General features: G+C 55.7%; 58 protein-coding genes and 4 tRNA genes (1 of these 62 running past the window's edge). 28 read left to right on the plus strand and 34 right to left on the minus strand.

What is annotated here, in order from left to right; translation table 11 throughout:
• From tuf to FIV46_RS14040, 3 genes are all read right to left on the minus strand, one after another.
• Positions 1-1190, minus strand: a 1190-nt coding sequence (gene tuf, locus FIV46_RS14030) for an elongation factor Tu (RefSeq protein WP_139937772.1), incomplete at its 3' end; no start/stop codon positions are given.
• 141 nt (positions 1191-1331) lie between these two features.
• Positions 1332-1405 (minus strand) — tRNA-Gly (locus FIV46_RS14035).
• A gap of 42 nt (positions 1406-1447) precedes the next feature.
• Positions 1448-1532: transfer RNA gene (locus tag FIV46_RS14040), tRNA-Tyr, on the minus strand.
• A 196-nt stretch (positions 1533-1728) separates the two neighbouring features.
• On the opposite strand from FIV46_RS14040, the gene rlmB reads away from it, so the two are divergent.
• Positions 1729-2568, plus strand: coding sequence for a 23S rRNA (guanosine(2251)-2'-O)-methyltransferase RlmB (gene rlmB, locus FIV46_RS14045; RefSeq protein WP_219846135.1), 840 nt, complete (start codon positions 1729-1731; stop codon positions 2566-2568).
• 90 nt (positions 2569-2658) lie between these two features.
• A tRNA-Thr gene (locus tag FIV46_RS14050) sits at positions 2659-2734 on the plus strand.
• 17 nt (positions 2735-2751) lie between these two features.
• On the opposite strand, the gene FIV46_RS14055 is transcribed toward FIV46_RS14050, so the two are convergent.
• On the minus strand, positions 2752-3507 hold the full coding sequence (locus FIV46_RS14055; protein WP_139941564.1) for a hypothetical protein: 756 nt from the start codon (positions 3505-3507) through the stop codon (positions 2752-2754).
• A 372-nt stretch (positions 3508-3879) separates the two neighbouring features.
• On the opposite strand from FIV46_RS14055, the gene FIV46_RS14060 reads away from it, so the two are divergent.
• Positions 3880-4341: a PAS domain-containing protein gene (locus FIV46_RS14060; RefSeq protein ID WP_181163249.1), complete on the plus strand. Its 462-nt coding sequence runs from the start codon at positions 3880-3882 to the stop codon at positions 4339-4341.
• Between the two features lie 24 nt (positions 4342-4365).
• On the opposite strand, the gene FIV46_RS14065 is transcribed toward FIV46_RS14060, so the two are convergent.
• Positions 4366-5679 (minus strand): phospholipase A, encoded by a 1314-nt coding sequence (locus tag FIV46_RS14065; protein WP_139941566.1) that lies wholly within the window; start codon positions 5677-5679, stop codon positions 4366-4368.
• Between the two features lie 120 nt (positions 5680-5799).
• Positions 5800-6204 carry a hypothetical protein gene (locus FIV46_RS14070; RefSeq protein ID WP_139941567.1) on the minus strand — a complete coding sequence of 135 codons (405 nt, stop codon included), beginning with the start codon at positions 6202-6204 and terminating at the stop codon, positions 5800-5802.
• A 194-nt stretch (positions 6205-6398) separates the two neighbouring features.
• Here FIV46_RS14070 and FIV46_RS14075 point away from each other — a divergent pair, with 194 nt between their 5' ends.
• Entirely contained in the window at positions 6399-6725 is a 327-nt protein-coding gene (locus tag FIV46_RS14075; protein WP_139941568.1) for a TraR/DksA family transcriptional regulator, read from the plus strand.
• Positions 6726-6731: 6 nt separating this feature from the next.
• Here the strand turns inward: FIV46_RS14075 and FIV46_RS14080 are convergent, their stop codons facing one another.
• The 4 genes from FIV46_RS14080 to FIV46_RS14095 are packed head-to-tail and all read right to left on the minus strand — an operon-like array spanning position 6732 to position 11706.
• On the minus strand, positions 6732-8858 hold the full coding sequence (locus FIV46_RS14080; protein WP_139941569.1) for a multicopper oxidase domain-containing protein: 2127 nt from the start codon (positions 8856-8858) through the stop codon (positions 6732-6734).
• A gap of 36 nt (positions 8859-8894) precedes the next feature.
• On the minus strand, positions 8895-9251 hold the full coding sequence (locus tag FIV46_RS14085) for a hypothetical protein (RefSeq protein ID WP_139941570.1): 357 nt from the start codon (positions 9249-9251) through the stop codon (positions 8895-8897).
• Positions 9252-9291: 40 nt separating this feature from the next.
• Positions 9292-10020, minus strand: coding sequence for a PepSY domain-containing protein (locus FIV46_RS14090; protein ID WP_139941571.1), 729 nt, complete (start codon positions 10018-10020; stop codon positions 9292-9294).
• A 45-nt stretch (positions 10021-10065) separates the two neighbouring features.
• Complete coding sequence (locus FIV46_RS14095) at positions 10066-11706, minus strand: M28 family metallopeptidase (RefSeq protein ID WP_139941572.1); 1641 nt, start codon at positions 11704-11706, stop codon at positions 10066-10068.
• A 72-nt stretch (positions 11707-11778) separates the two neighbouring features.
• Between FIV46_RS14095 and FIV46_RS14100 the strand changes: the two genes are divergently transcribed.
• Positions 11779-12897 carry an NAD(P)/FAD-dependent oxidoreductase gene (locus FIV46_RS14100; protein WP_219846136.1) on the plus strand — a complete coding sequence of 373 codons (1119 nt, stop codon included), beginning with the start codon at positions 11779-11781 and terminating at the stop codon, positions 12895-12897.
• On the opposite strand, the gene FIV46_RS14105 is transcribed toward FIV46_RS14100, so the two are convergent.
• Positions 12894-13565, minus strand: a complete 672-nt coding sequence (locus FIV46_RS14105) for a GntR family transcriptional regulator (RefSeq protein WP_219846137.1) — start codon at positions 13563-13565, stop codon at positions 12894-12896. The two genes, FIV46_RS14100 and FIV46_RS14105, sit on opposite strands and share 4 nt — an antisense overlap.
• Before the next feature lie 179 nt (positions 13566-13744).
• Between FIV46_RS14105 and FIV46_RS14110 the strand changes: the two genes are divergently transcribed.
• From FIV46_RS14110 to FIV46_RS14135, 6 genes are all read left to right on the plus strand, one after another.
• On the plus strand, positions 13745-14260 hold the full coding sequence (locus tag FIV46_RS14110; protein ID WP_219846138.1) for a PAS domain-containing protein: 516 nt from the start codon (positions 13745-13747) through the stop codon (positions 14258-14260).
• 189 nt (positions 14261-14449) lie between these two features.
• Entirely contained in the window at positions 14450-14932 is a 483-nt protein-coding gene (locus FIV46_RS14115) for a PAS domain-containing protein (protein ID WP_139941575.1), read from the plus strand.
• On the plus strand, positions 14925-15404 hold the full coding sequence (locus tag FIV46_RS14120) for a PAS domain-containing protein (RefSeq protein WP_181163250.1): 480 nt from the start codon (positions 14925-14927) through the stop codon (positions 15402-15404). The genes FIV46_RS14115 and FIV46_RS14120 overlap by 8 nt, the downstream gene beginning before the upstream one ends.
• 149 nt (positions 15405-15553) lie before the next feature.
• Positions 15554-16033: a PAS domain-containing protein gene (locus FIV46_RS14125; protein ID WP_139941577.1), complete on the plus strand. Its 480-nt coding sequence runs from the start codon at positions 15554-15556 to the stop codon at positions 16031-16033.
• Positions 16034-16242: 209 nt separating this feature from the next.
• Positions 16243-16716, plus strand: coding sequence for a PAS domain-containing protein (locus FIV46_RS14130; protein WP_139941578.1), 474 nt, complete (start codon positions 16243-16245; stop codon positions 16714-16716).
• A gap of 134 nt (positions 16717-16850) precedes the next feature.
• Positions 16851-17339, plus strand: a complete 489-nt coding sequence (locus FIV46_RS14135; RefSeq protein WP_139941579.1) for a PAS domain-containing protein — start codon at positions 16851-16853, stop codon at positions 17337-17339.
• Between the two features lie 8 nt (positions 17340-17347).
• On the opposite strand, the gene modC is transcribed toward FIV46_RS14135, so the two are convergent.
• From modC to FIV46_RS14155, 4 genes are all read right to left on the minus strand, one after another.
• Positions 17348-18436 (minus strand): molybdenum ABC transporter ATP-binding protein, encoded by a 1089-nt coding sequence (modC, locus tag FIV46_RS14140; protein ID WP_139941580.1) that lies wholly within the window; start codon positions 18434-18436, stop codon positions 17348-17350.
• Positions 18433-19134, minus strand: a complete 702-nt coding sequence (gene modB / locus FIV46_RS14145) for a molybdate ABC transporter permease subunit (RefSeq protein ID WP_139941581.1) — start codon at positions 19132-19134, stop codon at positions 18433-18435. Before modB ends, modC begins: the two co-directional genes overlap by 4 nt.
• 11 nt (positions 19135-19145) lie before the next feature.
• On the minus strand, positions 19146-19907 hold the full coding sequence (modA, locus tag FIV46_RS14150; protein WP_139941582.1) for a molybdate ABC transporter substrate-binding protein: 762 nt from the start codon (positions 19905-19907) through the stop codon (positions 19146-19148).
• Between the two features lie 196 nt (positions 19908-20103).
• Entirely contained in the window at positions 20104-21507 is a 1404-nt protein-coding gene (locus tag FIV46_RS14155; protein WP_139941583.1) for a cytochrome B6, read from the minus strand.
• Between the two features lie 328 nt (positions 21508-21835).
• Here FIV46_RS14155 and FIV46_RS14160 point away from each other — a divergent pair, with 328 nt between their 5' ends.
• Entirely contained in the window at positions 21836-22285 is a 450-nt protein-coding gene (locus tag FIV46_RS14160) for a MarR family winged helix-turn-helix transcriptional regulator (protein ID WP_139941584.1), read from the plus strand.
• Between the two features lie 44 nt (positions 22286-22329).
• Complete coding sequence (locus tag FIV46_RS14165; RefSeq protein ID WP_139941585.1) at positions 22330-23076, plus strand: siderophore-interacting protein; 747 nt, start codon at positions 22330-22332, stop codon at positions 23074-23076.
• A 55-nt stretch (positions 23077-23131) separates the two neighbouring features.
• Here the strand turns inward: FIV46_RS14165 and katG are convergent, their stop codons facing one another.
• The 3 genes from katG to FIV46_RS14180 all read right to left on the minus strand — a co-directional run bounded on the left by katG (position 23132) and on the right by FIV46_RS14180 (position 26659).
• Positions 23132-25333: a catalase/peroxidase HPI gene (katG, locus tag FIV46_RS14170; RefSeq protein WP_219846188.1), complete on the minus strand. Its 2202-nt coding sequence runs from the start codon at positions 25331-25333 to the stop codon at positions 23132-23134.
• Between the two features lie 360 nt (positions 25334-25693).
• A tRNA-Leu gene (locus tag FIV46_RS14175) sits at positions 25694-25780 on the minus strand.
• Positions 25781-25879: 99 nt separating this feature from the next.
• Positions 25880-26659, minus strand: coding sequence for a competence/damage-inducible protein A (locus tag FIV46_RS14180; RefSeq protein WP_139941587.1), 780 nt, complete (start codon positions 26657-26659; stop codon positions 25880-25882).
• A gap of 59 nt (positions 26660-26718) precedes the next feature.
• On the opposite strand from FIV46_RS14180, the gene sfsA reads away from it, so the two are divergent.
• The 7 genes from sfsA to FIV46_RS14215 all read left to right on the plus strand — a co-directional run bounded on the left by sfsA (position 26719) and on the right by FIV46_RS14215 (position 33485).
• Positions 26719-27426, plus strand: coding sequence for a DNA/RNA nuclease SfsA (gene sfsA / locus FIV46_RS14185; RefSeq protein WP_139941588.1), 708 nt, complete (start codon positions 26719-26721; stop codon positions 27424-27426).
• Positions 27427-27438: 12 nt separating this feature from the next.
• On the plus strand, positions 27439-28260 hold the full coding sequence (map, locus tag FIV46_RS14190; RefSeq protein ID WP_139941589.1) for a type I methionyl aminopeptidase: 822 nt from the start codon (positions 27439-27441) through the stop codon (positions 28258-28260).
• 21 nt (positions 28261-28281) lie between these two features.
• Positions 28282-28968: a RadC family protein gene (radC, locus tag FIV46_RS14195; protein WP_139941590.1), complete on the plus strand. Its 687-nt coding sequence runs from the start codon at positions 28282-28284 to the stop codon at positions 28966-28968.
• 70 nt (positions 28969-29038) lie between these two features.
• On the plus strand, positions 29039-29542 hold the full coding sequence (locus FIV46_RS14200) for a MarR family winged helix-turn-helix transcriptional regulator (RefSeq protein ID WP_139941591.1): 504 nt from the start codon (positions 29039-29041) through the stop codon (positions 29540-29542).
• Positions 29539-30891 (plus strand): S41 family peptidase, encoded by a 1353-nt coding sequence (locus tag FIV46_RS14205; RefSeq protein WP_139941592.1) that lies wholly within the window; start codon positions 29539-29541, stop codon positions 30889-30891. Before FIV46_RS14200 ends, FIV46_RS14205 begins: the two co-directional genes overlap by 4 nt.
• A 79-nt stretch (positions 30892-30970) precedes the next feature.
• Positions 30971-32671 carry an acyl-CoA dehydrogenase family protein gene (locus tag FIV46_RS14210; protein ID WP_139941593.1) on the plus strand — a complete coding sequence of 567 codons (1701 nt, stop codon included), beginning with the start codon at positions 30971-30973 and terminating at the stop codon, positions 32669-32671.
• Positions 32672-32747: 76 nt separating this feature from the next.
• Complete coding sequence (locus tag FIV46_RS14215; protein WP_139941594.1) at positions 32748-33485, plus strand: substrate-binding periplasmic protein; 738 nt, start codon at positions 32748-32750, stop codon at positions 33483-33485.
• A 145-nt stretch (positions 33486-33630) separates the two neighbouring features.
• Here FIV46_RS14215 and FIV46_RS14220 read toward each other — a convergent pair whose 3' ends face one another.
• Complete coding sequence (locus FIV46_RS14220; protein WP_139941595.1) at positions 33631-34431, minus strand: SH3 domain-containing protein; 801 nt, start codon at positions 34429-34431, stop codon at positions 33631-33633.
• 215 nt (positions 34432-34646) lie between these two features.
• On the opposite strand from FIV46_RS14220, the gene purB reads away from it, so the two are divergent.
• On the plus strand, positions 34647-35942 hold the full coding sequence (gene purB / locus FIV46_RS14225; protein ID WP_139941596.1) for an adenylosuccinate lyase: 1296 nt from the start codon (positions 34647-34649) through the stop codon (positions 35940-35942).
• Between the two features lie 3 nt (positions 35943-35945).
• Here purB and FIV46_RS14230 read toward each other — a convergent pair whose 3' ends face one another.
• Both FIV46_RS14230 and FIV46_RS14235 read right to left on the minus strand, forming a co-directional pair.
• A complete protein-coding gene (locus tag FIV46_RS14230) occupies positions 35946-37337 on the minus strand; it encodes a cryptochrome/photolyase family protein (protein ID WP_139941597.1) in 1392 nt (463 codons plus the stop codon).
• Positions 37338-37450: 113 nt separating this feature from the next.
• Positions 37451-37768 (minus strand): DUF1476 domain-containing protein, encoded by a 318-nt coding sequence (locus tag FIV46_RS14235; RefSeq protein WP_139941598.1) that lies wholly within the window; start codon positions 37766-37768, stop codon positions 37451-37453.
• Between the two features lie 211 nt (positions 37769-37979).
• Here FIV46_RS14235 and purC point away from each other — a divergent pair, with 211 nt between their 5' ends.
• From purC to grxD, 7 genes are all read left to right on the plus strand, one after another.
• Positions 37980-38714, plus strand: a complete 735-nt coding sequence (purC, locus tag FIV46_RS14240; RefSeq protein ID WP_139941599.1) for a phosphoribosylaminoimidazolesuccinocarboxamide synthase — start codon at positions 37980-37982, stop codon at positions 38712-38714.
• Between the two features lie 27 nt (positions 38715-38741).
• The gene (purS, locus tag FIV46_RS14245; protein ID WP_139941600.1) at positions 38742-38981 is read left to right on the plus strand and encodes a phosphoribosylformylglycinamidine synthase subunit PurS; all 240 of its coding nucleotides are present in this window, start codon (positions 38742-38744) and stop codon (positions 38979-38981) included.
• 42 nt (positions 38982-39023) lie between these two features.
• Entirely contained in the window at positions 39024-39686 is a 663-nt protein-coding gene (purQ, locus tag FIV46_RS14250; protein ID WP_139941601.1) for a phosphoribosylformylglycinamidine synthase subunit PurQ, read from the plus strand.
• Positions 39687-39708: 22 nt separating this feature from the next.
• Positions 39709-41916: a phosphoribosylformylglycinamidine synthase subunit PurL gene (purL, locus tag FIV46_RS14255; protein WP_139941602.1), complete on the plus strand. Its 2208-nt coding sequence runs from the start codon at positions 39709-39711 to the stop codon at positions 41914-41916.
• A gap of 152 nt (positions 41917-42068) precedes the next feature.
• The gene (locus tag FIV46_RS14260) at positions 42069-43040 is read left to right on the plus strand and encodes a sulfotransferase family protein (protein WP_181163251.1); all 972 of its coding nucleotides are present in this window, start codon (positions 42069-42071) and stop codon (positions 43038-43040) included.
• A 138-nt stretch (positions 43041-43178) separates the two neighbouring features.
• Positions 43179-43409, plus strand: a complete 231-nt coding sequence (locus FIV46_RS14265) for a BolA family protein (protein ID WP_139941604.1) — start codon at positions 43179-43181, stop codon at positions 43407-43409.
• A 28-nt stretch (positions 43410-43437) separates the two neighbouring features.
• On the plus strand, positions 43438-43770 hold the full coding sequence (grxD, locus tag FIV46_RS14270; RefSeq protein WP_139941605.1) for a Grx4 family monothiol glutaredoxin: 333 nt from the start codon (positions 43438-43440) through the stop codon (positions 43768-43770).
• A gap of 48 nt (positions 43771-43818) precedes the next feature.
• On the opposite strand, the gene FIV46_RS14275 is transcribed toward grxD, so the two are convergent.
• The 13 genes from FIV46_RS14275 to FIV46_RS14335 form a co-directional block, all read right to left on the minus strand.
• Positions 43819-45876 (minus strand): ATP-binding protein, encoded by a 2058-nt coding sequence (locus FIV46_RS14275; protein ID WP_219846139.1) that lies wholly within the window; start codon positions 45874-45876, stop codon positions 43819-43821.
• An 89-nt stretch (positions 45877-45965) separates the two neighbouring features.
• Positions 45966-46862, minus strand: coding sequence for a S1 family peptidase (locus FIV46_RS14280; RefSeq protein WP_139941607.1), 897 nt, complete (start codon positions 46860-46862; stop codon positions 45966-45968).
• An 11-nt stretch (positions 46863-46873) separates the two neighbouring features.
• Positions 46874-47287 (minus strand): DUF350 domain-containing protein, encoded by a 414-nt coding sequence (locus tag FIV46_RS14285; protein ID WP_139941608.1) that lies wholly within the window; start codon positions 47285-47287, stop codon positions 46874-46876.
• A 183-nt stretch (positions 47288-47470) separates the two neighbouring features.
• Positions 47471-47725 (minus strand): hypothetical protein, encoded by a 255-nt coding sequence (locus tag FIV46_RS14290; RefSeq protein WP_139941609.1) that lies wholly within the window; start codon positions 47723-47725, stop codon positions 47471-47473.
• Positions 47719-48006, minus strand: a complete 288-nt coding sequence (locus FIV46_RS14295; RefSeq protein ID WP_139941610.1) for a hypothetical protein — start codon at positions 48004-48006, stop codon at positions 47719-47721. The genes FIV46_RS14290 and FIV46_RS14295 overlap by 7 nt, the downstream gene beginning before the upstream one ends.
• Before the next feature lie 18 nt (positions 48007-48024).
• Positions 48025-48255, minus strand: a complete 231-nt coding sequence (locus FIV46_RS14300) for a hypothetical protein (RefSeq protein ID WP_139941611.1) — start codon at positions 48253-48255, stop codon at positions 48025-48027.
• Positions 48256-48356: 101 nt separating this feature from the next.
• Positions 48357-48974 carry a 30S ribosomal protein S4 gene (gene rpsD, locus FIV46_RS14305; RefSeq protein ID WP_139941612.1) on the minus strand — a complete coding sequence of 206 codons (618 nt, stop codon included), beginning with the start codon at positions 48972-48974 and terminating at the stop codon, positions 48357-48359.
• A gap of 170 nt (positions 48975-49144) precedes the next feature.
• Positions 49145-49951, minus strand: coding sequence for an RNA methyltransferase (locus tag FIV46_RS14310; protein WP_139941613.1), 807 nt, complete (start codon positions 49949-49951; stop codon positions 49145-49147).
• Between the two features lie 3 nt (positions 49952-49954).
• The gene (locus tag FIV46_RS14315) at positions 49955-50677 is read right to left on the minus strand and encodes a thioesterase family protein (RefSeq protein ID WP_139941614.1); all 723 of its coding nucleotides are present in this window, start codon (positions 50675-50677) and stop codon (positions 49955-49957) included.
• Between the two features lies 1 nt (position 50678).
• Positions 50679-52010 carry a cysteine--tRNA ligase gene (gene cysS / locus FIV46_RS14320; protein ID WP_139941615.1) on the minus strand — a complete coding sequence of 444 codons (1332 nt, stop codon included), beginning with the start codon at positions 52008-52010 and terminating at the stop codon, positions 50679-50681.
• Positions 52007-53344, minus strand: coding sequence for a glutamate--tRNA ligase (gene gltX / locus FIV46_RS14325; RefSeq protein ID WP_139941616.1), 1338 nt, complete (start codon positions 53342-53344; stop codon positions 52007-52009). Before gltX ends, cysS begins: the two co-directional genes overlap by 4 nt.
• Before the next feature lie 26 nt (positions 53345-53370).
• Positions 53371-55068 (minus strand): NAD+ synthase, encoded by a 1698-nt coding sequence (locus FIV46_RS14330; RefSeq protein WP_139941617.1) that lies wholly within the window; start codon positions 55066-55068, stop codon positions 53371-53373.
• A gap of 20 nt (positions 55069-55088) precedes the next feature.
• A protein-coding gene (locus FIV46_RS14335; protein WP_139941618.1) for a class II 3-deoxy-7-phosphoheptulonate synthase crosses the window boundary here: on the minus strand, positions 55089-55976 show its 3' portion. The gene runs 492 nt beyond the window's last position; the window shows 888 of its 1380 coding nt (coding positions 493-1380); its start codon lies off the right edge, out of view — the gene reads right to left on this strand; its stop codon occupies positions 55089-55091.

Below are 55976 nucleotides of genomic sequence, written 5' to 3' on the forward strand. Positions count from 1 at the left end.
TATTCGATAATTGAGGCTACGACGCCGGCGCCGACGGTACGACCGCCTTCACGGATGGCGAAACGCAGACCTTCGTCCATGGCGATCGGGGCGATCAGCTCGACGTCAACGGTCACGTTGTCGCCCGGCATAACCATCTCGGTGCCTTCCGGAAGATGCACAATACCGGTCACGTCAGTGGTACGGAAGTAGAACTGCGGACGGTAGTTGGTGAAGAACGGGGTATGACGACCGCCCTCTTCCTTGGTCAGGATGTAAGCCTCGGCTTTGAACTTGGTGTGCGGGGTAATGGTTCCCGGCTTGGCCAGAACCTGGCCACGCTCAACCTCTTCACGGCCAACGCCACGCAGCAGCGCACCGATGTTGTCGCCGGCTTCACCGCTATCCAGCAGCTTGCGGAACATTTCAACGCCGGTAACAGTTGTTTTCGTGGTGTCTTTGATGCCCACGATCTCAACTTCCTCGCCCACATTGATGATACCGCGCTCAACACGGCCGGTCACAACAGTACCACGACCGGAAATGGAGAACACGTCCTCGATCGGCATCAGGAACGGCTGGTCCTTCGGACGGTCCGGCTGCGGGATATATTCGTCAACAGCGTCCATCAGTTCCAGGATCTTGTCTTTGCCGATGGCGTCGTCACGACCTTCCAGGGCGGCAAGCGCAGAACCGGCAATGATCGGAATATCGTCACCCGGGAATTCATATTCATTCAGAAGTTCGCGAACTTCCATCTCAACCAGCTCAAGCAGCTCTTCGTCGTCAACCTGGTCAACCTTGTTCAGGAATACAACCAGGGCCGGAACGCCAACCTGACGGGCCAGAAGAATGTGCTCGCGGGTCTGCGGCATCGGGCCGTCAGCAGCGTTCACAACAAGAATCGCGCCGTCCATCTGCGCCGCACCGGTGATCATGTTCTTCACATAGTCAGCATGACCCGGGCAGTCAACGTGAGCATAGTGACGCTTGTCCGTCTCATACTCAACGTGGGCCGTGGAAATCGTAATACCGCGCTCGCGCTCCTCAGGAGCCTTGTCGATGTTCGCAAAATCAACCGCTTTGCCGTGACCGGCATCGGCAAGTACTTTTGTGATCGCCGCAGTCAGTGTGGTCTTACCATGGTCAACGTGACCAATAGTCCCAATATTGCAGTGCGGCTTCGTGCGTTCAAACTTTTCTTTTGACATTTCTAAACCACCTAAAAATCAGCGCCCGGCATCACCCGCAGGAGCTTCTTCCAATTTTAAGCCAGCAAATGGGCGTCGAGCCGCATTCACCCCATTAAACAGACGCATCAACTGATGCCATTTCATTCCGGTATTTTTTTTTGGAGCGGGTGAAGGGAATCGAACCCTCGTAACCAGCTTGGAAGGCTGGGGCTTTACCACTAAGCTACACCCGCCCATACCCAGTCCACGTCCCCCTTGCAACCGGATCGGGGAAATGGTGGAGGGGGCAGGATTCGAACCTGCGTAGGGAAACCCGGCGGATTTACAGTCCGCTGCTTTTGACCGCTCAGCCACCCCTCCAGGAGTGGATTCGACCGCCCCTTGAAGGGCAGTTGTGAAGCCGCAATATGGACATTTCTGGCACGATGTCAACGTTATTTTGAAAGAAATCCCAACTTCTCGTTTTTTTTCGCTCTGCACAAGAAAAACAAGCCCAACCGTCATCCTGCGATCAAACCAGTTGCCCTCGCCTTCTTCCTGCCCTATAGCTTTCCGGATGAGCAAAAAAACAAACCCTCGTAAAAGCCGCCATGGCAGTGCCGGACCCAAATCGCCGCGCCGGATGAAACCGGCTCCCGAGCGGGACAAACAGATACCGGCTGCCGGCGGCGGCCTGTGGCTGTTCGGCCGGCATCCCGTTATGGCAGCGCTGGCGAACCGGGAACGACAGAAGCACCGGCTGCTCGTCTCCCGCAAGAACGCCGATCAATATCGCGAGGAGCTTGCCGAGCTGCTGGATGGCGTACCGTCGCCACACCCCGAACTGGTGGGCGCGGAGGAGTTCGAGAAGCTCCTGCCCGAAGGCAGCCTGCATCAGGGGATCGCCCTCAAATGTTCTCCCCTGCCGGGTCGACATCTGGACGAGGCCTGCGCCATCGTTGAAGAAGCCAAGAACCTCATTCTGGTTCTCGACCAGGTCACTGACCCCCATAATGTGGGCGCCATTATCCGGTCGGCCGCGGCCTTCGGCGCCAAGGCCATTGTTACACCGGACCGCAACGCGCCGCCGGAATCGGGCACCTTGGCCAAGTCCGCCTCCGGATGCCTGGAACTGATCCCCTGGGTGCGGGTCACCAACCTGTCCCGCGCCCTCGACCAGCTGGCGGAGATGGGGTACTGGCGCCTCGGTCTTGACGGCTATGCGGAACAGACCGTGGCCGAAGCTGATTTCGGCAACAATATCGTGCTGGTGCTGGGGGCCGAAGGCAAGGGCCTGAGGAAAGGCACCAGGGACCATTGCGACGCCCTCGTCAAACTGCCGATCAGTGAGCGGGTTGAAAGCCTCAATGTCTCCAACGCCGCCGCCGTGGCGCTCTATGAGTTTTCACGCGACTGAAGCTTTGCCGTTAAAATTCCGGCCGACATGAAAATTTGGCTTGATTTTGAAACAAAGCCGCACTAGGTTGCGCCTACTTTCCGTAAGGAAGCCCCTATAGCTCAGTTGGTAGAGCAACTGATTTGTAATCAGTAGGTCCGCGGTTCGAGTCCGTGTGGGGGCACCACTTTCCGCCTTTCCCCGTCAGTTTCCATGGCGCTCATCCGATGTCCGCCATTGTTTGTATTCACGCACCGAAAAGCTGAACCGGCACCCCAAAGGCGCCCCACCTTCTTTCCGTGGTTCAAGTATAACCTGATGTTGTCTAAAATCGTCCCGGTCCAACACGGTGCGCCGCAAGTTGAAGAGCACTTTCGCTTCCTTTGTTGACAATATGACACCGTCCTCGCCAACCTGTTGCCAACGTCCCTTTTCAGGCGGAAAAGATGGAGGTTCTGACATACTGTCCAGTTGAAACTGTCCGCCGGAGAGCATGTCCAGTATGGCGACCCCTTTGCACTCACGACTGACAAGTTCTGAATCAGAGAGGGATGGCACAAACGGCTCTCTGGATGGGATATCCAGCAGGTTCTGATCTTCATGCGGAACCTGACCTGATTTCGGCAGTATATAAACCCCGACATTTGACTTGGTATAACTGTGATTGCCCCTGGAGGCATATGCCAGATCAAATGTGCCATACCCCTTTCCAAGAAGTATGGCCTGGATTTTTGCAAGTGCCTTCTCACTGCCACCGGAAGGGAAATAGATCAAAGTATTGCGGTAAATGGTTTCAGGATAGTGATTTTGCCTGCGTACTACCGCAAATCCACTGTCTTCGAAACTGCGAACAAGTTCCTTTATTTCCTGTTCATCCAGAAACTGGTCATTCAGGTGTACAACCGTTCGGCTACAGCCTGCAACGACAATGAAAGAAACGGCCAAAGCCAGGCGCCACATGGATTCCCCCTCCCCCTCTTTTTCAATCTGAATATACCCTAAACGGGTCAGCCATTCAAAAGAGATTCGGACTGTCGTTTCAACAACCGATCCTTCCCGATTCCGTCGGCATCGACGAAGTTCATTTATCCCAATGAATGTATTCCGAAAACACACAAACGCTAAGATCTTGATTCTTATCAATATCTTAACAAAATGCGTCGCAGCACTGCAAAATTAACTTTTTGTTAACGATTTGGGCGAACAATTTCACACCTGTTACTATTTGCCGACGGGGTAAGGGCTGTCGGAGAAGTTATTCTTTGTTAATAAGTTAAAAAAAACTTCCGGCATTTGGCGGGAAGACGTTGTACGAGTTTTAAAGGGGAACCAGTGAGTAATTTCATTATTGATTTTACGACTGATGATCTGACCAGCGACTATCAAAATACAATTTTGCAGTATTGGCACGAGATCAGAGGCGACAGGACAATGCCGGCGCGCAAGGATTTTAACCCCCTGCATGTGCCGGATGCGCTGGGCAATCTGATGCTGATCGATGTGAAACATACCCCCCGGGATTACACCATCAGACTCATCGGCACCAATATCACGGAACTGACCGGCAAGGACAATACCGGTCAATCCGCCTCAAGCTTCAGAGATGCCGCCGAGGTCGTTTCCCGATTTGATTGGATCCTCGAAAACAAGCAGCCCTATTTCAGCAAGGATGAGTTTATCTGGTCTTCACGGGACCGCCGAATTTATTCGGCCCTGGTCCTGCCCTTTTCCGAAAATGGCGAGGATGTCTCGATCATCTTTTGCTGCCTGCACATTTACAAAGATAACGACTAGATTTTACAAAGATAACGACTAGATTTATCGAGCTATCCCAATGCCGAACCGCACCCGGGTTTCCTCACGGTTATAGGAAAGCATTTTCTCTCCATACCCGGTGACCAGCTGGGCCTGGAAATACAGGTCCGGATGATTGATAAACAGTTTGTTCAGCGGATAGGTAAAATCAAGGCTTAAGAATCCCCGCCCGGTCTGGAAATTTCCCCTCAGGGCGGCGGCGATCTGGAAATCGTCAAGCTTCCCGAACCTGGCAACAAAATTCGTATGGCCCCTGTAATCGATAATATCGGGATTGTCCGACAGATCCCCTACATAGGTGTGAACTCCGGCTTCCAGCTCCAGGCTGTAACCATTGTCAAACTCAAACGTCACCGCCGGACGCACATAGAGCGTGTTTATGCTGCGGGATTCTTCTCCTCCCCGGCCGTTTGATTCATGCAAAAACCCGAATTGCAGATCCAGCCGGGTATCTTCAGACAGGAATCCGTCGCCTACATCTTCCCAGAGATAGAAAAACTCCGGTTTGAAATTGGTGTCTGCGAACGGTTTCGAGGCTGCTGCCAAATCCCAGAAGTTCAACTGAGTATAGGAAAAATGGAGACCTTCGATCCAGGAGCGGTTGACAGGCGCTTCATTTCGGTCTGCTCCGAACAGCCGGTATTTGAAACTGATCTGAAATTTCGCGTTAAAACTGTCACCGCCGAGCAGAAAATAGGATGGTTCATAGGGGGAGAGATTGTCGAAATAGAGCCCCTTCTCTTCCTGCAGGTCCTCTATATCCTTCGGGCCGAGAACGATATATTCGTCCTCTTTGTCGTCCTGTTCCCGATCGCCCCGGGATTTCCCCTCCGGCTCCTGGTCAGCATCCTCCGCCTTTTGTATTTCCTGCTGTCCTGTTTTTGCGACTCCTACCATAAGGAAGGGGCTGTTGCCGTCGCCTTCTGCCGGAATAATTTTCAACGGCCCGGGCCTGATGTCTGCCGGCAGCAGCAGGAAGTATTCTATTTTTCTGAAACTGCCCGGATCAAGGATCAGGCTGCCGGCCTGTTCCTGGCCGGATAGCTGCAGCTGCCCGACCTGGCTATACAGTCCATATTCGAGGTAGACCTGGATATTTTGTTCGATCCGATGTTCCTGCCTGTCGGCGGAGGAGTTGTTCATCACCAGCAGGGTCAGGGGAATAGCCCGGCCGCCCGTCACCGGATGATCAGGGACAATCAACAGTTTTTCGACCGTCGCACAAGCCGGAGCCGCGCCAAGATACAGGACGCTAAAGCACAGCAGAAACAACTTCCTGCAGCAAAGATTACCGGGCACCATTGACGTTTCCTTCAACCAGAGATCCTTATTTTTGTCACAGGCTATACGTTATTTGTGAAAATTCAAATGATCCGCGCAAAATAAAAAAGCGGCCAGTGGCCGCTATTGGTTTTCGGGTCGCCCGGACATATGGTCCTAGGCGCCTTTCCGCGCTGCCCCAATGCTTGCATATTTACGGGTGAGACGGTCCATCTTCTCGCCCCCGATAACCGTGCGTTCATTTACAATCAGGGTCATAAAAACCTGGTCTTCATCCACATTCAGGCTTTTCACCGCTTTACGGGGAAGGACTATGCCTGTCTCGCGGCAGAACAGCATAAGTGCTGCAGCCAGTTCAGGCATCGGAAATTCGATCTTCACGGGTGGTTCGTTGCTGATTTTCTTGACCATCAGCGTTGCGGAAACAGAGCCGGCATTGTTGACGATTAGGCCTTTGATGTCGCCGAATTCAATCGGTTGCTTCTTCACCAGGGAATATTTCATCAGCGCCCGAATGAGTTCGGACTCTTCAAAAAAGATATGTCTAACTTCCGCTGCCATGACTGAAACCTGCCCAAATACGCATACACTGACCTGATGTTTTTATTATTTTGAAACCGTGAACGGTTACTACTTTATAAGCACAACACAATATTACAACTATATTATTATATAGTTACCAAGCACCTAACAATCCGTTAAGCTTGGCAGATGAGCGGGGATATACAAATATCTCCGGGAACCGGGTGCGAAATATGGATATCGAGATCTACCGACAAAAACTTCTGGAAATGAAAAAAAACCTGGAAGAGCTTCTCGCCATCTCTGAAGACGGCCGGGCGACTGTTGAACTCGACCAAAGCAAAGTGGGGCGCCTGTCGCGGATGAACGCCCTGCAGGCCCAGGCCATGTCAAAGGAAGTTACACGTCGCCGGCTTCAGGAACTGCGCCGGATAGAATCCGCCCTTGCCCGCATGGAAGAGGATGAATTCGGCTTTTGCCTGACCTGTGGTGAGGAAATCGAACAGGAACGACTGGCACTGGATCCCTCAGTAACCCAGTGCCAGAATTGTGCAAGATAGGTCCCGCTAGAATTTCACCAGAAGACCACCGCCGGCACCGAAACGGGACATGTGACCGCCGACCAGTGATATCCGCTTGTTGATTTCATATTCAAGAAGGGTTTCCCACTCGTCATCGGTATCCCAGGACCATTCAAAAGATAATCTGGGTGTAAGCTGTACTTCACTTGCCAACGCGAACCGAACATGCCCCTTTGTATCAACCCGCAGGTCTGCTTCGATCAACAGAGGCAACACATAGCGGGCCCCAATCATGGACACATTTCGCTCGTGCCAGTTCCCGTCTTCCTGTTCACGCTCGAACCAGCCGCCGGCGTAAAGTTTCAAAAACCGGTCAATGGTCCTGCTATAGGCAATTTCGCCTTCATAAGCGCCGTCATAATCCGCCTCGACCATGGCGGACAACATATTGTAACTGTTCCTGGTCCAGACTTTCGCCGTCGCCACATGACTCTGGGCCGACAGGTCGGCAAAGCTGTACCAGTGCCGATCCCCGGAAATTTTCCGCACTGTCTCTTTTGTCAGCCGGCTTGTTTCGGCGTAACTGACGACCCGGGCCATTCCGGCCTTCATGTGGTAGAGATTGTGGCAATGAAAAAACCAGTCCTTTTCCTCATTGGCGTCAAACTCGATAATCACCGTCGCCATCGGCGGAACATTGACGGTATGTTTCAAGGGGCTGCGATCGCCCCTGCCGTTCAGCACCCTGAAAAAATGACCATGCAGATGGATCGGATGATGCATCATGGTTTCGTTTTTGAGGACAAAACGGACCCTTTCCCCCTTGCGGATCAGGATCTGGTCCGCTGCAGACAAGACCTTGTTGTCAAAGGACCAGACATAGTCCTCCATATTTCCCGTCAGCAACAAATTCACTTCGCGCAACGGACCGGCATTCCTGAGGCTGGTATCCTCAAGTCCCTCGAGACGGCTGTAATCGGTCATGTAAGGGACAACAGGTTCAGCCGGCTGGCTCATCATCATTGAGCCGTGCCCCATTTGACTGTGGTCCATCTGGCTATGGTCCATATTCCCATGCCCCATGGCTCCATGGTCCATGCCTTTTTGTTCCATCTGACTGTGGTTCATGGATTCATGTTCCATGCCGCCATGATCGCCGTGAGACATGACATAGGGATCAGGGGCTGGTGCCTCGGGCGCTACCACCTTCTCGCCATGTCCAAGATAAGCAGAAGCATATCCGGTCCCGTCCTCGGAGGTGGCGCGGAATTCATAGGCCCCGTGGTCAGGAATTTCGACAATCATATCCCAGGTTTCCGCAATGGCTGTGCGCAACCGCTTGACCTGGAAGGGTTTGACATCCACCCCGTCGGCAGCGACCACAGTCATCGGGCCACCGGCGAATTCCACATTGAAATAGCTGGATGCCGCCGCGTTGATGACCCTGAGGCGGATCTTTTCACCGGGCATGATGTGATGCTCTGAAACCGGCTTGCCATTGATCAGGAACAGATCATAACCCACATCGGAAATATCCATGGGCCCCATGCGGTTCCAGGAACCGTCGAGGCGGTTTTTCACCGCCTGCCAGCCATGGGCCAGCACCCGGTCCCAGGACTGCACGCTGTCCTTCTTCACGGCATAATAGTCCCCGTCGCGTTTCAGGTTGCGGATCACCTGGTTTGGATTTTCATCGGTCCAGTCGGACAGCACCATCACCAGATCATGATCGACCCGGTATTTTTCCTCTTTCGGGTGGAAAACTATCGGGCCATAGACGCCGCGCTGTTCCTGTAGTCCGGTGTGGGAATGATACCAGTAGGTGCCGCTGTGAATGACAGGATATTCATAGGTAAAACTGCTGTGCGCAGCGATCGGCTGAGTAGTCAGATACGGCACGCCGTCCTGATCGTTGGGCAGCAGAACCCCGTGCCAGTGGATAGAACTTTCCACGTCCATTTTGTTATGGAAGGTGACCCTGAGGGTATCCCCTTCCCGGGCTTCAATGGTTGGCCCGGGAATGCCGCCGCCCACCGTCAGGGCCTGGACCGGCTTACCGGTAAAATTGACAGTCTTCTCTGCAATATCAATAGAATATTCAACGACTTCCGCCTTCGCGGGAAGCCAACTCAACATCGCGCTGGTGAAAATCAGCGCTGAAATATTTTTCATATTTTTGCTCCAGGAATTTGATCTGAATTATTTAGGTCAGATCATCGTCCTGGGAGGCGGAGAATGGAGAGGTGCCAGATATTCCTCCGGAATATTCCCGGCAGGATTAAAGGCCTGGACAACCTTGTGGAAGGCTTCCCTGCCGCCAAAATCAGCAGGCAAGATAACAGCGGAGCAGGACAGCATGGCATCACAGTGACAGGAGACTTTCCCGGCGTGTCCGGCACTGTTGTCCGACATATCTTCGTGACAGGGCATGTCCTGCGACATGCCGGCCGCGTTCACCGCGGCGGCATGTTCGCATGCCCTGGCCGCACTGTGCTCAACCCCGGTTGCCGAAACAGCGACCAGAAGCAGAACAGCCAGAGAGATGACTTGCCGAACTCTTTTCATAAGAAGAAAGGTATACGCTGTTTGCAAAACTTGTCCACGCTTATTTTCCCCGCAGCAACCAGCGGAAGTCACGTTTTCCGAACGCATAGAAAATAAGAATTACACCGCTCAGAACAATAAACAGCCCCACAGACGCGGCACTTACCAGTAGCAGATTATTGATATCAGTGCGTTCTTCATAATCCATAATATGCAACATCCAGAAGAAGTCGTGCCGGCGCCAGATATCTGACCTGACCCGAATGATTTTTGCAGTATCTGGGGAAATATACAGGCTGCTGTTGATGTCGTCATCGAAATCCACTCGCCACAGCGGCAGCCGGACACCGCTGATTTCCCCGACCGGCTCTTCAAGCCAGGAGACAGCGCGCACCTTTCCCTGCCCTGCATATCTCTCCTCAGCAATGTTCAGCGCATCTTGTTTGTCGATTTTACGAAAATCCAGTCCGGTCAGGGCATTAAAAAGGAATATATCCTGTCCCACCCCAACCTGGTAAACCGGGTGTCCCCGATAGAGGAGCAGCGAAAGAGTACTGACGTCCTGCCCCGCGAAATGGGCCAGAATTACCGACGGTGAAACATAGTCCTGCGACGGAGAAAGGGTCTGAGCAGGTTCTTCAGAAACAAGGTGATTGCCGCGAACCTCCCCGATTGGAAACCAGGACATGATGAAACCGCTGAGTGTCCAGAGCAAAAACTGGATCCCGACAATCAGGCCGAGCCATTTGTGGATACGCCTCAGCCAGAAATTATAGTTTATTTTTTTCATCGTGCTTTTCCGGGCCGCTGTCGAGCAACGGCCCGGGCAATTGAATTATTTCATCATGGCATCGCGCATGGCGCGGAATTCGGTCCCTTCCCGCCAGTTGGGGAAAGTTTTTTCGCCGGCAAGCCGGAGACCGATTTCATAGATCAGCGTCAGGTCGGCCACCGCACCGGACATATCCCAGTCCTCGGAATATTCGTCAGACGGCTTGTGATAATTCTTGGCGGTATATTCTTCCGCCTGCTTGAGGAACCATTCCTCGCCATGGGCGATGGAATCCACCCCGCTATCAAGATAAAGGGCCGGCACGCCAACCTTGCCGAGGCTGAAATGATCCGAGCGATAATAATAGCCCCGTTCCGGCGTCGGATCCGGGCGCACAACCCGGCCAACCTTCTCAGCCGCCGCGACAACATAGTCGTCAAGGTCCGAATTGCCATAGCCCACCACAGTCACATCCCGGGTCGGGCCCAGATAGTTCAGCACATCCATATTGATGGCTGCCACCGTCTTGTCGAGTGGCACAAGGGGACGCTGGCCATAATATTGCGAGCCCAGCAGCCCCTGCTCTTCCGCCGTCACCGCCATCAGCATGATCGACCGTTTCGGCTTTACCGCACCATTCTTGTAGGCATGGGCCAGTTCAATCAGTCCCGCTGTGCCGGAAGCATTGTCCAGGGCGCCATTGTAAATCTGGTCGCCTTCCAGACTCTCATCCTTGCCCAGATGATCCCAGTGCGCCATGTGGATGATATATTCGTCAGGCCGCTCGGTGCCCGGCAGAACCGCCACCACATTGTGGGATTTGGAATGGCGGACCTTGTTTTTCATGTCCAGGGACATTTTGGCCTTGAGGGGGACGGGTTTGAACTCCGCCTTTGTTGCCGCTACCTTCTCAGCGGCATAGTCAAGCCCGGCGGCGGCAAAGACCTTTTCTGCCGTTGCCCCCGGGATCCAGCCTTCAATTTTCACCCGGTTCATATTGCCGTCGGCAGTTTCCAGCGAGAACAGCGGGCCGGACCAGCTGCCCTGCACCACTTCCCAGGGATAGGCCGCCGGGGCGGTCTCGTGAATAATGATTGCCGCTTCAGCGCCCTGGCGCGCGGCTTCCTCATACTTGTAGGTCCAGCGCCCGTAATAGGTCATGGCATTGCCGGTAAACAGCTCCGGATCCTGGGTGGCATAGCCCGGGTCATTGACCAGGATGACCACGGTTTTGCCCTTGACATCCAGGCCTTCATAATCGTTCCAGCCATATTCCGGGGCAACAATGCCGTAACCGACAAACACCATGTCGGAATCTTTTACGGAAACTTCGCCAACAACCCGTTTGGTCCAGGCCATATATCCCGGACCATACTCAAGTGTCTGGTCCCCCGCCTCCTGGGAGATGGTCATGACCGCATCGGGAGATGCAGTGATTTCCACCATGTCGAGTTCCTGGAAATAGCTGTCGCCATTGCCGGGCTTCCAGCCTGCTTCCTCAAATTTCTTTTTCAGGAAATTGATGGTTTTCTCTTCTCCGACAGAAGACGGCGCCCGGCCTTCAAATTCGTCAGAGGCCAGTATCTTGATATTTTCCTTGAGGCGGGACGCGTCGATATCGACCACATCCTGTTTCTTGCCGTCCTCGCCGCCGCAGGCGGCCAAAGACAGTGACATTATGATCCCGAACAGATATCTTTTCATTTTATTCTCCATTTTTATCTCAGGGACGCTAACACAGCTGCAGCATTCCTGAAAAGGGCATACAGGTGATAAATGGATATTTTCGAGGTTGATACCGTTGTCATCGGTGCCGGTGTGGTGGGACTTGCCTGTGCCAGGGCGCTGGCCCGCGCCGGACATGAGGTCTATCTGCTGGAGAAGGAAAACACCTTCGGCACCGGCATCAGCTCCCGAAACAGCGAAGTCATTCATGCCGGCCTATACTATCCCCCGGACAGCCTCAAGGCGGAACTATGTGTGCGCGGCAACAGGATGATGCGCCAGTTTTGCGACGACTTTCATGTGGACTACCGCATGCCGGGCAAGCTGGTGGTCGCGACAACGGAAGAGGAAATCGCCAAACTCGAAATCATCAAGGCCAACGCCGAACAGTGCGAGGTTACTGACCTGACAATTTTAAACAGGCAGGAATGCCGTGTGCTCGAACCGGAGCTGGAGGTGTTGGCCGCGCTCCATTCCCCCTCCAGCGGCATCGTCGACAGCCACGGACTGATGCTGGCCCTGCTCGGTGATGCGGAGGCTCATGGCACGGTTGCGGCCTACGGGGCGGAAATGACGGGAATATCCACCGCAGCCGGTGGCGGTTTTATCGTCAGTCGGGACGATCCTTCCGGCGACAGGATTGAAATCCTCTGCCAATACCTGGTCAATGCCGCCGGACTGGGGGCGACCCGGCTAGCCTCAACATTCCGGGAACTCGACCCGCAAACCATCCCGCGCACCTGGTTCGCCAAGGGCAACTATTTTTCCTATGCCGGGAAACTGCCGTTCCGGCATTTGATCTATCCGGTGCCGACAAAAGGCAGCCTCGGCACCCACCTGACCCCGGACCTGGGTGGACAGGGCAAATTCGGCCCCGATATTCAATGGGTTACGGAGGAAAATTACGATGTGGATGAAAGCCGTAAGCCGCTGTTTGTGAACTCAATCCGCAAATACTGGCCGGGCCTGGATGAAAACCGGCTGCAGCCTGCCTACAGCGGCATCCGCCCCAAGGTGGTCGCGCCGGACATCGCCAGCCAGGATTTCATTATCCAGGGTCCACGGGATCACGGCCTCCAGGGCTTTGTCAACCTGATGGGAATTGAATCCCCGGGCCTGACCAGTTCCCTGGCCATTGCCGAAAAAGTTGTGGCAAAGATAGGGGATTAGTCCCCTTTAGTCGCCCCGTCCTGGTTGGCGGAAATAAAGTCGGTAACAATATCTCCGACCGTCAGGATATGCTCGGCCATGAGGCGGGTTGCTTTTTCTACGTCCCGGTCGCGGCAGGCCTGCAGGATGTCGGCATGTTCCTCACGCCCCTTTTCCGCCTGCCCTTCCATGGAAATCTGCAGTCGCTGGTAGCGATCCGTATTGTCATGCAGGGAACGGCAGAGCGCCATGGTGATCGGCGTATTGCCCGGGCTGTACAGTGTCCAGTGGAATTTCCAGTTGAGCTCGGACCAGCTGGCGGTGTTCACACCGGAGTCCACAGCCTTGTCATATACGGCCAGGGCGTCTTCAGCATCCTCGATGTCCTTGTCGGTCATATTGGGAATGGCATGTTCCAGCATATCGCATTCAAGCATGGCGCGGAGACGGAACAATTCACGGACTTCGTCAACGCTCAGAGGTTTTACTACCGCCCCCCGGTGAGGCTGAAATTCGACCAGGCCATCGCCTTCCAGAAGAAACAACGCCTCGCGAACGGGAATACGACTTGTCCCCAGGTCCTTGGCCAGCGCATCCTGACGCAAACGTGTCTCGGCCGGATACTGCCCGGCGATAATCCGTTCCTTCAGGATTTCATAAATATTGTCTACCGCAGTCTTTTTGGACAAGACCCTCTGCCCAGACTTGATGTTCATGCTTCCTCACTCCAACAAATGTGTCAGATTTTATAACCTGTTTTGTTTTCGCTGTAAAATCTAATAGTTGCCAAGAAGATAAACGCATTTTTCTTTTTTAGAGAATAATCTTCAGTGCTTGAGTAATTGTGTTGTACAATGGACTTTGAATGATGTCCGGTCAAAATCGGACTCAGAAGTTTTTTGTGTATCTGCCGCCACCGAAAAATATGTTCAAATCGCCTATAGATAACTCAGATTTAGATCTGGCTCCCCTGAAAGCACTGTTCAACTATTGGCAGAAAATCAGGGGAGAGCGGGATATGCCAGCCAAAGCGGATTTCTCGCCAGCGGCCGTCCCTAAACTTCTTCCCTATATCGCCCTCTTTGAAGTTGAAGAAAATCCCCGACGGTACCGTACTCGACTGGTCGGTTCAAAGATTACTGAGATCTTTGGATTGAACATAACAGGGGCTTATACAGACGAGCGTCCCGAATTCGACGAATTCATGAAACGCCAAAGTTGGCTGGTGGAGAACAAAACACCCTATCTCTACATTGACTCGCTTGAATGGATTAACAAGGAATATCTTCATTACAAGGGCTTGGGCTTGCCTTTCTCCGATGACATGGAAAATGTAAACTTTATCATGTACGGGGTTTTCAACTATTCTCCCGACACCCGTTAAAGAGGCGGGTTTCAGGTTTCTGCGGGATGTTGCCCATCTAAAATCCGTTTGCTGCATGGAAAATCTGCACATACAGAGACAAAATCAATGTATTACTGTCTTCTGATGTTTAATTATTGTATACCTTATACCAGCTAAACTACTTAAAGATAAAAATTAGGGGCCAACATCTCTGGAATACTGCGAGTAATGTTCAAGTCACCTGTAAAACTATCCGATATCGAGCCGGAGCCTCTTCAAAAACTATTCAGCTATTGGCAAAAGATAAGGGCGGACCGCAAAATGCCTGCCAAACAGGATTTTAACCCATCGGATGTGCCATCATTGTTACCCTACATCACCTTGATCGATGTCGAAGAAAATCCGCGTCGCTACCGCACACGGCTGGCCGGCACAGAAAACACCCGGGTTCTCGGTTTCGACCCAACCGGCCGATATTTTGAGGAGACACCTCAACTATCCGGTGCGATCAAAAGGTTTACCTGGCTGGTAGAACATAAGGAACCCTACCTCTACAGGGGTTCGCTCAAATGGTCTGACAAGGACTTCCTGGACTACTATAGTATTGCGCTCCCTTTTTCTGATGACGATAAAAATGTAAACATACTCTTGTTCGGGGTGTATTATCTGTTCATCGAAGAAAGTGAACATGGGATGGAGCATAATGTATAAATCACCGGTTGTTGCTGAAGATATAAAACCGGATCATCTGAAAGAGCTTTTCATATACTGGCAAAAAATCAGGGGCAATAAACCCATGCCGAGCCGTGCAGATTTTCATCCGGAAGAACTTCCGGCGGTCCTGCCACATATTGTCCTCTTCGACGTCAGCGACAAAAAACCCTACCGTTATTTCACCCGCCTGGTGGGCACGGAAACCGTCAGAGCCATGGGGTTTGATTTCACCGGAAAATACCTTGATGAAATCCCCTCACTTTCCGCCGTTCAGGAGAGGTTCGACTGGATTTCTGAAAACGGAACTCCCTATTATTATCAGGGAAAACTGGTGTGGTCGGAAAAATCATATATGGATTATTGCACCCTTGCGCTGCCCTTTTCCAACGATGGTAAAAAGGTGAATATCCTGATGTACGGAACCGATTACTATTTGCCAGACGACCACCCGGAACGATGGTATTCCTGACAGCGCAAATGCACAAACCTGGATAAAAACAACAAGTTGGTAATGTCCTGCACAGAGGAAAACCGAATTCATACAATATTTACTTTAACTTAAATTCTAACCCACTAAAATAATTCAGGGACAAACATACTGCGGAGGCGGGGACTTAAATGTTCAAATCCCCCATTGAACTTTCAGACATTGAACCAAAAGCCCTTCGGGACCTGTTCATATACTGGAACAAAATCAGAGGCGAAAAATCCATGCCGTCAAGAAAGGATTTCCGCCCCAGCGATGTACCGCGCCTTCTGCCCCATATAGTCATGGTGGATGTGGAACAGGACAGTGGTCGTTATCTCACCCGGCTGGTCGGCACAGAGACCGTGAAAGCCATGGGGATCGATCTGACAGGCAGGTATGTCAACGACGTTCCACAAATGTCGGTTGTCCTGGAACGATATCAATGGATCGTAGAGAATAAAACCCCCTATATCTATACCGGACAGCTGGCCTGGTCCGAGAAATCATATCTGGAGTATTTTGCCCTGGGACTGCCGTTATCAGACGATGACAAGAGGGTCGACATCATCATGTGGGGGCTGGTCTATTATTTTCCAAGCGAGCAAAGAACCCGCTTTCCCATAGAATGAGAGCAGAGCTGCCCAAACACTTCTCCTGACACTCAACGAAACTGTTTTTCCAGTTCCGAGGCCATGCAAGAACAACCTGTCGTTTACGGGGCTTACCCCGGCTGATGAAATAGTAACGAAAAAAAATTCTCTCCTTCAGGAAAAGCTGATAAACTCGCAACACTTAAAAACAGAAGAGCGGAAACGGCACCTGCCAACTAGTTGTATAGATGTTCAAGTCACCTGTCACACCAGAAGATATTCCCCCCGAAGAACTGAAGGAACTTTTGCGCCTGTGGCAAAAGATAAAAGGTGAAAAATTCATGCCCACCCGCAAGGATTTTAATCCCGCGGCGGCGACACGCCTTTTGCCACATATCTCGCTGGTAGATGTGGAGAGCAGTCCCCGGCGTTACCGTTTCCGGCTGGTAGGGTCCGCCACCGTAAAAGCCATGGGACGGGATGTCACCGGCAAATATATGGATGAGATTCCGGGCATGGAGAATATGAAGGAACGCTATAACTGGCTGGTGGAAAACATGGTCCCCTATCTTTACAAGGGACAGCTGGTCTGGTCGGAGAAAAACTTTCTCGACTATTTTGCCCTCGGGCTGCCGTTTTCTGAAGATGGTGAAAACGTCAGCCTTATCATGTATGGCATGTATTATCTGTTCCCGGGTGACGAGCGAACCATTATGCCCTGAGGACCGGCGCCCCTCTCCTCCCAAGCAGCAGATACAGATTTCCCCCCACGTCCAGAATGTTATTTTTCCGTTAACCTGTAGCTGCTAGACAGAGATATTTGTAACTGAAAGTATTGTTCACAGGTTAGGTTTTAATGTTCAAACACCCTCTGGAAGCCTCGGATATTCCGCAGGAGGAGCTGAAGGAACTTTTCCTTCACTGGCAAAAAATAAAGGGCGATAAATTGATGCCCGCGCGCAAGGATTTCAATCCTGCCGACGTGCCAACCCTGTTACCCAATATTTTGCTGGCCGATGTTGAACAGGCCCCGCGCAGGTACCGTTTCCGTCTGATCGGCACCGCCGTAACCCGCGCCATGTCCCGTGACTCTACAGGCAAATATCTTGACGAGGTGCCTGGCACAACAGCGATGGAAGAACGATGGAACTGGCTGGTGGAGAACAGGAAACCCTATCTTTATGAGGGCGACCTGGTCTGGTCAGAAAAATCTTTTCTCGGATATTATGCCCTCGGCCTGCCTTTTTCGGAGGATGGCACCAATGTCTCGCTGTTGATGTATGGTCTCTATTACATGATCCCGAGAGACCAGCGGACAATTGCCCCCAAAGACTTGCAAAACTGACAGCGGCTTTACTGAACGACAGCAACCGATTTGATCTGAGCCCAGACCTTCATGCCCGCGGCCAGCCCAAGTTCCGCCACCGAACGGCGAGTCAGGCGCGCCAGCAGGATTGTCTCACCGGCTTTCAGGTAAACCATGGCAAGGGCTTCATCGGGCCTGGTTTCAATTTTATCAATTTCTGCTGGCAGGCGGTTCAGGATACTGCTGTCAGTCTGATTGCCAAGTGCAATACTGACATCCCGCGCCAGCACCCTGAGCCGGACATCTTCTGTACCTTCCCTGTCCTGTACACAGAGTCTGCCGCCGGGAAACGCCACGGTCATCAGTTGCCATTCCGGCTCCCGTTCGACAACAGATCCCTCGATTATCGTGCCGACGTCTTCCCCGGGCTCCCCCGTCAATCCGGACAGGTCCTGCAAAACACTGTGAAAGGAACCTTCGGTCTTTACGCGTCCCTCTTCCAGAACCACCACATGGTTGGCCAGGCGGGTCAGTTCCTGCAGAGAATGAGTTACATAGACTACCGGCAGGCTGAGTTCCTCCCTGAGGTGTTCGAGATAGGGCAGGATCTCCTGTTTACGGCCCTGGTCCAGGGCCGCAAGCGGTTCATCCATCAGCAGCAGGTCGGGCCGGATCAACAGCGCCCGGGCGATGGCCACCCGCTGTTTCTCGCCGCCCGACAGGGCTGCCGGATAACGGTCCATAAAACGGGAAAGCCCGAGCAGTGAAATAACCTTTTCGAACTCGTCCTTTTCTGCCGTTGTCGCCGACCGGCGGAGAGCATAGTTAATATTTCCCCGCGCTGTCAGATGGGGGAAAAGATTGGCTTCCTGGAAAACATAGCCGACTTTCCTTTTATGCACCGGAATGAATATATTCCCGTCCTGCCAGACCCGGTCACTGAGACGCATGACGCCGCCGGGAACCCGTTCCAGTCCCGCCATGCAGCGCAAAAGTGTGGTTTTCCCCGAACCGGATGGGCCAAACAGAACAGAAACCCCCTGACCGGGCAATCTCAGATCAACGTCCAGCTGAAACTCACCCGCCTGCCCGCGGTCAAGCCTGAAGCATGACTGTATCACCGGCGCCATCGTCATTTTCTGCCTCCGAACAGGCGGACAGATGCGGAACGGCCGCGATTAAATCCATAAAGCGCCAGCAGCACCAGGAAGGAAAACAGCACCATGGCCCCGGCCAGCCAGTGTGCATCGGCATACTCCAGCGCTTCCACATAGTCGTAGATCTGTACGGACACCATGCGGGTTTCACCGGGAATATTGCCGCCGATCATCAGCACAATACCAAACTCACCGACCGTATGGGCAAAGCCGAGTACGGCAGCGGTGAGAAAACCCGGCTTGATCAGGGGGACAACAACCGTGAAGAACCGGTCCCAGGGTCCCGCCCCCAGGGTGGCCGCCACCTCCAGCGGTTTGTCCCCCAATGTCTCCATGGAGTTTTGCAGCGGCTGCACCACAAACGGCAGGGAATAGAAGACCGAGGCCACCACCAGCCCCCAGAAGGTAAAGGGCAATAGCCCCAGTCCCAGCGCCTGGGTCAAGGCGCCGAGCGGGCCGTCCGGCCCCATGGCCAGCAGAAGGTAAAAACCAAGCACCGTCGGCGGCAGCACCAGCGGCAGGGCGACAATCGCCGCGACAGGACCTTTCAGCCAGGACCTGGTTCGCGCCAGCCACCAGGCAATGGGCGTACCGATCAACAGCAACAGAAGCGTTACCGTCGTCGCGATCCGAACCGTCAGCCAGATGGCAGCAAGGTCTGCCTCGGCAAATCCCATGCCCGCTCCTCTTAATCGTCCGTCGGCACTCTATAGCCGAAAGAAGTAATTATTCTTCCGGCCTGTTCACTGCGCAGGAAGCTCAAAAGTGCCCCTGCCGCTTCATTTGCCTCGCCGCGCTTAAGCAGCACCGCATCCTGGCGGATCGGTTGATAAAGCTCCGGGGGCACAATCCAGGCTGATCCGGCCTTCACCTTGTTGCCCTGCATGACCTGCGACAGGGCGACAAAACCGATCTCTGCGTTTCCGCTGCCGACGAATTGGAAGGTCTGGGAGATATTTTCCCCCATGACCAGTTTACCTCTGACTATGTCAGTCAATCCGAGCGCGTCAAGTACCTGTGTCGCGGCCACGCCATAGGGGGCCAGTTTCGGATTGGCGATGGCAATCTTGCGGAATGTCCCCCGTTTCAGGATCCCGCCTCCGTTGTCCACGACCTTCGCATCCGACGACCACAGCGCCAGGGCGCCAATGGCGTAGCTGAAGCGGCTCCCGGCCACGGTTAGCCCATCCTTGTCCAGGGCTGCGGGTTTGGCCTGATCGGCGGACAAAAACACCTCGAAGGGCGCCCCGTTCCTGATCTGGGCATAAAATTTTCCGGAGGAGCCAAAGGAAAGTTTGACCCTGTGCCCGGATTGCTTCTCGAAAGCGCCGGCAATTTCTTTCATCGCACCGGTAAAATTGGAGGCGACCGCCACCGTGACTTCGCCCGCATGTGACGACACCCCCAGAAAGGTTGCAAACAAACAGCTCAAAACGGCGATAAACCTCATAAATCCTCCCTCTGCCGACAATAATATCATTATGCTGCGCACCACATAATGATCGTAACTAACCGCAAAGTCATTGTTTTTTTCGTCACGGCAAGCGACAGCAAGGGACAGATATTCGGCAATAACAGGCAAATGCCGGCCCCCACGATAGGAGCCGGCATTTTTACATTCTGACGCATGCTGTCGCTGGACTGACTTAAAGCGCCAACATAAAGGCCACCAGATCGGATTTTTCCTGTTCGGTCAGTTTCGTTTCCAGCACAATGTTGAAGAACTCAACCGTATCGGCAAGGGTCAGCAGACGGCCGTCATGCATATAGGTCGGGGAATCCTTGATGCCACGCAGCGGGAAAGTCTTGATCGGCCCGTCGGCGGACGCCATACGACCGTTTATCATCTGTGGCTTGAAGAAGCGTTCCGTTTTCAGATTATGCATCAGGTTGTCGGTGTAATAAGGCGCCATATGGCATTCAGTACAACGTCCTTTGCCGTTGAACACCGCTTCGCCCCTGAGTTCGGCTTCGGTGGCCTTTTTCGGGTCCAGACGCCCAAATACATCAAGCTTGGGCGCCGGCGGGAAATCGAGCAATTCCTGGAACTCCGCCATGAAGTGAACCTGGCTGCCGCGCTCGAGAGCATTGACGCCTTTCTTGGCGGCAATGACATGGTCGCCGTCAAAATAGGCCGCCCGCTGTTCAAACTCGGTGAAGTCCTCGACCGATTTAAGCGCCCGCTGGGAGCCGAACAGGCGCTGGACATTGACCCCGCGCAACGGCGGCGTATCAAGCCGGTGGCGGAACTCCTGCGGACGGATGTCCCCGACCAGGTGAGTAGCCGCATTGGTATGGCCGTTGGCATGACAGTCAAAGCAGGTCACGCCCCGGCTGGCCAATGCGGTCCGGCGATCTTCAGTCTGGTTGAACTGTTGCTGCGGGAACGGCGTCACCAGCAGCCGCAGGCCTTCGAGCTGCTTCGGATTGAGGATACCGTTGAACAGTTCATAATAGTTCATAATAGTGACCAGCTGCCCCTGGGAAACATCCCCGAGATCCGGGCGGGTTGTCAGGTAAATCGGCGCTGGGAAATCCGGCAGCAAATGGGCCGGCAGGTCATAGTCAAGGTCGAAACGGGTCAGGTCGCGACCTTCCTGTTTCTTGATTTCATCGATGTGTGACTGGGGGAACACCATACCCCCTTCTGGATGGTTCGGGTGCGGCAAAGGCAAAAATCCTTTGGGGAACAAACCCTTATCACGGATTTCCTCCGGTGACATGGCGGCAAGATCTTCCCAGGAATCCACTCCCTTGGGCAGTTTGACGCGAACCCCGCCCTGGACTGCCTTGCCCCCGGACATGGTAACACCCTTGATCGGGCTGTCACTCAGGTCATATCTTTCTTCCAGAAGCTTGTTGTGGCGTTTTTCAATTTTTTTCTTATCGCCTTCCATCCGCTTTTTGGTTTTGGCAAATTCTTCCTTGATGGCGATCGGGGCGTAACTTGTCGCCTGATCCGCCCCGGCAGAAGAAACCAGACCGGTAGCCAAGATAGTAGACGCAGCCAGAACGGCTGTCAGATATTTGCAGGATTTTGGAATTTTCATGATCTGTCTCCTTGCTGATGCGGCATCTCCGAATCAGGACGGAAGGAATCAAGATCACTAACGCGCCTCCCCCCCTCCTCTTCAGGGAATGGTTATGTCTTTGCGATGCATGCGTTTACTTTTACAGGGGAACTACAACACGAAACTAGTTTAGATACTAATTTACTTTGTTTTTATGTTCAACTTTTTTCAGGGATTTTCCGGCCTGTCACCAACTGCTGACAGCCGCCTGCTCTCACCCCAATCGCCTCCACCGACAATATGGTTGACAATATCAATCATATTGTCTACTTAGTTGACAAGTTCAACCAAATGAGTTTGCCTTTCGATGACCAGAGAACAAATCGGCGAATCCCTTCATACCCTGATGCATACCTACCGGCGGGCGATGAGAACGGCGTACCGGCGGCGCCATCTGCCGTTGAGCATTCCCTATATCCGGGCCCTGAAAATGATCAGAAGTATGCCGGACTGCACCGCCCGTGATGTCGGAAAACGGCTTCGGCGGGACAAGGGGCAGATCACCAGAGTGATTAAAGAGCTTCTGGCAGAGAGACTGATCGAAAGACACCCCCACCCCGAAGACAAACGCAGCCAGATTCTGATGCTGACGGACAAAGGCCGTGAAACCCTGACAACCGTCACGGCCGCTGAAAATGAAGCCGCCGCGGATATGGTCCAGGGGCTGACGGCAGGCGAAATAGAGGAGTTCACCAGACTGTCTCAGGTCATGGTCGCAAACCTGGATAAGCAGAAACCAGCAAGAGGAAAAGAATGACAATACCCCAGGGAAAACCAGAAAAACTGTTGAAGGGAAATAACATGCAACGACGTCCCGCCCCCCGCGAGCTTACGGTCATCAACCGGCAGATGATTACCCCCAATATGCTGCGTCTTACACTGGGCGGGGATGGCATGGCATCTTTTCCGGCCGACCAGGCCGGCGGCTATGTCAAGCTGATGCTTCCCCTGCCGGGCAGCGAGCGCCCCGCCGTGCGCACCTATACCATCCGCGCCCAGCGGCAGAGGGAAATTGATATCGACTTTGTCCTTCATGAAGACGGCGGTCCGGCCTCGCGCTGGGCCCTGGACGCCGAGCCCGGCGGCAAGATCATGGTCGGCGGCCCGGGGCCGAAAAAGCCCATTGATCCGACAGCCGGCTGGGTCCTCACCGTCGGCGATATGACCGCCCTGCCCGCCATCAGCGTTAACCTGGCAAGCCTGCCGCCTCATGTGCGCGGCCACGCCGTGCTGGAAATCCTGTCCGCTGACGACAGGCAGGACCTGAAAAAACCTGACGGTGTCGAACTCCATTGGCTCGTCAATCCGCTTCCCGGTCAGAACAGTGAGCTGCTGCTGGACAAGGTCAAAACGCTCGACTGGCCGGAAAAGGCCCCTCATATCTGGACCGCCTGTGAATTCAGCGGTATGAAAGCCCTGCGCAGCTATTATCTTGACGAGTGCAGCCACGACAAAAAATGCCTTTATGTCTCCAGCTACTGGAAACACGGCAGCAGTGAAGACAAACACAAGGTACTCAAACGGGAAGATGCAGAGCGCGTGAAATAGAAAACGAGCGCAGCTGGTGGCTGCGCTCGTCTTGTTTGAAATAGGCTGGACGCGATTACTTCAGGTCAAACCGGTCGGCATTCATCACCTTGTTCCAGGCGCTGATGAAATCTGCGACAAATTTGTCCTCTGCGCCGTCGAAGGCATAAACCTCGGCAATGGCGCGAAGTTCGGAGTTGGAACCGAAGATCAGGTCAACCGGCGTCGCGGTCCATTTTTTCTCGCCTGACTTGCGGTCATAGCCTTCGTAAACCCCTTCGGCATCCGCAGACTTTTTCCACTGGGTGGACATGTCGAGCAGGTTGACAAAGAAGTCATTGTTCAGGGTACCCGGCTTATCGGTGAACACACCGTGTGCAACCTGTCCGGTGTTGGCGTTGAGCGCCCGCAGGCCGCCGACCAGAACCGTCATTTCCGGCACTGTCAGGTCAAGCTGATCCGCCTTTTCCACCAGCATTTCCGCCGGGGAAAAATAAGCGCCGTCGCTGTAATAGTTCCGGAACCCGTCAGCCTTCGGTTCCAGGAAGGCAAAGGATTTCACGTCGGTCTGATCCTGGGAGGCGTCGGTACGGCCCGGCTGGAACGGCACCTTCACATCCTTGAGACCGGCATCCTTGGCAGCCTTTTCGATCGCAGCGTTACCGCCGAGCACAATCAGGTCGGCCAGGGAAACCCTGGTCTTGCTGTTCTTCTTGTTGAAGCCAGCTTTAACCTCTTCCAGTTTGGACAGAACCTTGTCGATTTCGGCCGGGTTATTGACCGCCCAGCTTTTCTGGGGCTCCAGGGCCAGGCGTCCACCGTTGGCGCCACCACGCATGTCAGTGGCGCGGAAGGTTGAAGCGGCTGCCCAGGCAGTGCGCACCAGTTCCGGCACAGTCAGGCCGGTCTCGAGGATTTCGGCCTTCAGCTTCTTCACATCCCGGGAGCTGATCACTTTGTAATCGGCCTTGGGGATCGGATCCTGCCAGATGAAGGTCTCCTCGGGAGCGTCAGCACCCACATAAAGCGCTTTCGGGCCCATGTCGCGGTGCGTCAGTTTGAACCAGGCCTTGGCAAAGGCTTTTTCAAACTCTTCCGGGTTTTCCTGGAAGCGCTTGGCGATCTTGCGGAACTCCGGATCCATTTTCAGGGACAGGTCGGTGGTGAACATCATCGGGGCATGGAATTTGCCGTCGACATGGGCGTCAGGCACCATTTCCCTGGCGGATTCATCGGTCGGGGTCCACTGGGTGGCGCCGGCCGGGCTTTTGGTCATCTTCCATTCAAAGCCGAACAGATTGTCCAGATACATGCTGGTCCACTGGGCCGGGGAAGCTGTCCAGGCGCCTTCCAGGCCGCTGGTGATGGTGTCTTCGGCGTTCCCTTTACCGCATTTGTTTTTCCAGCCAAACCCCTGTTCTTCGATCGGGGCCGCAGCCGGTTCCGCACCGACGCATTCTTCCACTTTGTGGGCGCCGTGGGCTTTACCGAAGGTGTGACCGCCGGCGATCAGGGCAACGATCTCTTCGTCGTTCATCGCCATCCGGCCAAAGGATTCACGGATGTCCGCAGCGGCCGCGATCGGGTCCGGATTGCCGTTCGGGCCTTCCGGGTTCACATAGATCAGGCCCATCTGCACGGCCGCCAGCGGGTTGTCCAGCTTGCCGCCCTTGCCGCGACGGCCATGATCTTTCGCCAGGAACTTCTGTTCCGGGCCCCAATAAACCAGTTCCGGCTCCCAGTCGTCCGCACGGCCACCGGCAAAACCAATGGTTTTGAAGCCCATATTGTCCATGGCCACGGTACCGGCCAGAACCATCAGGTCGCCCCAGGACAGCTGCTTGCCGTATTTCTGTTTCACCGGCCACAGCAGGCGACGCGCCTTGTCGAGGCTGGCATTGTCGGGCCAGCTGTTGAGCGGATCAAACCGCTGCTGGCCGCCGTCGGCGCCGCCGCGGCCGTCATTGGTCCGGTAGGTCCCGGCGCTGTGCCAGGCCATGCGGATAAAGAAGGGGCCATAGTTGCCGTAGTCGGCCGGCCACCAGTCCTGGGACGTGGTCAGCAGCTCGTTGATGTCGCTCTTCACCTGCTCCAGGTCGAGTTTGGCAAATTCCGCAGCATAGTCGAAATCTTCACCGTAGGGATTGGATTCCGCGCCCTGGTCGCGAAGCGGGCTGAGGTTCAGTTGTTCAGGCCACCAGAACTGGTTGGATTTGGCAACACCTTCCCCCATGGCGGAGGAGTCTGCCGTGGCAACAGCGGGCACAGACAAGGCCATGACTCCGGTGATTGCAGTGGCGATCAGAAAATTGCATTTTTTCATGTGAGATATACTCCTTCTTTAAAGGTTGCTCAAAAAGCAGGCTTCCTGCCGGTAAACAGTTACTTTCACAAATGTCGGGGGTATTTTCAGGTCCAGGCCGCCTATTTAACGCCCTGCAGTCACCGTTTTCTCTGAAACACTCCCTTAAATCTTTCATCGATTTTTACGTATGCTACAGGCGGCAAGACTATAAATATATTATATATTCTTTATCATCATAATAAGTTTTGCTTATGATAGGAGAATGCAAAACCATGCGCCGGCATACCGAATTCAGCGGGGCGTAATTGTCAGGGAAAATTAAAAGAAGGGAGTTGGTGCGCCTGGCCGGACTTGAACCGGCAAGACCTTACGGTCGACAGATTTTAAGTCTGTTGTGTTTACCAATTTCACCACAGGCGCATCCCAGACAGAAATTGGACAAAACCGGATATGACATATTCTGCGGCGGAAATAAACAGGCTTTTCACTTTTTCCGGGGGAAGACCTTGATTTTACTTCCTAATCCACCGGCCTGGACTTGAAGGCAGGCTCGCCGTCATGGCATTCATAGCCGTCGTCGACGATCTTGTGCTTCAGCATGCCGAGCGCTTCGTCCAGCGCCACTTCGTCCTGGGAGCGCAGCACGAAGGTGGCGCCGTAGGCCTGCTCGTAATAGAAGGGATAGCTGCCGATCGAGACTTCCTCGAACACATCATTGACCTGGCCCAGCAGGTCGGCAAAGAAACTCTCGCCACGGAAGACATGGATGGTCCTGCTGATCATCTTGTCACCGCCCTCAATCTTTTTGCTCACGTCCAGCAGCATGGCCTGCATCACCACCGGAATACCGGCGAGGACGAAGATATTCCCGATATGAATGCCCGGCGCGCGGCTGATCGGATTGTCAATCAGCTCCGCTCCCTCCGGCATCATCGCCATCCTGAGGCGCGCCTCGGTCAGGCCATCGGGACCGTAATGATCCTTGAGCACGTCATAGGCTTCGGGGTTCTGCACGAACGGCACGCCGAGGGCGCGGGCGATATTTTCAGAGGTGATATCGTCATGGGTCGGACCGATGCCGCCGGTGGTGAACAGATAGTCATAGCGGGCCCGGAGTTCATTGACCGTATCGACAATCACGTCCCCGTCATCGGCGATGACCCGCGCTTCACGGAGCTGGATCCCCTGCTCGGTCAGCCAGTGGGCCAGGTGGTTGAGGTTTGCATCCCGTGTCCGGCCGGACAAGATTTCATCGCCGATCACAATCATGCCGGCGGTGACCGTTTTATTCCTGTTCATAACCCGTAAGCCATATGTCAGATTGCCTTTAGTTATTTTTCCGACTATACCCTGTGCTCATGAAATTTACAGAAAAACTTACACGCGGAATCCTGATCAAAAGATACAAGCGTTTTCTGGCCGATGTGGAGCTGGACAGCGGTGAGATCGTGACCGCCCATTGCGCCAATTCCGGCTCGATGATGGGGCTCAAGGACCCCGGCAACGAGGTCTGGTTGTCCCCCGCCGCCAACCCCAAGGCCAAGCTGGACTGGAAATGGGAACTGGTCCGGGCAGACGACGCCTTGGTCGGCATCAACACCTCCCATCCCAACAAGCTGGTGGAGGAAGCGATCCTCGACGGCACCATTGAGGAACTTTCCGGTTATGAAAATCTGCGCCGGGAAATGAAATACGGCCGGAACAGCCGCATCGACATTTTCCTGTCCGGCCATGACGACCGGCCGGACTGCTATGTGGAGGTGAAAAACGTCACCCTGGCCCGGGAGCCGCAAGTGGCCGAATTTCCCGATGCGGTCACCGCCCGCGGCACCAAGCATCTGTATGAACTGGCCGACATGGTCAAGGAAGGTCATCGCGCCATGATGGTTTACCTTGTGCAGCGCGAAGATTGTACTATATTCAGGGTAGCTGAAGATATTGATCCGGCCTATGCCAAAGCCCTTGCGGAGGCAAAGGCCACAGGTGTGGAAGCGGTCTGTTACAGCTGCTCCCTCACGCCAACGGAAATCAAGGTAAACCGGCCAATGGAAATGGCCGGAAAGTAAACAGGGTATCGAATGAAATATATCAAAGCGTCAGAAGCGCCGCTGGAATCCACCAACGCCATCAAGATCCACGATGCCGCGGATTTTGAAGGCATGCGCAAAGCCGGGCGGTTCGCGGCAGAAGTGCTCGACATGATCACCCCCCATGTGCAGCCGGGTGTGACCACCGAGGAACTGGACCGCATTTGCCACGAGTATATCGTTGATCATGGCCATGTTCCGGCGCCGCTCAACTATCGCGGTTTCCCGAAATCCATCTGCACCTCCATCAATCATGTGGTGTGTCACGGTATTCCCGGCCCGAAAAAGCTGAAAAACGGCGATATCCTGAATATTGATGTCACTCCTATTGTCGACGGCTGGTACGGGGATACCAGCCGGATGTTTTTTGTCGGCACGCCATCAGTCAAGGCCAAGCGGCTGGTGGACATCACCTATGAGTGCCTGATGCGCGGCATTGCCCAGGTCAAGCCGGGCAACACCATGGGCGACATCGGCCACGCCATCCAGGAATATGCCGAAAGCGAGCGGTGTGGCGTGGTGGAGGTGTTCTGCGGCCACGGCCTCGGGCGTATTTTCCATGACGCACCCAATGTGCTGCATTACGGCAATCCGGGCGAAGGCCCGGAAATCAAGGAAGGCATGTTTTTCACCATCGAGCCCATGATCAACCTGGGCACATCAGAGGTCAAGGTGCTGAGCGATGGCTGGACGGCGGTTACACGGGACAAGTCCCTGTCCGCCCAGTTCGAGCATAGTATGGGTGTTACGGCTGACGGCGTGGAGATCTTCACAAAGTCACCGAAAGGATGGACCAAACCGCCGTACGACTAATCGAACTTAACTTGGGGAGCCATGTCAGACCAGGAAGATGCCCATTATGTTGGCCACCGCCAGCGCCTGAAAGACAAGCTCCGCACGGCCGGCCCCGCCTCCCTGGCCGACTATGAACTGCTTGAGCTGCTGCTGTGCCTGGCCGTCCCGCGCCGGGATATGAAACCGCTGGCCAAACAGCTTATCACCATTTTCGGCGATTATGCCGGCGTGCTGTCGGCGCCGGAAGAGCGGCTCAAGGAAATCAGCGGCGTCGGCCCCACCGTCATTTCCGCCATCCGCCTGGCCGAGGCCAGCGCCGCCCGGCTCGCCCGGGCCAAGGTGCTGGAACAGCCGGTGCTCTCCAACTGGCAGGCGCTGCTCGATTACTGCCAGGTGGCCATGGCCCATGAAAGCCATGAACAGTTCCGGATATTGTTCCTCGACAAGAAAAACCGCCTGATCCGGGACGAGATCCAGCAGAAAGGCACCGTCGACCACACGCCGGTCTATCCCCGGGAAATCATCAAGCGGGCGCTGGAACTGAACAGCACCGCCCTGATCATCGTCCATAATCATCCGAGCGGCGATCCGACACCGAGCCGGGACGACATCGACATGACCCGCCGGATCGAGGAAATCGGCAACCAGCTCGGCATCAAGCTGCATGATCACCTGATCATCTCCAAAACCGGCCACCAGAGCTTCCGCTCGCTCGGCCTTCTTTAAGCAACGGTCTTGCCTTTAGATTATTTATGCAATATATTGCGCAATATATTGCATAAATTGGAAGCCACCGATGAAACTGCAGCAATTCAAAAAGGAACTGGATAGAGATCCGGCCTTTACCGGCAAGATGGCGCTCGATTTTGCCATGCTGATCTCCAGGCAGGCGGAAACCGTCTATGAAGATAGAGGCATCGAATTTCCGGTGATCGTTTCCTCGACCCTGCTCTGCCTCGCCGAGGTTGGCAGCGCCTCCCTGGTTGAAATTGCCCGCACCCTTGATCATCCGCACCAGCTGGTCGCCCAGCGCGTGAAAACCATGGCGAAACTCGATCTCATTACAAGCGCGCCCGATCCGGACGACCGCAGGCGGACAATTTTCCGCCTGACCCCAAAAGGCTGGCAGCAGGCGAACTTGCTGAAGGACTATCGCCGCGACGCGGCATTGGTTTTCAGCGCCCTTTCAGAGGAAGTCAGCGCTGATCTGCTCGCCCTCCTGCATCAGGCTGTCACCGCCCTGAAGGACAAACCTCTGGCCGACCGGTTCGCCGATCTTGCACAGACGGAGGACAAATGATGACCTCCTCCCTGTTTCGGACTTTTCTTATCCTGCTTGTGGGCTGCCTCGTCCAGAACCAAGCCCATGCTGCTGCGAAGATCGATGTTACCGCGCTGACAGAGCGTATCTCGGAAATCGTCAGGGCGCAGTTCGTCGATGAACAGGTTGCCCATAAGACCGCAGACGAATTCCTCGAAAAGGCCCAAAGCGGCGCCTATTCCGCTGTGTCCGGTCCCGAGGATTTGGCCAGTCAGTTGACGGATGACCTGCGGGCCATTTCCGGCGACACCCATATCGGCGTTGTTTATGATCCGAACTCCGTCGCCCGCTACCGGGCCCGGGAAGCGGCGAAACAGATTGTCGCCGCAAAGGAACGGGACAGCGCCAACAGGCGTGCCAAAATCGCTGAAGCCAAACTGGATAATTTCGGCATTCGCGCCGTGGAAGTGATGAAAGGTGGCGTCGGTTATCTGCGGATCGACTATTTTGACGGCCATGTGGACGAAAGCGCGCCGGTCTTTACCGCCGTCATGGACCTGCTGGCAAGCTCCCGGGCGATCATCCTGGACCTGCGCCGGAATGGCGGCGGCAACAGCCGCATACTGCCGCTGTTTCTCGGCTATTTCCTGGGACCGGAGCAAGTCCATTTTGCCACCCGTCAGGAACGCTGGAACGGGAATACCGAGAAACTCCTGAGCCGGGCGGATGTCAAAGGAGCCCGCCACTTTGACAAACCCATCTACATTTTGACCAGCGGCACCACCTACAGCCTGGCCGAACATGTCACCTATCACCTCAGGGCTTTTGGCCGGGCGACCGTTATTGGCGAGCGCACCTACGGCGGCGGAAACGGCTGGGATCCGGTGGTCCTGGACGATCAGTTTTATCTGCGTATCCCGCGTATTTCCTTCACGAATGCCCACACGGGGACACTTTACACCGAAGGCGAGGGCATTACGCCCGATATCGCTGTAAATGCTGCCCAGGCCAGACACAGGGCCTATGCCGTCGCCTTGGAACAGCTGCACTCGACAACCTCTGATCCCCAAACCCTGGAGGAAATCGAGTGGGCCCAGCGCCTGATCCAACAGCAGGGGGAAGACACCTCACCCGTAAGGCCTGATGACCTGCCGTCCCTTGGCACCTTCGGGCAGTTCAACTTCAAAGGAACGGCGGACGACCTGTGGCTGTCCTATCGCGACCTCCCCTTTGTAAAGCTCGAAAAAATCGGACCGGGGCTTTATCTGGATGACCGCTCCATCCAGCAGCAAATCCTCTTTCCGGATCCGGAAATTACCGACTCCGCCTCCCTGACCGTGATGCGATACGGTGAAGCGTCGCGGCAAATCACCAGGGATCCCGACTGACCGGCTAAAACGATCGTTTTAATGATTTGGCCTTTTCCCCTCCGACTGCTAGAATGAGGGAAAAACAGGAGGCCGAAACATGTCATTTTTCAATCCGCACACCGAACTGCGCACCCATGAGGTCACCAACCAGCCTCCGGTCCTGGAAAATTACAACCTGTTCACTTCGGACCCGATCCTGCAGGAGGCGACAAAGCGGGAAAGCACCGGCAGCACCTTTGAAAACCTGGTTTATACCGGCTCCCAGCTCGGCCATGAAACCTGTCTCGAGAACGGCCGCCTGGCCAATGAAAATCCGCCCAAACTGAAACTGTTTGACCGTTTCGGCCACCGCATCGACGAGGTGGAATTCCATCCCGCCTATCACGAGATGATGGCCGTCGGCAAAGGCTCCGGCCTTAGTTCCCTGCCGTGGGAGGAAGACGTGCAGGACGGCCACCTGCATCATGCGGTGCTGGAATATCTGCTGCACCAGGTGGAGGCCGGGGTGTGCTGCCCGCTGACCATGACCTATGCCGGCATCCCGGTCATCAACCGCGTGCCGGAGCTGCGTGAGACGTGGTTGCCGAAACTGGTCTCCCGCAGCTATGACAGCCGCATGGTCCCGGCCCACCTGAAGGAAGGCTGCACCATGGGCATGGCCATGACCGAGAAACAGGGCGGCTCCGACGTGCGCGCCAACAGCACCAAAGCGGTGAAAAGCGACGAAGGTTACCTACTCACCGGCCACAAATGGTTCTGCTCGGCGCCGATGAGCGATGCGTTCCTGACCCTGGCTTACACCGACAATGGCCTCAGCTGCTTCTTTGTCCCCCGCTTCCGCCCCGATGACAGCCGCAACAATTTCTTTGTCCAGCGCCTGAAACACAAGCTCGGCAACCATGCCAATGCCTCCAGCGAGATCGAATACCAGGATACCTGGGCGATGCTGATCGGCGAGGAAGGCCGCGGCGTCGCCACCATCATGGATATGGTGCACCATACCCGGCTCGATACCGCCATCGCCCCCGTGTCGCTGATGCGCCAGGCCCTGGCCCAAGCGGTGCATCACGCCCGCCACCGCTCCGCCTTCCAGAAAAAACTGATCGACCAGCCGCTGATGACGGCGGTGCTGGCGGATCTTGCCCTCGACCTGGAGGCCGGAGTGCTGACCTTCCTTCATCTGGCCCATAAATTTGACGAAGCGGTGGAGAATGATCAGGCTCGCACCTATGCCCGCCTCGCCGTCGCCATTGCCAAATTCTGGCACAACAAGCGCTGCCCCAACTTCGTCTATGAATGTATGGAAGCCCTTGGCGGCGCCGGTTATGTGGAGGAAGGGATCATGCCGCGCCTCTACCGCGAAGCCCCGCTCAACAGCATCTGGGAAGGCTCTGGCAATGTGATCTGCCTTGATATCCTGCGCACCCTGGGCAAGGAGCCGGAGGCGCTCGACCTGTTTTTCCATCAGGTGGCGCCCGTTATCGGCCAGAACGGCGCCCTGGACGACACCCTGTCCCAGTTGCGCGACCTGTTGCAGGATACCGCCGGGTTGCAGAGCAATGCCCGCATGATCGTGGAAAAAATGGCGCTGTGCCTCCAGGCCTCGCTGATGCTGCAATATGCCCCCGCCGATATCGGCGTCCTGTTCTGTGACAGCCGGCTCGGTGAAGGGCGCAACTATATCTATGGCGCCACCCGGATTGCTGACGCCGCCAGCATCCTGGACCGGGCCTTTCCGGCATACGATGGTGCCCATCCGGCCGGCAGCAACAGCCCGACACAACATCTGAACCGTTAGCACTGGAACCTCATAAGTATTATGTGATATAAACAATCCTTGAGTTGGCAATAGTAGTTCAAAGCCGGGTTGCGTAATGGACAGAGTGCTTTTTTACCGAGGCGTTAAACGCCTTTTCATAATATTTTTCCTTGGGGTACCCTTCTGCCTGCCTTCAGCCTCCTTTTCGCAAGTTCCCAACACACCCGAAGCCGGGAAAATAAAAATCTGTGGCAATTTCAACATCGGTTTCCTCAGCACGCTGGCGCCGACACTTGTCACCATCTATAAGCATATTGGCTACCAGGTCGAGCTCACGTCACAACCCTCCCTTCGTTGTCTCAAACTGACGAATGAAGGCCTGTTTGACGCCGAAGCCTTCCGCACTCACAAGGTTGAGGACATTTACCCTAACCTGATCAAGGTCCCGGCACCGATCGGAAAAATCACCTTTGCCGCATACGCGCTAGATAAATCTGTGAAGGTAGAAAATCCCGATGATCTCAAAAAATTAAGGATTGGTTTTGTCAGGGGCATTCAAACCCTGCAAAGCCACACGGAAGGCATGAATGTCACGCCAGCAAATGACCCGAAGCAACTAGTCACTCTGCTGACGCATCATCGGGTTGATGTGATCCTGATGGCGTTGTCGAACGCCCGAATTGTGATGTCCGGCAATCCCGAATATCAAAATATTATGTCGGTGAACAATCAGTATCTTGAGTATCAGATGTATCATTATGTCCACAAGAGACATAGCGACCTTATCCCCCTGTTGAACCAGACCATACTGGAATTACAGGGAAATGGCACAATCACCTTTCATGAATATTGAACGGCTATCCTGCAAGGAACAGGAATCCCGGATATAACTGACACCCTCCGGTATTTCGCACCGGCCTGCGGCAGGCCGGCGAAATTGCCGGCCCGGCAGGTATTTTGATCTTTCTGTTAAAACTCTTCTGCAGACCGGAATATGATCAGGTGACTTCCCAGCCGTTCGGGCTCTGGCACACCTTAAGTTTCTCAACCTTGGTCTTGCTATCTTCGCCGGTGACCGCTTGTTCAACTTCCTTGCAGGTCTTGCTGACTTTGGTCTTTACTTTTTTGGTCTTCCCTTCGGGGACCGTGGTATCAGTAATACTCTTGTCAAAGGCTTCCATGAGCAGAGCGGAATGGACATATCCACTGGCGGCGCCGCCGGCGCTGACCATATACCAGTCACTCTCCTGTACTTTACCGATGACATTGATCACTTCCCCGGCCTCCAGCTGGTCAACTTCCTTGTAATCGGTCCCCGGTCCACCGCGAACAGCCGTCGTCTCCAAAGCCTCATAATTCATGCCGATTAGATTAAGCGGAGGGATCTCTTCCACTTTATCTTTCATGACGGTGATTTTTTCTTTCTTTTCCTTGGTGGATTCCTTCACCACCTTGTTTTCACCACTGGCGCCGGTATCGGGATTGCTCCAACTTGTGGACTCGCCGGAATAGATCGTATCCCTGACCGATGCGGATTGGGTTTCCACGTCCTCCTTAGACAGCATCTTGCTGAATTCCCCGGAAACCTTGTCAGTCACCTTGCCTTTCAGGTAGGCTTTGTAACTGTCGGGATTTGTCGGATCCAGGCCTTCAAAACCGGCCGCCTTCATGGCTTCCTTGGTTGCTGCATCCTTCACAGCGTTTTTCAGAAAACCGCCAAACTGCGCCTGCGCAGGAACCACTGCCAGCCCGGCGAGACAAGCCACACTGGCCACAAAAACACCAAAACGTAACTTCATTACTCCCCTCCATGGGATTTACTGTTCATAGCAATTCAATATTTATGGAGGAGCAGAATACATCAAAATTACTCGCATGTTAATATTTTAGGATATTCTAATTTTCATACTTAGCATCGACCTGTCCTGCTTTTCGCAAATAATCTTGAGCCGAACGCCATTCTCTGCTACAGCCTGCCCTTTAGCAATCCCGACAGCATCAGACAGGAAAAGACATGATCCCTCGCTATTCCCGTGAAGTAATGACCTCCATCTGGGAGCCGCAGAGTCGGTTCCAGATCTGGTTTGAAATCGAAGCCCACGCCTGTGACGCCCTGGCCGAACTGGGGGTGATCCCCAAGGAAGCCGCCAAGACCATCTGGGAAAAAGGCAATTTCGATATCGAGCGGATTGACGAGATCGAGCGGGAAGTCAAACACGACGTGATCGCCTTCCTCACTTCCCTAGCCGAATATGTGGGCCCGGAAGCCCGCTTCGTGCACCAGGGCATGACTTCTTCCGACGTGTTGGACACCTGCCTCAATGTGCAGTTGGTTAAAGCTGCCGACATCCTGCTGGATGACCTGGACAAGCTTCTGGAGGTGCTCAAGCGCCGGGCTTACGAACATAAAATGGATGTCTGTATCGGCCGCAGCCACGGCATCCATGCTGAACCGGTCACCTTCGGCCTGAAAATGGCCCAGGCCTACGCCGAATTCGACCGCAACCGGGAACGTCTGGTCCACGCCCGCAAGGAAATCGCCACCTGCGCCATTTCCGGCGCCGTCGGCACCTTCGCCAATATCGATCCGCGGGTCGAGGAACATGTTGCCAAGGCCATGGGCCTGGAGCCCGAGCCGGTCTCCACCCAGGTGATCCCGCGCGACCGCCATGCCATGTTCTTCGCCACCCTCGGCGTGATCGCCAGCTCCGTCGAACGCCTCGCCGTCGAAGTGCGCCACCTGCAGCGCACCGAAGTGCTGGAAGCCGAGGAGTTCTTCTCCAAGGGCCAGAAAGGCTCCTCCGCCATGCCGCACAAGCGCAACCCGGTGCTGACCGAAAACCTGACCGGCCTGGCCCGCCTGGTGCGTGGTTACTCCATCCCGGCCATGGAAAATGTCGCCCTGTGGCACGAGCGGGATATCTCCCATTCCTCCGTCGAGCGCATGATCGGCCCGGACGCGACCGTGACCCTCGATTTTGCCCTCGCCCGCCTGACCATGGTCATGGACAAGCTGGTGGTTTATCCGGAAAATATGCTCAAGAATATGAACAAGCTGGGCGGCCTGCACAACAGCCAGCGCGTTCTGCTCGCCCTGACCCAGGCCGGCGTCAGCCGCGAAGACGCCTATCGCCTGGTGCAGCGCAACGCCATGAAAGTCTGGGAACAGGGCGCCGACTTTGCCACCGAGCTCAAGAATGATCCGGAAGTTTCCGCCAAGCTGTCAGACGCGGAAATTGACTCCAAGTTTGACGAAAGCTACCACACCAAGCATGTGGACACGATCTTCAAGCGGGTGTTCGGCGAATAAGCGCTATTTGAGGCTTTTATAGGCCGCGAGGGCGCGTTCCCGCGTGGCCTTCAGATCAATGATGGGATCGGGGTAGCCCCCGGTCCTTTCTTTTTGCACTTGCCACGGGGCATGGATTTCATCACTGTCGAGGTCGCGTAGCTCCGGCACCCATTGGCGGATATATTTACCCTGCGGGTCGAACTTCTGCCCCTGGGTCACGGGATTGAAAATCCGGAAATAGGGCGCCGCATCGGCACCGCAGCCGGCCACCCACTGCCAGCTTGCCGAATTATTGGCGAGATCCGCATCCACCAGGGTGTCCCAGAACCAGTCCGCCCCTGTCTGCCAGGGAATGAGCAGGTTCTTGGTCAGGAAGGAGGCCACCACCATGCGCACCCGGTTATGCATAAAGCCGCTTTGCCATAGTTCCCGCATACCCGCATCGACCAGCGGATAGCCGGTCATCCCTTGCTGCCAGCACTCAAGCAGTTCGTCATCCTGTTGCCAGGGGAAATCCGAAAACTCCGGCCGGAACGGTTCGGTCGGGATGTGCGGGAAATGATAGAGCAGATGGGCGCTGAATTCGCGCCAGCCCAGTTCGCTGCGGAATTTGTTCGCTGACCGGCCAATCCCGGCCAGTTCCTCAAACGGAGTGAGGCGGTTCCAGATATCGCGCACGCTGATCTCGCCGAAATGGAGATGCGGCGACAGTTCGGAGATGGCATTTTCCGCCGGAAAATCGCGGTACCCGGCATATTTCTGAAGGCCCGTCTCCAGGAATTTGTCAAACCGGTCCAGCGCGCCCTTTTCTCCCGGGGTCCAGCGCCACGCCAGACCACCGGACCAGTCCGGTTTTGTCGGCAGCAGGCCCCAGTCCCTGAGATCATTGGACTTGACCGGACTTTCCAGCCCCTTCAGCTCCGGTACCGGCAAAATCCGGTCCCCGGCAACCTGGCTGGCTGCCTGACGCCAGTAAGGGGTAAACACCCTGTAGGGACCGCCTTGCCCGGTCTCGACCGCCCAGGGTTCGTTGAGCAGGCTGCCGTTAAAGGACCGGACCTCCAGCCCCCGGAACGTCAATTGCTCCTTGATCGCCGCATCCCGTTTGATGGTTGCCGGTTCATAGAGACGGTTCCAGCAGACGGCGGTCACCTCTGCTTCTTGCACCAGGTCTTCGATGATCTGCTGGGGATTACCTCGGCGCAGGATCAGCGGGCATCCCCGCTGCCGGAACTGCTCCCGCAAGGCGCTCAGACTGTGATGCAGCCACCAGCGCCCAGCCCTGCCCATCCCCGGGACTTCGTTATCTTCGAGGATATAGACCGGCAGCACCCGGCCCTGCCGGGCCGCGTGAGAGAGCGCGGGATTATCAAGCAGCCGGAGGTCCCGGCGTAACCATACAAGTGTCGTCATGAGAATTATTCCTGTCCCATCATACGGTATCTGCGACAGAACAGATGACAAATAAAAAACCACCCTCCGGTGACGGGAGGGTGGTCTGAATTTCCAGTGCTAGCCGGAGCTGACTAGTTTTTCAGCTGTTCGCGGGCCTCGGCCAGACGGTCTTCCATTTCACGACGCAGCTGGTGCTCGGAAACATCCAGGCCCTTGGCATCCAGGTCGCCCTTGACCTTGCGATAGACGTCTTCATGGCCGGCTTCTTCAAAATCAGCTTCCACCACTTCCCTGGCGTAGGCGTCGGCAGCATCGCCTTCCAGACCCATCAGTCCTGCAGCCCACAGTCCGAGAAGTTTATTGCGCCGGGCAATGATCTTGAATTCTTTTTCTTCGTCCTTGGCATATTTCTTTTCGAACGTTTGCTCCCGGTCGTCAAACTGGCTCATCTTTTCAACTCCTGTAGTGTCACGATATCGACAGTAATATTTGGGCCCATATGTACGCCATTAAAGCACAGGTTTCCATATTTTTTATATAGGAATTGAAAGATTATTTTTTAACCCCGTTTTCTCGTCATGGCACATTGAATTTGACAGTTTTATGATATATGTTCGCCTCGCTTGATTCTTAATCTTTATAACTTTTAAGGTTCCCCATATGACCAAGGGCGTGAAACTTTATGAGGGTAAGGCCAAAACTCTGTACGAGGGGCCCGAACCCGGTACTATTATTCAATATTTCAAGGATGACGCCACCGCCTTCAACAATGTGAAGAAAGGCACCATCGCCGGCAAGGGAATCATCAACAACCGGATCACCGATCTGGTGATGCGGCGCCTGGAAAACATCGGCATCCCGACCCATTACATCAAGCGCCTGTCCGACCGCGAACAGCTGGTCAAGAAAGTGGAAATCGTGCCGCTGGAAGTGATCGTGCGCAATATTGCCGCCGGTTCCATGTCCAAGAAGTTCGGCGTCGAAGAAGGCACCCGCCTCAGCCGGCCGCTGGTGGAATTCTCCCTCAAGAATGACGACCTTGGCGATCCGCTGATGGCTGAGGAGCATGTTCTGGTGCTGGGCCTGGCCACCGAGGAGGAACTGGACGACATCATCGATATGGCGCTGCAGATCAATGACTTCCTGCGCGGCATGTTTGCCGCCATCGGCATTGAGCTGGTGGACTTCAAGCTGGAATTCGGCCGCCTGGTCGAGGATGACACCGTCCAGCTGGTCCTCGCCGACGAATTCAGCCCCGACAACTGTCGCCTGTGGGATTTCGAGACCGGCGAAAAACTGGACAAGGATCGCTTCCGCCGGGATCTTGGCGGAGAAGTGGAAGCCTATCAGGAAGTGGCCCGCAGGTTGGGCATCTCCCTGGAGGCAGCAGAGTAATAACCAGAAATCAGAAAGGGACACACCGTGAAAGCACGTGTACATGTAACCTTGAAAAACGGCGTTCTTGACCCCCAGGGCAAGGCCATCCAGCATGCCCTCGCCGCCCTCGGCTTTGATGGCGTGGACGATGTGCGTCAGGGTAAATTCATCGAACTGGACCTCGCCGAGACCGACAAGGTCAAGGCAGAGGCGGCCGTGGACGAAATGTGCAGGAAGCTGCTGTCCAACACGGTCATCGAAAATTACGATATCGAAATCGACTAACGCCCTCTCCCGAGGGCTTTTACTTATTTGGGATTTGCGTCTATGAAAAGCGCTGTAGTTGTATTTCCGGCCTCCAACTGCGATCGGGATATGATCGTGGCTCTGGAAAAGGTCACTGGACAGAAACCACATATCGTCTGGCATCAGGATTCGGAAATTCCCGATGTGGACCTGATCGCCCTGCCCGGCGGATTTTCCTTTGGCGATTACCTGCGGTGCGGCGCCATGGCGGCCCGCTCCCCGGCCATGAAGGAAGTGATCGCCCGGGCCGACAAGGGGGTCAATGTTTTCGGTGTCTGCAACGGCTTCCAGGTGCTGACCGAAACCGGCCTGCTGCCGGGCGCCCTGATGCGCAACCAGAGCCTCAAGTTTGTCTGCAAGCATGTTGATCTGAAAGTGGAAAATACCGACACCCCCTATACCAATGCCTACGAACAGGGCCAGGTCATCAACATTCCGGTAGCCCATCATGACGGCAACTATTTCGCCGACGACGACACCCTGAAGGAACTGGAAGACGACGGCCGGGTGGTGTTCCGCTATATGGACAATCCCAACGGCTCCCGCAACGACATTGCCGGTATCATCAACCGGCGCAAAAACATTCTCGGCATGATGCCCCATCCGGAACGACTGATCGAAGAGGCCCAGGGCGGCACCGACGGTCGCGGATTTTTTGAAAGCATGCTGAACAGTCTGAATTAGGACCAGAGTTAGGAATTGGGTTATGACCTGGAACAATAATGTAGAAATCACCGAAGAACTGATCAAGGAACACGGTCTGAGCGACGACGAGTACCAGCTCTGCCTGAAAATCCTCGGCCGCACCCCGACCCTGACCGAACTGGGCATCTTTTCCGTGATGTGGAGCGAGCATTGCTCCTATAAATCTTCCAAGCTGCATCTGAAGACCCTGCCGACCAAGGCGCCTTGGGTGATCCAGGGTCCGGGTGAAAACGCCGGGGTGATCGATATCGGTGACGGCCAGGCCGCCATCTTCAAGATGGAAAGCCACAACCACCCGTCCTATATCGAGCCCTACCAGGGAGCAGCGACCGGCGTCGGCGGTATCCTGCGTGACGTCTTCACCATGGGCGCACGTCCGATCGCCAACATGAACGCGCTGCGCTTCGGCTCCCCGGAGCATCCGAAAACCCGCCACCTGCTGAGCGGCGTGGTCGAAGGCATCGGCGGTTATGGCAACTGTGTCGGCGTCCCCACCGTCGGCGGCGAAACCAATTTCCACCCGTCCTATGACGGCAACATCCTGGTCAACGCCATGACCGTGGGTCTGGCTGACGCCAACAAGATCTTCCTGTCTGCCGCCGCCGGTGTCGGCAACCCGGTGGTTTACGTCGGCTCCAAGACCGGCCGTGACGGCATTCACGGCGCCACCATGGCGTCCGCGGAATTCACCGAGGACAGTGAGGAAAAACGCCCGACCGTGCAGGTCGGTGACCCCTTTACCGAGAAACTGCTCATTGAAGCCTGCCTCGAACTGATGGCCACCGACGCCATCGTCGCGATCCAGGACATGGGCGCGGCCGGCCTCACCTCCTCCTCCGTGGAGATGGCCTCCGGCGGCGGGGTCGGCTTCGAGCTCAACCTCGACAATGTGCCCCAGCGCGAAGAACATATGACGCCCTACGAGATGATGCTGTCCGAGAGCCAGGAGCGCATGCTCATGGTACTGAAACCGGGCCACGAGGCCGAGGCCGAGGCGATCTTCCGCAAATGGGACCTGGATTTCGCCGTGATCGGCAAGATTACTGACACCGGCAACCTGACCCTGACGTTCCAGGGCGAAACCGTGGCCGACATCCCGGCCGGCCCGCTGGCTGACAACAGCCCGGAATATGACCGTCCGTGGGTGAAAAAGGACCCTGCCGCGACTGTGAGCGCCGATGACATCGCCGCTCCGAACGACCTGGGCGAGGCGCTGCTGAAAATGGTTGGCTCCCCCAACCTCTGCAGCCGCAGCTGGATCTGGGAACAGTATGACCACCAGGTGATGGCCGACACCATCCAGAAGCCGGGCGGCGATGCCGCCGTGGTGCGGGTGCATGACACCGACAAGGCGCTGGCCATTTCCACCGACTGTACACCGCGCTATTGCTTTGCCGACCCCTATGAAGGCGGCAAACAGGCTGTGGCCGAGACCTGGCGCAACATCACCGCCGTCGGCGGCACGCCGCTGGCGATCACCAACTGCCTCAACTTCGGCAACCCGGAACGCCCCGACATCATGGGCCAGTTCGTCGGTTGCATCGAAGGCCTGCGCGACGCCTGTTCGGCGCTCGATTATCCGGTCGTGTCCGGCAACGTCTCCCTCTACAATGAAACCAACGGCACCGGCATTCACCCGACCCCGGCCATTGGCGGCGTCGGCCTGCTGAAAGACAGCAGCAAGATGGCCACCATGGCCCCGAAAGCGGACGGTGAAGTGCTGGTCCTGGTCGGCGAGACCACTGGCCACCTCGGCGCCTCCCTCTATCTGGAGGTGATGGAAGGCCGCGAGGAAGGCGCACCGCCGAAAGTGGACCTGGCGCTGGAGAAAAAGAATGGCGATTTTGTCCGCGGCCTGATCGAGGACGGCACCGTCAGCACCTGCCATGACCTGTCTGACGGCGGCCTGTTCGTCGGCCTCGCGGAAATGGCGATCGCGTCCGGCCGCGGCATCAACGTCAGCCTGGAGAACAGCAGCCTGCCGCTGCATGCCTATGGCTTCGGCGAAGACCAGGCGCGATACATCCTGTCTGTGCCGGCCGCTGCCGCCGACGGGATCCTGGCCAACGCCTCCGCCGCCGGCGTGACTGCCGCCAAAATCGGCACAGTGGGCGGCGAGGCCCTCGACGTGGACGGCGCGTTCAGCCTGTCCGTCGCCGACCTCCGGGACAAGCATGCGGGCTGGATGCCGGGTTATATGGCCAACTGACGCCAGACAAGACACACCATGCAAAAGGCAGCAGAAATCATTCTGCTGCCTTTCTTTTTGCACCATGTTAACAAATTGGTTGGTTTTCTATGCTAAATCCTTGTTAAATATGTAAAAGGAAAATCTGCGACAGGAAAAAGCAGGGGATGAAAATGATCTTTTTAATCGGCTCACCACGCAGCGGCACCACCTGGGTAGCCAAGATTTTTGACAGCCATCCGGACGTCTTGTACCGCCATGAACCGGATTCTGTGGTGGTCAGCGAGGAGATCCCCTTCTTTCCCAAGTCTGAGGAAATGGAAGCACTCGTCCCCGCAACACGGGAGTATTTCTCCCGCCTGTGGGATGTCCGGCAATTGAAATCCGCCGGCTCCCTGCCGGTGTTCCCCAAGAGCTATTTTACCGGCTTCATGAACGCCTTCCGGGCCAAATTCCTGTTCATGCTGAAAGCCATCGGCGCTGTCGCCCATCGCCTGGGCCTGCCGTCCGACGTCAAAGTCCCGGCCATTTCCCGCAAAAAAATGGCGGAAGGCAAGATCGTGCCGGTGATGAAATCGGTCAATTCCAACTGCCGCACCGGCCTGGTTGCCCGCGCCTTCCCCGACGGCAGGGTCGTGCATATCCTGCGCCATCCCTGCGGTTATGTGTCGTCCCAGCTGAGGGGCCGCAAGCTGAAGCTGATGGAAAATGTTGTTTTCTATGAAGAAGTCGCCGCCATGCCGCTGTCACAGGAACGTGGCTGGACCGTCGAGAAACTGAAGGACATGTCCCTTGAGGAACAGCTCGCCTGCACCTGGGTCAGCTTCAACGAAAAAGTCATGCAGGACATCCAGGGCCTGGAGAACTGCTACGACCTGGTCTATGAAGACCTGTGCGACGACCCGATCGGCGTGACCAAAAAGCTGTTTGACTTTTGCGGTCTTGCCTACAACGGGCAGACCGATGCTTTCCTGCAGAGCAGCCTGAATTACGAAGGCGGCCCGGAAAAATACCACCAGACGGTACGCGACCCGAAAACGGCGGCCGAAAAATGGAAAAAAGAGCTGGATTCGGACCAGGTCGAGCGGATCCGCAACATTGTGTCCGGCACCATTGCCGGCGACCGCTATGCTGATCGGTTTTGAGTGAACTGTTAGCCGAAAAAAATACATTTTCCCCTTCAAATTTAAGCCGTTTGCCCCCATATACAGGCCAGTTGTCTTGACCTTGTTTTGGCCAAATGCCAAACTGCATCAGTCAGACCTAATTGGAGTATGTACAGAATGGCAATGGATGCTGCAGAAATTGAAAAACTGATAAAGGAAAGCCTGCCCGACGCAAAGGTCACCATCCAGGACCTGCGCGGCGACGGCGATCACTATGCGGCCCACGTGGTCTCTAGTGCCTTTAAAGGTAAAAGCAGGGTACAACAGCATCAGATGGTCTATAAAGCCCTCAAAGGCAACATGGGTGAGGCACTGCACGCTCTCGCCCTGCAGACCTCCGCAGAATAGATACACTTTTTTCAGGGACTAGTAATCAATGAGCAATCCGGTTTTTACCCGTATTGAAGACGATATCAAAAACAGCGATATCGTTCTTTACATGAAAGGCAGCCCGATGTTTCCCCAGTGCGGGTTTTCCGCCGCGGTCATCGAGGTGCTGAACTACTACAACGTGGACTATGAAGCCTTTGACGTGCTTCAGGACCCGGCCCTTCGCGAAGGCATCAAGGAATTCAGCGAATGGCCGACCATTCCCCAGCTTTATGTCAAAGGTGAATTCATCGGCGGCTGCGACATCGTGCGCGAAATGGCCGCCTCCGGTGAACTGATCGAAGTTTTCGAAAAGAACGACATCAGGCCGAAAGGCTGATCCCCATAGATATTGGTCCCCCGGCTGTTTCGGCCGGGGATGACTCTTCTACTCCGACAGGCTTCTGATCAAGTCTTCCAGGTGGGCCTGCTTTTCTGCAGACTTTTTTATATTTTTCTTCGGCTTTTCAAAAAGGCAGACTTCCAGGTTATCCACCAGGTTAGCCATCGCCATATAGAGGGTCTTGCCATCCACCGGCTTGCTCACATAGTCATCCATGCCGTGCATCAGATAGGTTTCCCGGTCCCCGGCCATGGCATTTGCCGTCAGGGCAATAATCGGGGTCTTGCTTTTCGGGCCCTTCAGTTCCCGGATGCGGCGCGTTGCCTCCAGACCGTCCATTTCCGGCATGTGAATATCCATCAGGACAAGGTCATAGTCGCCATCCCTGACCGCCTGCAGGGCTTGTAGGCCGTTTTCGACAAACCTGAGGGAAATACCTTCCATCTTCAGCATTGCCTGGACGACGACGCGGTTGATATGGTTATCCTCCGCAGCCAGTACATTGACCGGCGCCTTGCAGACAAGCCCCAGTTTCTGGCCCTGTTCAACATCATAACCGGTCTCGTCAATATCCTCATCCCCGGCCGGTTCCAACCTGGCGGTGAAACTGAAGGAGGCTCCCTTGCCCGGCACGCTGCTGACGGTGATTTCCCCGCCCATCAGCGTAACCAGTTCCCGGCAGATCGACAGCCCCAGGCCGGAACCGCCAAATTTGCGGGTTGTTGAGCGGTCGCCCTGGTTAAATTTCTCAAAAAGATAAGCCTCCTGCTCCATGTCGAGACCAATGCCGGTATCGATCACGGTGAACTTCAGCAGACTGGCGTCATCCTCCTGCGCAACCTGGGAAATCCGGATCATGATGCTGCCGCGCATGGTGAACTTGAGGGCATTACTGACCAGGTTATGCAACACCTGGCGCAACCTGACCGGGTCCCCGCGCCAGCGCCGGTTCGCCGCCTCGTCTATGGTCACCTGATAATCCAGCCCCTTTGAGCGGACCCGCGCTTCCCAGATATCGGAAATCTCCTGCAGGATCTGGCCCAGGTCAAATGCAACATTTTCCAGCTGCATCTTTCCGGCCTCCACTTTGGTGAGATCGAGAATGTCATTCAACAGCTGCAGCAGGACCTTGCCCGATTTTACGGCGGTCGCCAGATATTCCTCCTGCTTCTCGGTCAGGCTGGTGTCCCGGAGCAGCGCCAGCATGCCCAGCATGCCATTCATGGGCGTCCTGATTTCATGGCTCATGGCAGCCAGGAATTCGCTCTTGGCCTGGTTGGCTTTTTCCGCCTCTTCACGGGATTTCCTGTTTTCCTCGGCTACTTTTTCATAGGCGTCCTGGCGCTCCTTCAACTTGCAGGAAGTCTTTTCCAGTTCGTCGACTTTCTGTTCCAGGAGCTTTTCCTGCCCCTCGGCCACCAGCTTTTCCTTGAGGGCGACCTCGGCGAGATGTTTGTTGACAATCTTCAGGTAGCCCGCATTGCGCATGCTGGCTTCAATATTTCGCGCCAGCAGGTTGGTGAACAGGGTATAGAACCCCACCATCGCCGCCATTTCATAGCGCCCGCTGATCAGCAGATAGCCGATCAGCGTCACCAGCGGCGGGATATTGAACAACATGTAGGAAATATAACTTGAGGCGGAGGAGACCAGGGCGCCGGCGGTCATGCCCGAGACGGTGAACACAACGATCAGCACATCCTCTGGCGTAGATGCCAGCGCAAGGAAGCCGACCATGGACGCCCAGACTATGCCCGTACAGAAGGTCCCCAACAGATAAATCCTGAGCCACCTGTCCGGGAAATACATCCAGTCCGCCGCATTAAACCTGTTCCAGGCGACAAATCTCAGGCCGGAAACCAGACACATGGTGCCGAGCCACAGAAACAGCACATGTTGCAGGACCGGCTGGTACAGGGCCCAGAACACAAAGGTCGCAATCAGGACATTACAGGTGGCGATAAAGGGAATGCCTTTATAGAACAGGGCAAGCTGATCAAGACGAAAGTCGCGCTCGACCTGCTCCGGATCGAGGGCCATACTCTGGCCGATCTCCGCAGAAAGGGGGGATGACGCATCCCTGTTGCCCGAAAACAAAAACAAATCCAGAACTCCATAAAAGCTGTATTTGCAAACAGTATGCCGCCATTCTTAATTTTTTACTAGCAGCCCCCGATTTTTTGCAACTATCGCTAATTTGTGCCGACGATACACACAACCTTAGCCACTATAAGTTTTTTCCTGAGAAAGGCGCCGGCCTGCGCAAATGCGCGGCTATTGAGGTCCGGCAAAATCTCTTCCGTGGCAGATTCCGTCACACGCCCGGAGGGAAGGCCGCGACCTTTCATGAGTTCCAGCACCGCGCCCGGCTGAGAGCTGTAGGACCTGCCGCGCCGCACCGAACCCGCCACATGGATGCCCGCCACATGGCCCTGCCGGTCAAGGATCGGACCGCCGCTGATGCCGCCGAGCGATCCCCCCACCGCAGGATTACGGATTTTCTCCGCCCAGACCAGCACCGGTTCCCTTCCGAAGCGGCTGCCCTGGGTCACCATGGTGCTCTGGCCGATCAGCCGGGAATAGACATCGCCCGGCTCGCCCCTGGGAAAGCCGAAATGAAAGCCCTCCTGGTCATATTCGGAACGTTCCGCTCTCAAGGCCAGGGCGCCGAATCCTTTGGCGGTGGACAGCAGGCTCACATCCGCAGTCGGATGCACCGCCAACACCCGGGCGGCGAAGGCCTGGCGGTCGTTGACCATGACCAGCAGCCGTCCGCAGCCCTCGGTCACATGCCGGGCCGTGATCCAGTAGCCTTCGTTGCGCACCGCAAACGCCGTGCCGGTGGCGATCGAGTTTTTCTTTTTCTCCTCCGCCTGGATCAGGATTACCGGACTGTCCGGGGAAGGCCGCCTGATCCGCCCCTGCCCCGCGGGCGGCGTCTGGTCCGGCACCGGAGTTGTGCGGGGACGCGGCGCCGGCGCCATTGGTGGCACCGGTTCCAGGCCGTTGTCGCCACCAGGCTTGGACAGTTCACCGCCAATGACGACAATGAACAGCAGGAACAGGGCGAATTTGGTGGACCAGTTCATGGCATCCCGGCTCAGACGGCAATGGCCGCCGCATTGAGGAGGGCGACGGAGATCTTGCCGGCAAACAACAGCAGCGCCGGGCCGATCTCGTTGTTCTCGATCCGCCGGCCCAGGTTATCGATCACCAGATTGGCGACAAAAAAGGCCAGGAGTTGAATCACCAGGATAACAACACCCCAGATCAGGATATCCCACAGCGACACGCTCCCGGCCAGGCATACCGCCAGCGGGATGGCCAAGCCGAGGATCCCGGCGGACAGCGAGATCGCCGCCGCCACATTCCCCTGGCGCACCAGTTCCAGTTCCCGGTAGGGTGTGACTTTCTCATAGATATAGACCGCCGCCACCAGCAGGAGTACGGCGAGGCCAAAGTGGGTGATAAAATAGGGAAAGCCGATGATCAGGCTGTCCAGTACTGCTTGCATGATATGTCCCCGATTGTTGAGGAAGCTATCTTAGCGTGCTGGACGGTCCGGGCAATAAAAAAGCCGCCCGGTAAGGAGCGGCTATCCAGAAGAAGGACATTGTTTGGAACTTCTGTGTATTTGAAATCTGTATTTTAAAGCCTGCGATAGGACTACGATCTATGATAAAAGCTGGAACAGCAACTATTTATGGCAACTTCCCATTACCTTACTAATTGCCTCTTTAGCTCCATTTAAAGTGAATTTTGCTGTAGATTTCTCAAATTCATAATCCGTTAGCCTGATAATCACAGTCTCTTTTCCTTCGAGTAGTGCTTTTACAAAGGGACTCTCATAATCATTTTTAAATAGCAGCGTTTTAGAAGGTCTCATTAAAACAGTGACTGATGGTTGAGAGTCAACTCGATATTCAAAATTACCTTTTGTAGCCCTTACCATATTTCCAATATATTTTCCCGTTGAGACTTTATATTCAAAATAATTATTGCTCCCGCAATTAATCGCAATGAATCCGTTCTTAAGCCCCCCTCTGCGACAACCAATGCCGTTTCCAATATTTCATCAGTAAATTCATCGACATTTTTTACATATTGCCAACTCTCAGTGTTCAGCGCATCTTGTCCATGCACCACATTGGAAAAAAACAAAAGAACCATCACGATCACTTGCTTCATTAGCTTTTCATAAAGTGAAAAGGCAATAGTCAAAGTCCTCTTCATAATTTCTCCCTCCTTAATTTATTTGTTGTCATCAATCGCTGTCTTTATTTCTTGCCAAAGCGAGTTATTCTTAAACCTCTCATACAACTCATCCTCTGTAACTGATACTTCGACAGGATTCACTCCATCACGCAGTACCCTTACTCCCTCGTTCTCACGTCTCAACGTCAATGTTCCGTCAGCATTCTTGTAGATAAATATTTCTTCCTTACTGCCCATATGATGAAAAATTTGCTTGCGATCGCTCATATCTTATCTCCCCAAAAGAAAAAGCCGCCCAGCACAACGCTGGACGGCTTCTATTATTTACTTCTAACGGAAATACTACAAGTAGAAAGAATCTACCTGGATTAACGTGAGTAGAACTCGACGATCAGGTTCGGTTCCATCTGCACCGGGTAAGGAATTTCATCCAGAACCGGCTGGCGCAGGAAGGTCACCTTGTGGCCGTTGTCTTCAACGGACAGATATTCCGGAACGTCGCGCTCGGCGCTTTCCAGACCCTGGACCACCATCGGGATCTGACGTGATTTCTCACGGATCTCAATCACATCGCCCGGCTGTACCTGGTAAGAAGGGATATCCACTTTCTGGCCGTTCACTCGCACATGGCCGTGGCTCACGAACTGACGGGAGGCAAACACGGTCGGGACGAACTTGGCGCGGTAGACAACAGCGTCCAGACGACGCTCCAGCAGACCAACCAGGATCTCACCGGTGTCGCCTTTCTGACGGTCGGCTTCCTTGTAGATGCGTTTGAACTGTTTTTCAGTGATGTTGCCGTAGTAGCCTTTCAGCTTCTGTTTGGCGCGCAGCTGAATACCGAAGTCGGACAGTTTGCCGCGACGGTTCTGGCCGTGCTGGCCCGGGCCGTATTCGCGTTTGTTGACGGGAGACTTCGGACGACCCCAGATGTTTTCGCCCAGCCGGCGGTCGATTTTATATTTGGCTTGAATTCGTTTTGTCATTTCTCGAATCGCTCTGTTAAAAGTTAAAAATCAGCGCCACAGCCCCGATTCCGGCTCATCCGGAAACAGACTGTGCAACCCGGGATCTTCCCCCGAGTCATTCACGATGGGCGGAATATATAGGGATGTATCTGAGAGTCAACGGTAAAAGGCGGGAAAAACGGCGAAATTCAGCCTTTTTTTCCCTTCGCCGCCTTTTCCTTCTGCCACTCGGGGCCGCCGCCGGTGGCCAGCGCCCGGATTACTCCGCGCAGCGTCCGGACTTCTTCCTGGGTAAAGCGGGCCCGGCTCAGCATATTGCGCAGGTTGCGGACCATGGTCGGACGGCGCTTTTCATGACGCAGGTAGCCCGCCTCCAGAAGTTCCCCTTCCAGGTGATCAAACAGGCCCTGCAGTTCCTCGCCGGTGGCGGGGGTGGTTTCCAGCGTCGGGGTATATTCCTCCGGCGTCTCGTCCCCGGCCTGGAACCATTCATAGGCCAGCAGGACCACCGCCTGGGCCAGGTTGATACTGGCGAAGGCGGGATTGAGCGGCACCGAAACAATGGCGTCACAGGGGGCGACATCCTCATTCTTGAGGCCGGCTTTTTCCGGACCGAACAGCAGGCCGACCTTGAGGCCGTTGTCCACCTGTTCCCGCATCACCGCGGCGCATTTGCGCGGGGTCAGGATCGGCTTGACCATATCCCGCATGCGGGCCGTGGTGGCATAGACATGGTGCAGATCCTGGATCGCGTCCGCCGTGGTGGCATAGACCCGGGCGTTTTCCAGCACCACATCGGCGCCGGCCGCCGCCGGCCAGGCCGCGTCATTGGGCCAGCCGTCGCGCGGCGCGACAAGGCGCAGGTCGGTGAGGCCGAAGTTATACATGGCGCGCACCGCCTTGCCGATATTCTCGCCAAGCTGGGCCCCGACCAGGATGATGGCCGGGCCGTTTTCATGCAGGATTGCGTTCTGGGTACTGTCTGTTCCGGCCATGGTCTAATCGATCTTAATCCACAGGCACTTGGCGGCGGCCAGCAACTCGCCGTCCTTGGTATAAATGGCGGTGCCGGACAGCATCTTGCGGCTTTCGTCCCGTTTGATCGGCCAGCTGATGACGATATAGTCCTCATCCATGTCCAGCTCCCGCTCGAGCACCAGCTTCTGGTTGGCGATCAGGGCCTTGTCGCCGGGCTCGAAGATGGCCCAGGCGCTGGGGCAATCGAGCACCGCCGCCATTTCGTGCTGGGATATTTTGTCACCGGTGAGGTAGAGATGCGGCCGCCACACGCAGGCCAGCACGCCGTCGTCGCGGCCCTCGACCGCACCGGACATCAGGTGCGCGGCGTCATGGATATCGCGCTTGTGACCGCAGATATAGCATTCCGGGAACGGGTTATGGGGCGGGAACCAGGGATGTTTCTCGGCTTCCAGCGCCTGCTCATAGGTCACCGGCGCCGGGATATCGGCCAGCACCAGGTCCGTGTCGTCGAATTCCTCGCCCTGCACGATCAGGGTCTCGCCCTGCATCAGGCTGGATTTGCCGTCCTTCAGCTCCATGGTCAGAGTGGTTTCCATGGGGATCGGCTTGAACAGGTTGACCTGGGCCGTGACCGGATAGGGCTTGCGCAAAGCTTCCACGGCAAGGCCGATGCTATAGCCGCCGTTGGCGCCGAACGGCGGGCCCTGATATTTTTTATCGATGATCAGTTGTTCAGACATGCTATTGCCTCTCCCATGTCGTGCCGTCAGGTCCATCCTTGAGGATCACACCCTCTGCGGCCAGTTCATCCCTAATCCCATCGGCGCGACCGAAGTCCTTGTTTTTCTTGGCTTCTGCCCGTTCCTCAATCAGCTTCTGAATATCCTCGTCAGAAATCGCGCCTTCGGCAACCTCTACCTTGAACCAGTCCGGGTCTAGCAACAGGCCGAACAGGTTGGCCGCCGCTTTCAGGGCGGAAGCCTTCTCTTCTTTGGCCAGCGCATTGAGCACGGCAATAGCCTTGGGCGTATTCAGATCGTCACGCAACGCTTCGAGGAACTCTTCCGGAATATCCGCATCGCTCGCTTCCACGCCTTCGGTCAGGCGATACCAGCGATCAAGCTGTTTCTTGGCCTGCTCAATCCCGGAGCGGCTGAAATCGAGCGGCTGGCGGTAATGGGCGCTGAGCAGCGCCATGCGGATCGCCTCGCCCTTCACCCCCTCTTCCAGCAGCTCGTGCACGGTGATAAAATTGCCCAGCGACTTGGACATTTTCTCGCCTTCCACCGTGAGATAGCCGTTATGCATCCAGTAATTGGCCAGCGGCGCGCCGCCGTGGGCGCAGCGGCTCTGGGCGATCTCGTTCTCATGGTGGGGAAAAATCAGGTCGAGCCCGCCGCCATGGATGTCGATGGTCTCACCCAGCACATCCTCGATCATGCAGCTGCATTCCAGGTGCCAGCCGGGCCGACCCCGGCCCCACGGGCTGTCCCAGCCGGGCTGGTCCGGGGTGCTCGGTTTCCACAGCACAAAGTCAGTGGGGTCCTTCTTGTAGCTCGCGACCTCGACCCGGGCCCCGGCGATCAACTCATCGAGGGTGCGGTTACTGAGCTCGCCATAATTTTCCATGCTCGGCACATTGAACAACACATGGCCGTCGGCTTCGTAGGCATGGCCCTTTTCGATCAGGGTCTCGACCATATGGATCATCTGCGGGATATACTGGGTCGCCTTCGGCCGTTCGTCCGGCAGCTCCGCATTGAGCGCCCCCATATCCTCTTCATAGATGCGGGTATATTTCTCGGTGATGGCGGAAATATCCTCGCCCGTCTCCTGGGCCGCGGCGATGATCTTGTCATCGATATCGGTGATGTTGCGGGCATAGGTCAGCCTGGGATAGTCATGGCGCAACAGCCGGGCCAAGAGGTCGAACACCACCACCGGCCGGGCGTTGCCGACATGGGCGTAGTTATAGACCGTCGGGCCGCAGACATACATTTTGACGTGATCGGGATCGAGGGGTTTGAATTCCTCTTTCTTCCTGGTCAGTGTATTGTAAATTTTCAAACTCATGCCGTTTCACCCCGCAGTCGGTTGACCAGCTTATCGCGGCCGATCAGCGGCAGCAAGGGCGCCATTTCCGGGCCGTGATCCATGCCGGTGATGGCCTGGCGCAGCGGCAGGAACAGGGCCTTGCCCTTGGCACCGGTGGCCTCCTTGATCGCTGTGGTCCAGGCTTTCCAGCTGGTCTCGTCCAGCTCACCCTCGGGCAACAAGGTCAATGCTTTGGTGGCGAACTCTTTATCCCCGATAATTGGCACGACCGGGCCGTTGACCAGCCGCGCCCAGTCCTCCACATCCCGCAGCCGGCTAAGGTTTGGCCTTAACGTTTCCCACAAAGCCTTTGAAATACCGCCCATTTCCGGCCGATCCTTAACCTGCTCATAATCAGTCATATGCAGGATCTTGGCATTCAGCACTTCCAGGTCATGGGGATCGAATTTGGCGGTCGAGCGGCTGTAGCTGGAGAAATCAAAACTCTCCACCAGCGGCGCGAGCGAGGTATAGGGCTCCACATCCACACTGGACCCAAGCCGGGCCAGCAGGCTGTTGATGGCCATGGGCTCAAAGCCCTCTTCTTCGCGGTAGCTTTCAATACTGGCGGTGCCGAAGCGCTTGGACAGCCCCTCACCGCCCTTGCCGGTCAGCAGGCTGAAATGGGCATACTCGGGGGTCTTGCCGCCCAGCGCCTCGAATATCTGGGTCTGGACCGCGCTGTTGGTGGCATGATCTTCGCCGCGCATGATGTGGGTGATGCCATACTCGATATCATCCACCACCGACGGCAGGGTATAGAGATAGGAGCCGTCCTCGCGGATCAGGATCGGATCGCTCAGCGCCTCCAGGTCGAAACTCTGGGGCCCCTTGACCAGGTCCTGCCATTCGACGCGGGCCGGCAGGTCGAGCTTGAAACGCCAGTGCGGCTTGCGCCCCTCCACCTCATAGGCGGCGATCTGCTCCACGGTCAGCTTCAGGGCTTCGCGGTCATAGACTGGCGGCTTGCCCTGTCCCAGTTTGATCTTGCGCTTAAGGTCCAGTTCCACCGCGGTTTCATAGCAGGGATAAAGCCGGCCGTCGGCCTTGAGCTTTTTCGCCGCCGCGTCATATTTCGCCATGCGGTCGGACTGGCGGAAGCTGTCGTCCCAGTCGAGCCCGAGCCAGGTGAGGTCGGTCTTGATCAGCTCGGCAAATTCTTGCGTTGAGCGTTCCCGGTCGGTATCATCCAGGCGCAGGATGAACTCGCCCCCCTGCTGGCGGGCAAACAGCCAGTTGACCAGGGCGGTGCGGACATTGCCCACATGGATTTTGCCCGTGGGGCTGGGCGCAAAGCGTACTTTTACAGTCATTTATATCCCTCTGGCCCGAGTATTCCTCAGGCGTCCAGATCCCGCAGGCGCGCGTTGCGGTATCCATTGGTAATCGGATAGCGCCGGTCACGGCCGAAGTTACGGCGGGTGATTTTAACCCCCGGGGGTGACTGACGCCTTTTATATTCAGCGACATAGAGCAAATGCTCGATCCGCGCAACCGTTTCTGCGTTATGGCCGCGGGCGACGATGTCGCGGAAGGCCATTTCCTTTTCAATCAGGCACTCGAGAATATCATCCAGAATGTCATAGGGCGGCAGGCTGTCCTCGTCCTTCTGGTCGGGACGCAGTTCGGCGCTCGGCGGCTTGGAAATGATATTTTCCGGAATCACCTGGCCGTCCGGGCCCAGGGCGCTCACCGGATGTTCCTCATTGCGCCACTGGCACAGTTTAAAGACGTCGCTTTTGTAAATATCCTTGAGTACGGAATAGCCACCGCACATATCGCCATAGAGGGTGGCATAACCGACAGACATCTCCGACTTGTTGCCGGTGGTCAGCACCATATAGCCGAACTTGTTACTGATCGCCATCAGCAGCATGCCCCTGAGGCGGCTCTGGATATTTTCCTCGGTAATGTCCGGTTCGGTGCCGGCAAACTGGCCGGCCAGCATGTCGTCAAAGGCATCCACCGCCGGGACGATGGGGATATTGTCGATGCGCGCGCCCAGCATCTCGGCGCACTGGGCCGCATCGAGCAGGCTTTCCTGGCTGGTGTATTTGGACGGCATCATCACCAGATGGACCCGGTCGGCGCCGAGCGCATCCACCGCCACCGCGGCGCTGAGCGCACTGTCGATGCCGCCGGACATGCCGAGGATCACGCCGGGGAAGCGGTTTTTTTCCACATAGTCCCGCAGCCCCAGGATCATGGCCTGATACATGGCGGCAAAACCGTTACCGGCTTTGCGGATTTCACCCTTCTCACAGACCCAGCCCTCGGGCGTTCGGGTCCAGTCGGTGACGGTCAGGTCCTCGAGCCAGCTTTCCACCTGGACGGCGATATTATAGTCATTGTTGAGGACAAAGGAGCCGCCGTCAAACACCAGTTCATCCTGGCCGCCGACCTGGTTCACATAGATCAGCGGCAGTTCGCTTTCCTGCACCCGCTTCAGGGCCAACTGCAGGCGCTCGTTATATTTGCCGCGCTCGTAGGGGGAACCATTGGTTACCACCAGGATCTCGGCGCCGGTTTCCGCCAGGCATTCGGTCACATCCGGATACCACATATCCTCGCAGATCACGATGCCGAGCTTGACGCCGCGGAAATTGACCGGTCCCTGCAGCGGGCCCTCGTCAAAGATGCGCATTTCGTCAAACACGCCGTAATTGGGCAGGTCATGCTTGTAGCGCAAGGCCGCGACCTTACCGCCATCCAGCAGCAGGGCCGCATTATAGAGCTTCTGGTCTTCCGGTTTTTCCCCGTCCGCGGTCCAGCAGCAGCCGACCAGCATGGCCGGACCGCCGTCGGCGGTCAGTTTCGCAAGTTCCTCGAGCTTGCGCATGGCCTGGCGCTGGAACACCGGCTTCAGCACCAGGTCTTCCGGCGGATAACCCAGCAGGATCAGTTCACCATAGACGACAAGATCAGCCCCCTCGGCCGCCGCCTTGTCCCGGGCCTCGATCACCTTTTGGGCATTGCCCTCCAGATCACCAACGGTGGGGTTCAGGGTCGCCAGCGCGATCTTGAGGCTGTTTGTCATCGGTAAACCTTACTCAGTTGTCAGGAGGCCTTCTTTTCTTCCGCCGCCCGGGCGTCGCGTTCATCCTTCAGGCTTTCGGCAATCAGGAAGGCAAGCTCCAGGCTCTGGCTGGCATTGAGGCGCGGGTCACAATGGGTGTGATAACGGTCGGCCAGCTTCTCGTCGGTAATGGCTTCAGCGCCGCCGGTGCACTCGGTCACATTCTGGCCGGTCATCTCGAAATGAACGCCGCCGGCGTAGGTGCCTTCCGCGCGGTGGACCTGGAAGAACTTCTGTACTTCCCGCAGCACCCGGTCAAACGGACGGGTCTTGTAGCCGCTGGTGGACTTGATGGTGTTGCCGTGCATCGGGTCGGAAGACCAGACCACAGTGCGGCCTTCCTGCTTGATGCGGCGGACCACCGGCGGCAATTTGTCTTCGATGATCTCGTCACCCATGCGGCAGATCAGGGTGATGCGGCCGGCTTCATCCTGGGGATTCAGCTTGTCGAGGATACGGATCAGCTCATCCATGTCGGTGGCAGGGCCCACCTTGAGGCCGAGCGGGTTTTCGATCCCGGACAGGAATTCCACATGGGCCTCGTTCAGCACACGGGTGCGGTCGCCGATCCACAGCATATGGCCGGAGGTGTCGTACCAGCGGCCGGTGGTGCTGTCGGTGCGGGTCATGGCTTCTTCGTACCACAGCAGCAGGGCCTCGTGGGAGACATAGAAGTCAGTGCCCTGGAGCTGGGGAATATCGGCATTGACGCCACAGGCTTCCATGAAGCGCAGCGCCTCGTCAATGCGGTCGGCCATATCCTGGTAGCGGGCAGCGGCCGGGCTGTTGGAGACGAAGTCCAGGTTCCACTGGTGCACCTTGTGCAGGTTGGCGTAGCCGCCCTGGGCGAAGGCGCGCAACAGATTCAG

Source organism: Emcibacter nanhaiensis (assembly GCF_006385175.1).
In the GTDB taxonomy this organism is placed as follows: Bacteria; Pseudomonadota; Alphaproteobacteria; order Sphingomonadales; family Emcibacteraceae; genus Emcibacter; species Emcibacter nanhaiensis.

Excerpts from the sequence above, each read along its gene's own strand:
- rlmB (WP_219846135.1), top strand. The coding sequence starts at position 1,729 with ATGAGCAAAAAAACAAACCCTCGTAAAAGCCGCCATGGCAGTGCCGGA.
- FIV46_RS14055 (WP_139941564.1), bottom strand. The coding sequence starts at position 3,507 with ATGTGGCGCCTGGCTTTGGCCGTTTCTTTCATTGTCGTTGCAGGCTGT.
- FIV46_RS14070 (WP_139941567.1), bottom strand. The coding sequence starts at position 6,204 with ATGGCAGCGGAAGTTAGACATATCTTTTTTGAAGAGTCCGAACTCATT.
- FIV46_RS14075 (WP_139941568.1), top strand. The coding sequence starts at position 6,399 with ATGGATATCGAGATCTACCGACAAAAACTTCTGGAAATGAAAAAAAAC.
- FIV46_RS14080 (WP_139941569.1), bottom strand. The coding sequence starts at position 8,858 with ATGAAAAATATTTCAGCGCTGATTTTCACCAGCGCGATGTTGAGTTGG.
- FIV46_RS14085 (WP_139941570.1), bottom strand. The coding sequence starts at position 9,251 with ATGAAAAGAGTTCGGCAAGTCATCTCTCTGGCTGTTCTGCTTCTGGTC.
- FIV46_RS14090 (WP_139941571.1), bottom strand. The coding sequence starts at position 10,020 with ATGAAAAAAATAAACTATAATTTCTGGCTGAGGCGTATCCACAAATGG.
- FIV46_RS14095 (WP_139941572.1), bottom strand. The coding sequence starts at position 11,706 with ATGAAAAGATATCTGTTCGGGATCATAATGTCACTGTCTTTGGCCGCC.
- FIV46_RS14100 (WP_219846136.1), top strand. The coding sequence starts at position 11,779 with ATGGATATTTTCGAGGTTGATACCGTTGTCATCGGTGCCGGTGTGGTG.
- FIV46_RS14110 (WP_219846138.1), top strand. The coding sequence starts at position 13,745 with ATGTCCGGTCAAAATCGGACTCAGAAGTTTTTTGTGTATCTGCCGCCA.
- FIV46_RS14115 (WP_139941575.1), top strand. The coding sequence starts at position 14,450 with ATGTTCAAGTCACCTGTAAAACTATCCGATATCGAGCCGGAGCCTCTT.
- FIV46_RS14120 (WP_181163250.1), top strand. The coding sequence starts at position 14,925 with ATGTATAAATCACCGGTTGTTGCTGAAGATATAAAACCGGATCATCTG.
- FIV46_RS14125 (WP_139941577.1), top strand. The coding sequence starts at position 15,554 with ATGTTCAAATCCCCCATTGAACTTTCAGACATTGAACCAAAAGCCCTT.
- FIV46_RS14130 (WP_139941578.1), top strand. The coding sequence starts at position 16,243 with ATGTTCAAGTCACCTGTCACACCAGAAGATATTCCCCCCGAAGAACTG.
- FIV46_RS14135 (WP_139941579.1), top strand. The coding sequence starts at position 16,851 with ATGTTCAAACACCCTCTGGAAGCCTCGGATATTCCGCAGGAGGAGCTG.
- modC (WP_139941580.1), bottom strand. The coding sequence starts at position 18,436 with ATGACGATGGCGCCGGTGATACAGTCATGCTTCAGGCTTGACCGCGGG.
- modB (WP_139941581.1), bottom strand. The coding sequence starts at position 19,134 with ATGGGATTTGCCGAGGCAGACCTTGCTGCCATCTGGCTGACGGTTCGG.
- modA (WP_139941582.1), bottom strand. The coding sequence starts at position 19,907 with ATGAGGTTTATCGCCGTTTTGAGCTGTTTGTTTGCAACCTTTCTGGGG.
- FIV46_RS14155 (WP_139941583.1), bottom strand. The coding sequence starts at position 21,507 with ATGAAAATTCCAAAATCCTGCAAATATCTGACAGCCGTTCTGGCTGCG.
- FIV46_RS14160 (WP_139941584.1), top strand. The coding sequence starts at position 21,836 with ATGACCAGAGAACAAATCGGCGAATCCCTTCATACCCTGATGCATACC.
- FIV46_RS14165 (WP_139941585.1), top strand. The coding sequence starts at position 22,330 with ATGCAACGACGTCCCGCCCCCCGCGAGCTTACGGTCATCAACCGGCAG.
- katG (WP_219846188.1), bottom strand. The coding sequence starts at position 25,333 with ATGGCCTTGTCTGTGCCCGCTGTTGCCACGGCAGACTCCTCCGCCATG.
- FIV46_RS14180 (WP_139941587.1), bottom strand. The coding sequence starts at position 26,659 with ATGAACAGGAATAAAACGGTCACCGCCGGCATGATTGTGATCGGCGAT.
- sfsA (WP_139941588.1), top strand. The coding sequence starts at position 26,719 with ATGAAATTTACAGAAAAACTTACACGCGGAATCCTGATCAAAAGATAC.
- map (WP_139941589.1), top strand. The coding sequence starts at position 27,439 with ATGAAATATATCAAAGCGTCAGAAGCGCCGCTGGAATCCACCAACGCC.
- radC (WP_139941590.1), top strand. The coding sequence starts at position 28,282 with ATGTCAGACCAGGAAGATGCCCATTATGTTGGCCACCGCCAGCGCCTG.
- FIV46_RS14200 (WP_139941591.1), top strand. The coding sequence starts at position 29,039 with ATGAAACTGCAGCAATTCAAAAAGGAACTGGATAGAGATCCGGCCTTT.
- FIV46_RS14205 (WP_139941592.1), top strand. The coding sequence starts at position 29,539 with ATGATGACCTCCTCCCTGTTTCGGACTTTTCTTATCCTGCTTGTGGGC.
- FIV46_RS14210 (WP_139941593.1), top strand. The coding sequence starts at position 30,971 with ATGTCATTTTTCAATCCGCACACCGAACTGCGCACCCATGAGGTCACC.
- FIV46_RS14215 (WP_139941594.1), top strand. The coding sequence starts at position 32,748 with ATGGACAGAGTGCTTTTTTACCGAGGCGTTAAACGCCTTTTCATAATA.
- FIV46_RS14220 (WP_139941595.1), bottom strand. The coding sequence starts at position 34,431 with ATGAAGTTACGTTTTGGTGTTTTTGTGGCCAGTGTGGCTTGTCTCGCC.
- purB (WP_139941596.1), top strand. The coding sequence starts at position 34,647 with ATGATCCCTCGCTATTCCCGTGAAGTAATGACCTCCATCTGGGAGCCG.
- FIV46_RS14230 (WP_139941597.1), bottom strand. The coding sequence starts at position 37,337 with ATGACGACACTTGTATGGTTACGCCGGGACCTCCGGCTGCTTGATAAT.
- FIV46_RS14235 (WP_139941598.1), bottom strand. The coding sequence starts at position 37,768 with ATGAGCCAGTTTGACGACCGGGAGCAAACGTTCGAAAAGAAATATGCC.
- purC (WP_139941599.1), top strand. The coding sequence starts at position 37,980 with ATGACCAAGGGCGTGAAACTTTATGAGGGTAAGGCCAAAACTCTGTAC.
- purQ (WP_139941601.1), top strand. The coding sequence starts at position 39,024 with ATGAAAAGCGCTGTAGTTGTATTTCCGGCCTCCAACTGCGATCGGGAT.
- purL (WP_139941602.1), top strand. The coding sequence starts at position 39,709 with ATGACCTGGAACAATAATGTAGAAATCACCGAAGAACTGATCAAGGAA.
- FIV46_RS14260 (WP_181163251.1), top strand. The coding sequence starts at position 42,069 with ATGATCTTTTTAATCGGCTCACCACGCAGCGGCACCACCTGGGTAGCC.
- FIV46_RS14265 (WP_139941604.1), top strand. The coding sequence starts at position 43,179 with ATGGCAATGGATGCTGCAGAAATTGAAAAACTGATAAAGGAAAGCCTG.
- grxD (WP_139941605.1), top strand. The coding sequence starts at position 43,438 with ATGAGCAATCCGGTTTTTACCCGTATTGAAGACGATATCAAAAACAGC.
- FIV46_RS14280 (WP_139941607.1), bottom strand. The coding sequence starts at position 46,862 with ATGAACTGGTCCACCAAATTCGCCCTGTTCCTGCTGTTCATTGTCGTC.
- FIV46_RS14285 (WP_139941608.1), bottom strand. The coding sequence starts at position 47,287 with ATGCAAGCAGTACTGGACAGCCTGATCATCGGCTTTCCCTATTTTATC.
- FIV46_RS14290 (WP_139941609.1), bottom strand. The coding sequence starts at position 47,725 with ATGGTAAGGGCTACAAAAGGTAATTTTGAATATCGAGTTGACTCTCAA.
- FIV46_RS14295 (WP_139941610.1), bottom strand. The coding sequence starts at position 48,006 with ATGAAGAGGACTTTGACTATTGCCTTTTCACTTTATGAAAAGCTAATG.
- FIV46_RS14300 (WP_139941611.1), bottom strand. The coding sequence starts at position 48,255 with ATGAGCGATCGCAAGCAAATTTTTCATCATATGGGCAGTAAGGAAGAA.
- rpsD (WP_139941612.1), bottom strand. The coding sequence starts at position 48,974 with ATGACAAAACGAATTCAAGCCAAATATAAAATCGACCGCCGGCTGGGC.
- FIV46_RS14310 (WP_139941613.1), bottom strand. The coding sequence starts at position 49,951 with ATGGCCGGAACAGACAGTACCCAGAACGCAATCCTGCATGAAAACGGC.
- FIV46_RS14315 (WP_139941614.1), bottom strand. The coding sequence starts at position 50,677 with ATGTCTGAACAACTGATCATCGATAAAAAATATCAGGGCCCGCCGTTC.
- cysS (WP_139941615.1), bottom strand. The coding sequence starts at position 52,010 with ATGAGTTTGAAAATTTACAATACACTGACCAGGAAGAAAGAGGAATTC.
- gltX (WP_139941616.1), bottom strand. The coding sequence starts at position 53,344 with ATGACTGTAAAAGTACGCTTTGCGCCCAGCCCCACGGGCAAAATCCAT.
- FIV46_RS14330 (WP_139941617.1), bottom strand. The coding sequence starts at position 55,068 with ATGACAAACAGCCTCAAGATCGCGCTGGCGACCCTGAACCCCACCGTT.